Below are 57,671 nucleotides of genomic sequence, written 5' to 3'. Positions count from 1 at the left end.
TTGCCAGGTCATCAACCAAGTGCGTTTCGGTTATCTCCAGCGTAAAATCTGAAGGTTCGCCCAGCCCGGTCGCCACGGCATCCAGCATGCGTTCGACGATGTCTGGATGGTGCAGGTTTTTCAGCGAGATGTTGATGGCGAAGTCGAGAAGTATTCCCCTACCCGCCGCAGCCCGGCGGTCACGCGCGGCCTGGGCAAGAACCGCCAAGGTCAGCTGATCGATCAAACCGCATTGCTCTGCCGCATCGACCACGCGGGCGGAAGGCACAATGCCGGATGTCGGATCGGCCCAACGCAGCAACGCTTCCACGCCCACCATTTCACCGGAACGCAAGTCAATTTTCGGTTGGTAGTGCAAGCGCACCACGCCATTCCCGATTCCTTCACTCAAATACGTCGCGTCCAAGGACCGGTGCACCGAGCCGACATGAGGTAGCTCGATCCCGGGCCGATAGAGGTTGAGGAGGGATATCAAAGGCTCACGCGCAACCGGTTTGCGAAGCACGCCGAGCAAGGTCAGCTGCTTGGCTTCGGCGAACTGACGGCTGGAGTCCAGAATGCGAGAATGTTCACCGCTGACCAGAATGATCGCCGGCCGTTGCTCAAGTGCTGCTATCCGGCTCATCAGTTGAATCCCGTCCATTCGAGGCATGTTGAGATCGCATATGAGCAGGTGGGCGGCGCACCTTGAGAGGTACTCAAGCGCAGCCTGTCCGTCGCAGGCCACGTCGATCTGCTCGAACCCGCTATCGCGGAGAAGCACCGCAATCAGCTCCGTCATCAACGGGTCGTCGTCGACTACGAGCGCACGCAAGGTGGAGAATTGGTTGTTAGGCACAGTCGGCGCAGTCCTGAAGAAGATCCCCGGGGCGAATTTTGAGCAGCTGTTTCGCGTTGACAATGCTCCGGCAGTCTACTCCTGGGCGAGGATGGTTGTGGCGACATTTCGTAACGATTTTACCTTCGAACGCTCAAGTCCCTGCCACATTGGCGGGCTGGGATGTGCACTGTCATTGTTGGGCACCCGGTAAATGGTAGCGCCCGCCCTCGTTAGGGAAGGCTAGAACAACCCGATCTGATCTACCCAGAATCAGACCAATGATCCAAACAAATGGGCCTGCGAACAGCTTTCCTTCGATGGTGCGAAGTACAACGACATGCGTAAGCAGACGCGGTCCTGGGCGAGATGGAGGCAGGTAGTGCCTTGAATGGATCTGCCTACGCCACACGGCGTGGTGCCGAGTGGGCCGCCGAACCTGCAACTTGGGAGCTGCGTTCAGAGGTGGCGCTTTCCACTTGCCTTCTATTGCCTCTTCCTTCGGCCAGTGGAGCCAAATCGCAATCACGAACGGCCCCTTCGGCGCGGGCAACCAGTTTGCTTCCTTGTCCTTGCCGGGGACTCGTTCTGTACAAGCGGCGTGACGCCGTCGTCGGCGTCCTTCGCCAACGCATCCGGCATCGGCGAGTTGATTAGATTGCGATTGAGCGGATTGGCCACGAGCAGGCTCGACGGCAACTCGTACATCGTCACCGACCAGAATGCATTGACCAGCGGCAGCTGGCCCGGTGCAAATCGGAGAGTTGCCGTAGATGCTGAGCACGGCACCTGCCATGCGATTGAGGTAGTTGCTCCTCAGGAACTCACGTGTGCCGAACATGTCGCCGGGCTTGACTTCCGGGGCATCGACACGCTTTTCCAACGCTCCATAGTCGCTCCAAGCATCGCCACTTCCTGCTGGAGGGCGCTGTTCCTCTCGGGCGCGAGCGCGCTTTCGTCGATCGCCCTGCCCGGCCCGACACCGATCATGGCGAAGCGCACCACGAGGCCTTTCTCCGACGGAACCGTCGGGGTGTACCGTAGAACGAGATTCAGCAGGTTGAAGAACTCAAGCGACATCTTCTGCTCTTCCGGCATCAGCGGCTTGGGGAACTCGATCGCGGCGCGACCGGTGACGCCTGGCTGGTCAGGAAGGCCGAAACCGGTTGCACCTTGTGGCCGGCCTGGATCTTCTTGACGTTGTCGACGTCACCGGGATTGAAAAGCTGCGTGCGATATCCAGCAAACATGAACTCGATTTCCGAACGAATCACCTTCTCCACGCCCTTGGGCGTCTCGCCTTTCCTGCTGGCCTCGCCTATGGGCACGCAAGACGCCAAAATCGGGAGCCCATGAGCGAATGGAGCGAAGCGACCATGCGGCAAACTATAGCGATCCAATCTACGGCCGCAATTGATAATAGGTGCACTACATGCTGCCCTGAGGGGCAGATTTTTCGTCGGAGAAAGCGCGCTCTTCTCCGTCAACTTAAAAACGAACCTTCCAGCCCCTGCGCCACGTCAACTCCCACTCCCACCATCACCGTGGATGAAGAGCGGTGGCCCAATGCCATATCGGTATGTTTCCTGCATCGTTGCGATCCCATGCCGCAGCCACAACAGGTTCCGCGCTCCATTGGTTGTGCCTCATTTCTCTTATGGTAGGTGCCTGCGTACTTCATCGCGTTCTTTCTCCAGCTTTACCAGCACAGAACCGAACAAGCTGAAAACTCGTCACTCGCGAGTTGTTCGAGAATGTACTTGCTTCATCTACTCGAATGCATCTCAATAACGAGGCAGACCGCATGGTAGTCCTGTGTTTCCCACAGCCTGCTGGACAATTGAAGATCACCTAGCGGCAGAGTGTCTAGTATTGATACAAAGGCAGGTGGAAGATTCGCAGCCAATGACGAATGCTGTTGAGGAAATATCAAGTCACGACATGCATCCTCCGATGACGCCCCTACCCCGTAGGCATCAGAACGGCCGTCCGATTTCAAGGAAAATTGCGCCGTCGCCTTGTTCGCGCCAGCCGTAGCCGAACAACATAGGTCCGAGCCAGGAATCGAATCCGGTGTACACGCTTACGTTGAAGACACCATCACCGAATCTCATGTCCTGGCGGCGCTCCCAGGCATTGCCGTATTCGAGGGTGCCGCCGACCAGTGCCGAGCGACCGAAGAGTTCTGCCAGTTGATAGGTGTAGCCAGCGAAAACCAGTGCGTAGTGCTGACCGGTCAGCTCGTTGACGCGGTACCCCGCCAATCGCCCGCGTCCGCCCAGGCGATAACGGCTCTGCACAGGCAACGTGCCCGATACCGTTGAGTGATAGCTTCCGCCCAGTTGCAAGGTATGTTTGCCGAAGCTGCGTGCACCGAGCACGTCGAAGTCCGCCTGATCGAATTCACTGTCGCTACCCAGCCATGTGCGGGAAATGGTGTAGCCAAGTGAGCCGTAGTAGCCGCTGCGTGGAAAATACAGGCTATCCAGTCGGTCGATAGCGAGCGATGCGAATAGGTTTCCTTCGTCAAAATCGAAACTTTCCAGGAGCGGGTCGCCCACCTCGACGCTGGCCCGCCCTTGCGCGCGTTGTATGCCCAGCGCGGCAGCTCCGTAGTTTCCGAACTCGCGCAGCGCCCGCAGTTCGATACCGGTGGTTCGCACATCGTAGGTGGCTATACTGTCGCCGGCTACGTTGAACACATGCATGTTGGGGTTTCCATAGCCCACCTGCCCGTACAGCAAATAGCGATTAGCAGCATCCAGCGGGTGGTAGTACTCGCCCTTCAACGCCGGCTCACTACCGACCGTGACCGATACCCGCCCCTCGGCCCCCAACTTTGAAACTGGGGAGAACAGCACCGCCGCGCGCAAGTTGCTTTCGTGGGTGCCCTCGAAGTCTGAGTTCATCGTCAGACCGACCTGCAAGTAGTTGGGCCCATGTGGCTTGGGACGGGCTCGCAGGAGCACGCCGGTGCGGTCGTCCTCGCGCACGACCTGGTAGGTCACGCTCGCTAGCGTGCCCAGGCTGTACACACGCAGCAGGCCTTTCTCAATTCGCGGCGGGTCGATGGTTTTGCCCGTGGGAACATCCAGGTAGGCCAACAACAGCTCATCCGCATAGTCTGTTTCGTTCTCCAGCCGTACGAATTCAACCACCGGAAGCTCGCTCGGCGCGACTGGGCGGAAGTTCATCGCAGCTTGATAGCGATCGGCCGGCAGTGCCAGGCGCGTCAGCTGATCGCGTGCTGCTTCCGCCGCTTGCGTCCCTATCGCCAGTGCTTCCCGGGCTTTTTCGAAATCGCGGGTGGCGACGGTGTCGCCCAGCAGCGGAGCCACCATGATGTCGTGCTGACCAAGCGCGGCCAGTTGGCGATGCGTATTGCCAGTGGTCATCATGCCGCTGATCTGCGATACGACATCCAGCAAGCTCGCATTGCTGCCCAATGCTTCCAGCGGCGTTCCCACATCGACCGCGATCACGATGTCGGCGCCCATCGCTCGCACCACGTCAATCGGCAACTGGTTGACCAAGCCGCCATCCAGCAGCACCCGGCCATCGACTTCCGCCGGCTGGAAGACGCCAGGCAACGACATGCTGGCGCGCATCGCCATCGCCAGACTACCCCCGCCGAGCACGACCGCCTGGCCGGTATTCAGGTCGGTAGCGACGGCGCGATAAGGAATCGGCAGATGGTCGAAGTCGCCGATCGCGCTGACCGACAGGGTTGAGCGTTCGAACATCGCCAGGATGCGTTCGCCCTGCAGCAATCCAGGCGACAGTCTCAGGCCGTTGCCCTTTATGCCGACACCCAAGGTGGTCAGGTGATCGCGATCGTCTTGCTTGCGCCGATACGACCGTTCTGGCCGCTCCAGGGAATCATCGAACAGGCGCTTCCAGTCGGTGGAAACAACCAGTTTCTCCATCTCATCCACCGACATGCCCGAGGCGTAGAGGCCGCCGACCAAGGCGCCCATGCTGGTGCCCGCGATACAATCGATCGGAACCCGCAGCTCCTCGATCATCCGCAACACGCTGATGTGTGCGATCCCGCGCGCTCCGCCGCCGCCGAGCGCCAATCCGATCCGTGGCCGCACGTCGTCAGGCTCGCGAAGGCCGCAGGTCGCGGCTGCAGGCGCGACGATCGTAGTCTCCGGCTGCGCCATCACATTGGACGCGGCAAACAGGCAGCAGAGAAGCCACCTTGCCATCGCACGTGACGACGAAGTGAGCTCTGCTTGCCGGCGACGCTGTCGCTGGTAGCCGGCCATCGTGTTTCTCCCTGCTTGGTTGAACATGATGAGCCACACACTAGCGAGCATGCTGGACACCGGTGCGGAGGGGGGGCTTAGCGGGTCATGGGTTAACCACAACATAGACAGGGGAATTGCCGGACCAGGTCTGCTGATAGTAGACGCTGCCACAGTAGTGATAGGAAACACCGCTCTTCACCACGACGGTGCAACTCGGTGGCAACGCGTAGTAGTAGGAGCCCAGTACGGCTGCGGTGGTGGCTGCCGTTGCACCAATCACCACACCGGCGGCGGCCGGATGGTAATAGCCTCCACCGTGATAGTAGCCGCCGTGATAGCCGTAACCACCGTCGATATCGATGTTGACGTCATTGCCGATATTGACGTCGCCGGTGTTGACGCGGTTTCCTGTATTGACGTTTCCGGTATTGGCGCGATTTCCGGTGTTGACGTTGCCGGTGTTGGCTCGGTTGCCGGCGCTCGCACCGCCGGTACTCGGGCGCGACATCGATTGACTCGCGCCTGACACGGAACTTTGGGCCATGCGGCCGCCGTTACCACCTGCACGGGCGCCACCGCCTCCGCGAGCGGCGCTGACCTCGGCAATCCCCAATGCCAGTACGGCAGCAATGGCGATCCCGCCAAACGCAGCTGAGTGCCGGCCGCGACGCATTGTGGAGCTATCGAGATTGCTGTTCATGCGTAGATATCCTCTCAAGGTGCACCGTTCTCGGCGCTTGCGACAGCCTCCAACGGGATCTCGGTCGCGCCCTTTGGCGGTGCGAACTGGAAGGTCGAACTATGGATCTTGGGCTTTAGGTTCCAATGCAGAATCGCCTGGTACTGCGGATCGCCCACTTCGTAGCGGGTGGTGATCAGGACCTTGCGAGGCAGCGGCCGATCGCCTTGCTCGACCCACAACTGCCAGTCGATATTCGCCTGCCGAAAGGCCAGGTGATCGCTGACAACGCCGTCGATCGTCGATTCGCCCACCAGGATGCCACCGCGGACGTTGCCGGTGAGCGTACCGGCCGTAGCTTGGTACAGTACGTCGATCATCGGCATCTCGACGCCGATGTCGAGCAGGATTCCGACCAAGTCGGCGAGCGTATCGGCGGCGTCGGCGCGGGCAAAAACGGCATCATCGGGCGAATACATGATGAGCTGGGTGCCGTCATACACGAACGTGCGATTGCGAATGTCGCCGGCGATGTCGGCACGCAGCTTGTTCGGTCGTTGTACGACGATGACGGAGCGCTCGTTTTTCTGCAGCTTGTATCCTAGCGCCACGACCTCGTCGCGCGATGCGTGGGTTTCGATCGAGAACGTTTGCAAGCCGCGCAAGTAGCTAGTCATGCGGTCGAGCACCGCCTGTGCTTCAGGCGAAACCACCTGCGCGGAAATGACCGCAGCGTCCTCGGATGCTGCTGGGGCGGCCGCTTCCTGCGCCCAGGTCGACGCCGTCCATGCCAGCAGAATCGCTGCCGACAGCAATAGTCTCGCGTTCTTGGTATTAGGCAGTTTCATATCGCTTCCTCATGGTCTTCAGACCGATGTCTGGCGTGAGCGCAGCGACGCCGCGCTTGCTGTTTGGAACATGGCGTACGTGTGCCTCCCGGGCTTCCAAGCATGAGGTGGAGGACGCGCTGCGCTATGATTTCATCACTCATCGGCAGCCTGGGCAATTGTCCTAAGGGGCAGGCGCATCGTGTTTTGACTCGAAGAAGCGCGTTGCATCGCAGCCCATAATTGAAGGTTGGCCCAACGCAGCGGGGGAATCACCAATAGAACTGCACGCGCGCTTCGGTGATGTTCGGGTTGTCTTCGACGATGCCACGCTCACTGTCGACCTGGACGTAGTTCAGAACGAACTTGAGATGCGACCGCCAATACCAGTTCACGCCCGCGGTCCAGTTCTCCATGCGCCCTCCTTGCACGACGCCGTCGTTCAGGTCGAGGACGTCATACCGCAGTCCAACCTGCCACATACCCGCACCCGTGGCAGGCCCTATCAACGTCGCAGGTTCGCCACCTTTGTAGCCCCAACTCTGGCCGGTGATGTTCCACATGCCGCTGAGGTAGCCACCGGTGCCGCTGAAGTCTCCCGAGTCCACGTGGTACCGGTCGACGCGCGTAGCCATGTATTCAGCCTGCAACTTGAATGGGCCGTACATCCAGAACGTTTCCGCGCCGATCGTTTCCAGGCGATCGGTGTCGGTCATGCTGCCGGTATCCACCAGGCGGATCGGCGTCAGGTCGGCGTTGGGTCGCGCACGCAGGCGCAACGTATCGGCCGGCGTATCGTGATTCACGTAGGACAGTCCGAAGTGCAGAATCCTCTTCTCCGCGTTGAACAGCGCCCACGTTCCGCGCAATCCGTAGCCACTGCCATGCGCAAGATTGCGAGTTAGTTCGCGTCCGAAGTAGCTGGCGGTGATGCCCCAGTTTCCGTGGCGTTCGAACGCGCCCTCGTCGGCGCCGCCGCTAGTGCGGTCGTAGGGGTGCCCGTAACTGTAGCCAGCACCGAGGCGACGCCCTACCGTGAACGTATTGGTGACCATCGCCTGCGACATGAAGTCGTTGTGTTTGGCTGCGGAAAGTGCTTCCAACCCGTTCGGCTGTTTGAACTGTCCGACCTGCATGAACTGTTTTCCGTCTCCGAACTTGTAACGCGCATTCACATCGAGCCACTTGTCGGCTTTTCCGTCGTAGCCGAGCACCCAATCGAAAGGGCCGGGGCCCTTGCCTTTGAGGTAGAGCTGAGCCGTGCGCAACTCATAGTCGGCGTCATTGCCATCATCCATGTCGCCGTCGAGATCGGCGACGTCGCTGTCGTACCAGTCGGAATCGGCCTGGACCAAGCCCTCGAAGGTGATGTCTGACCCGGCGACCGAGTCGATCGCGATCTGTGCATGGACGGGTTGTGCAGCAGCAGCCAGCAGTGCCCCCGCAATAATGATTGGCTTCATGATGATTCCCTTGCGTTAAGTTGCCCGCTTCCAGCTGCAGGCTTTAAAACTTCACGGTATTGACGCCTGCGTCATTCCAGGATCGACCTCGCTCCGACCGTCTGCACCGGGCGATTATTCGGGTGACCGATTGCCTTGCCCACCATCGTCAACTGTTCGGCTGTTGCCTTGGCGGGATGTTTCAGTACCAACCAGCGCACCCCTTCCGAACATGGAGGCGTGGTCAGCGAGCCGTTGTAGCGGTAGTAGGCATGATTGGTGGGCAGCAGGTCGGCTGCGGACACCTCCGGCCTCAGCGCCTCCTTGCCGTTTTCGACCTGCAGTACCTGCGGCCAGACTTTCTCCAGCAGCTTGTTGCTGTGGCCCTGCTCGAACATCAGTGCCACGACAGCCAGGTTGCCCTTGGTGTCGGCATGCACGAAGTGCGCCTCCATGAGGAAGGACTTGCCATTGATGGTGTTCTCGCTGGGGGAATGAAAATGGAACTGCTTCAGCTCAAAGACCACGGAATCCACGGTGATGCTGCTGCCGGGGTTGTAGTTGACCTGGATGGAATGGCCGTTGTTGACCACTTGGTGGCCGCCTGGCTTGTAGTTAAAAATAATCTTGGGAAGGTCCGCTTCTATGAAGTTGCTCAGGTCGATCGGTGATTGATTCCTGCCATCGCTGCAGGTGCCAAAATCCGACTCGAACTGCGCCCAGTGTTCCGGACCGACTTCTCCCGCATAGCCCCAATGTGGTGGAGGGTCCGAATTCTGCGCGGTCGACGACAGACTGAGCGAAGCGAGCAGCAATGCTGCTGCGAGTCCGGTTGCTTTCATCTTGCTTCTCCTTGAGAAATTCATGGACAAGTAGCCGATGCTGCGAAAAGGCTGTTCATGTCTTACACGTTCACGACCGATGGATTCACCTTGCCGACCGATTCATCGTGGTTTGTAGATCCAACATGGCCTGCTGTCCCACGGTGATGAATCCCCCTCGTGGACGGTTCAAATCCACGACAAGGGTGGCAAGGACCGCGAACGCCAGAGACAAAGGGACGATAGCGACCAGCCTTCGCTTGCCCGTCAAACCGATCTGTAGCCCGATCATTCCCATGGTTAGTACGGCGATCAGCATCAATCCGAACCAGACGCTGCCGGGAATCCTGGCACGAAGCGAACCGGCGAGGCGCTGTTCGTGCATGTCGATCACATCGTTGATCGATGCGATCACCAAGGACATGACGGCGCTTCGATCGTCGACAGCAACCGATGACACCTGTGCCCATAGCAAGTCGTGGATGTCGAGTGATCTTGTCGTGGCGACCAGCAAATCGCCGCCGGGGCGCGCCACCGCCAGGCGGATGTCCACGTATTCGCGCAAAAGGCGCTTTACTTCCGCTCCACTCTGCGTGTCCAGCAGGTCCGCTCGTAAGTAGGCCGTGCCGATTGCATTCGCTTCGGTCAGTACGTTCTGTTTCCTCACGCCGTGTTGGGAGGCGGCCATCGAGAACGTGAAGGCCAGGACGAATGCCAGCATGCCCAGCAGTCCTCCGACCATCGGCCCGATCGATGTGGGCGCTTCCTTGTCCTGACGCGTGCGATGGTTATAACGGCCGATGAAGAAGCCGATTTCGCATGACACCAGGATCAGCACCGCGATGCACAGGTAGACGCCCGCAATGGGCATGCATTCCAGGAAGTAGTGAGTCATCGCATGTTCCTTGCGCTACTTCTTGGGGTAGAGCAGGGTGAAAGTAAAGCGCACGCCCCACTCGGCACCGCTATCGGGCGCTTCCAGGTAGTAGCGCACGCCACCCTGATAGCTCACCAGTTGCGTGCCGACGCGGCTGACCTTGCTGTAGCCGAGGTTGATTGGCACGGTCCATTGCTGGCCTTTCCAGTCGTAGGTGGATTCCAGCGATACGGATACGGTCCGTCCCTGTCCCAATGATTTCGACAGGAACGGCTGCAGGTAGGTGGCGCTGATATCGGCACGATCGTCGTCGCCAGCGAAGGACCAGATATGGTTGCCCAGTGCGCCGTACGTCCAGCCGGTTTTGGTCTGTCGCAGTACAACTGCCGTTGGACCACCGCCCCATTTCTTGGCACCCAGCAGATCATCGGTGGCGGTCGGCAGGAGCAGCGCTGGCCCGACACCCCACGTCCAGCCGTTGGCGGTCAACGCTTTAGGCGAGAAGAACAAACTTTGAAGGACATCGCCCAAACCGAACTGGCTGCCGGCGCCGGGGAACATGTCGTGCTGGCTGACGATGGGCACGATCGTGCGCGAGATCATGTTCCAGTCTTCACTGATCGATACCGGAATCACCGGCTGCACGTTGACGAAAAACCGATTGCCATCGTCCTGTGGTCCGATGCCGTCGTCGTAGTTGAACTGCATCGGAACGCTGGTCAGGCTGGCGATCGGGTTCGCTAGTTTCTTGGCGAGTTCCTCGGCGTTCTGCGCATGCGCCGGTGAGGCTACGCATCCCAGCGACAACGCAAAGCAGAGCGCATGCGGCAGATATCTTGAGTACATGGGATGTCCTTTTCGCCGCCAAAATTGCAGCCGTTGTGAAGTCAATTGACGGTGTAGCCCCGTCCCTGCATGCAAGCGCCATAGGCGCGGTAGTACGTGTCCAGCGTTTGCGTCTGCGTCGCCTGTGCTTGCTGTTTCTGCGCGCCCTGGCTTTGCCGCGCCCACCGTCCGCCGGCCATGACGCCGGCGGTCGCGCCCACCGCCGCGCCTTTGCTGGAGTCGTCGTCGACGATCTCGCCGATCACCGCTCCTCCGGCGGCACCGCGCACCGCACCGACCAATCGCTCGCCTTTCGGGCCGGTCGGTGGCGACGGCATCGCCGCAACTGCCGCAGGATCTATCCCGGTGTCTTGCTTGGCCCAAGCCAGGCATTGACCATCATCCGTGTTCTGTTGCTCGGGGGTCTGTGCCTTGGCCGGATAAGCGCTGGGTTTCTGTGCCAATGCCATCGCCGCCCACCCGAGCAGCGCTACGGCAATCAAGGTGTGAATCGAGTTGCGCATGAGCTCTCCTTCGAAAGATTTTCCAACGAGGTAAAGGGATCAGAAGATGAATCCGTAGCCAACCATCGGGCCGCTCATGGTGATGTTGGTGTGTCCGTCGCCGGTGTCCAGTTCGACCGACAAATACCGATAGCCGAACACCCAGGCGCCGCGCTTCATCCGGTACGATGCCACCGCGCTGGTGTTCCAGGTGCCATCGGTGTCGCCGAAGGAACCGTCACCTCGCAGCGTCAGACCCCAGCGATCGTGCAGAGCCCATGTGTAGCGCGCACCGAGCAGGAAATCGGCGTAAGTTTCGCTGCCGTCGAACGTTGTGGGGCTGAATGCCTGGTTCTCCGGAATGAACTCCACGGTCATATCGATGTCGATGTATCGCAGACCCGCGAACAGGTCCAAGCCGCGGTAGCGATCCTCGCCCGGACTCCAGACTGCGGCCAGTTCAAACAGCCGCGTATCCAGATCAGATTTGGTGTGGAAGCGGGGCCGATCGTGATGGTCCGCGAGACCCAGGTAGGTGAAGTCGGTAAACATGCCCCACCGGTCTGTCTGGCCCTCGATGTGGATCTGGAACGCGCCGTCGATCTTGTCGACGAGATCGTTGAAGCGGGTATCGTTGCTGGCCCCGCCCGTGGGCGGTGAGTGCCTTTCCAGGTCGGTGCCAATGCTCGCGGCCCAACCATAGGGCGCAACGACCCATTCCCAGTCATCGCCTTCGGCGGCTTGCGTTGTGGGAACCAGGCCTATCAGGAACGCGAACGCAGTGCCGAGAGTCGCCTGTCTCAGGATGTTGTTCATTGCTGGGTCTCCTCGGAGTTCGGATCGGAGTTCGAAGCGATGCGGTCTTTCCGTAGCACTGTGGATCTGCGAACCAGGAAGTAGCCTGTCACCAGCGTCAGCATCAGGGCAGCGATGCCGAGCAGGGACAATCCGCTTAGGTGCTCGAAGTCCAGTTGAATGACGTGCCTGCCTACCGCAATGACTGCGACAATCAACACCACTTCCAAGCGCACATGGTGGTCGTGCAGGTAAGCGCGGATCGTCTCGAGCAACTCCAATCCGATTAAGACGAGCAGGGTCCCGGCAAAGCCACGTTGCAGCGCCTTCTGCAATTGTTCGACAGTGTCGATCGAGGCCAGTTGGCTTGTCGCGCCGTGCCATAGGAGGTAGCCGAGATCGAACACCGTAAGCAGGATCAGTATCATCAGTAGCAGTTGCACGGCGGACAGGACCACGCGTTTGAACACGCGAGTAAGACGTTCGCCGGGCCACAAGGTGTTCGAGAACTTGTCGGGCAGGTCGTTCACAATGTCAGCTCCACCGCACCCCGGACCAACCCGCCGAATGGAATGACCGTCAACACCAACGGAAAACTCGCCAGCGCCCATCCGGCGAAGGCTAGAAACAGCGTATGAATTGAACGATGCATGGGGTCTCCAAGAGACGGAAGGTTCCATCAAAGCAGTGGTGCGAGTCGTACGCTCCACCCGTTCTAGTGCAGGTCCTGACTTCTAGTTGAGGTTGTTATCCCGGTAGTCTCTGGTGTCCTTGATGGTCAGTTCCGCGGCAGGGCCGTCATAAGTCATCTGATAGACCCATTCCCCTGGAGATACCGACATTGCGCCGGCATCAGAGACGCCTTTCCCTGAGATCAGCGCTGCCAGCGTCGCCTGACCACCGAGTTGGTAGCCCTTGTTGACGAACTCATCGAGCTCGCTTTGCATTTCGAGCACCCAGACCAGGCGGAATTTTTTGACACCGAAACCCAGCCCGGCCTGTACCTCGGTCATGTGCATGAAGATCTCCTGGGGCTTGGCGTTGTTCATGGCTAGGCCATAACCGGTCGCGCCACCTGCGATCAGAATCTTCATGCTGAAGTTGTTGAACACCGCGTACCCGGCGTCGTTGTCCACCGCCTTCTTCGCGGCTGGCTGATCGGCATAAAGCTGTCGCAACGTCTCGTTAGCCATCGCACCCATTTCGCTGCGAGCCTCCTCAAAGGGCACGAAAAGGTTTTCCCCTGGTGCGGGGTAACGAACGTTGGTGGTGCCATAGCCGGCGAGGACAGCGAAGCTGATGGAGGCGAGCGGCATGACTATGTGCTTGAGGCATGGCATGAGCGAGTTTCTCGTAGTTCGGCGAAACGATCCTGGACCACATGGCCGGCTGGCGCAGGCCTGACGCTGGAAGAACTTTCGTCTCGGATTCTGGCGGCGGCACCCGCAGCATTGAAATTGGCATTGGGGGAGGGAACGAATGCCCTTTGGGGCAAGGACCAACGGCGATAGCGAAGCGACACGTCAGGTACGTAGTGCGCTTGCTACCAGCGCGACCAAGGCCTTACCTTCGAATGGCTTCAGCAGATAGGCGGTGCAGGCACGTTCGGCCTGCCTGCGCACAGCAGGGTCGTCATGGGCGGTAATGAATATCCAAGGCGGCATGGGTCCTTGCTCTGCCAGCCGTCGATGCAACTCGAAGCCAGATACACCTGGCAGCCGGACATCGCACACCAGGCAGCGGACGGAATTCCACAAAGACGTGCCTTCCAATGCGTCCAGCAATGATTCCGCAGATTCGTAGGCCTCTACTCGATAGCCGGAACCGCGCATCATGCGCTCGACCGCCTGACGCATGCCCCTGTCGTCTTCGATCAATATCACCTCGTGTGTTGCGATCACCATGCTGGGCTCAGATTCCCGCCAGAAGATTTCGTCGGCGCTGGATCAGCACCGCTCCATCATCCGCAGTCTCCGGCGCGCGGGTAATTGCTCATTGGGGCGGCTGTCGATGCCCTTTGGGGCAGAGCGCAGACCTATGGGATAGACGAGCGGTTATCAGCAGGCACGGGGTCATCGATCACAGACGAGTCTCGATATCACGCGGCTGTTTTTTCCTCCCCCATAGCCGAAGATTCGGGACGGGATGCCGCATCGAATTCGAGTTGCGCAGCAAGGTACACCAGTTGAGCCACTGAATGGACATTCAATTTTTCCATCACGTTCGCGCGATGGGCTTTTACCGTTCTTTCGCACGTATGCAGTGAAGCCGCGATCTGCTTGTTCAAACGGCCCGCGACGACCTGTTCCAAGACCGATCGTTCGCGCGGCGTGAGCGAAGAGAAGCTACGGCGAATGTTCTGCTTCGCCAGCTCGCTTTCCCGTCGTTTGGCGTCACGCTCAATCGCAGTGGTGACGGCGGAAATGAGCGCGTCGCGGTCGATAGGTTTTGTCAGGAAGTCCACGGCGCCGCGGCGGATGGCGAGCACGCTCATCGGAATGTTCCCGAACCCGGTAATGAAGATGACGGGAAGCGCATCGGGACGCCGCATCAACGCCAGTTGCAGATCCAAACCGCTGGGGCCAGGCATGCGGACATCCAGGAGAAGACAGCCAGGACCATCACCTGGCCGCGCCAGCAAATAGTCCCCGGCGGAGGGATATTGACGGACTTCAAAGCCCAGTGCCGTCAATAGCCGGTGCAGCGCCTCGCGCACGGATGAATCGTCATCAACCACATGGATCATTCCATTTGATGCGGTCATGTCCTTCCCCCCTTCCCTGGATCGACGATGCTTTCACATCTGACCATAATGATGAAACCTACTCTTGCCAAGTGCCTTCTTCTGCTTTTTTGCTGAGATTCCAACGACAACCCGACGGATGACAGCCTATTCTCCAGGCCACAGGATTGGCCGGCGACTATCCGCCGGCCTCATCGTAGGGCGGCAGCATTACCTTGAATGTGGCGCCGGAATCGCGATTGTTCTCCACTCCGATGCAACCGCCATGGGCTTCGACGATGGAGCGTGCGATCGACAATCCAAGCCCCATGCCGTGCGGTTTGGAGGTGTAGAAAGAGTCAAACAAGTGACTCAGCCGTTCCGCCGGGACACCCGGCCCGGCGTCGCTGATCCAGATTTCGATTTCGCGATGAGCCGCGCGGGAGACGCCGGCGGTGATAGGGGCAGGCGTCGCTGATGCGTTCTCGGAAGCACCCCTTGCTTCCACCGCATCCATCGCGTTCAACATCAAATTGATCAGTACTTGTTCTAGATGTGCGCGATCTCCGCGCACATAGGCGTGCTGCGGCGATAGCACGCTTGTGACAGGAATCCGCCGTCGCCGCGCCTCTGGTTCCAACAATGCGACGAAATCCGCCGCAATGGCATTGGCGTCGGTCTTCTCCATCTCCATCTCGCGCTTGCGCACCAGCGTCCTGACGTGGCGGATGACGTCACTTGCGCGCAAACCATCACGGCGCACGTCTGCCAGGATTTGTCGTACTTCATCCAAAGGAGGATGGGCACGGTCCAGCAGAATCTCGCCGGCGTCGACGTTGTTCAAGATGGCGCCCAAAGGCTGGTTGATTTCGTGGGCGATGGACGCGGTCAGCTCGCCGACGATCGATAGCCGCGACGCGTGCGCTAGCTCCTGCCGCTGGCGCTTCGCTGCCGCTCGCCCATCGGCGACCGTACCGCCAAGCTCGTACGTCATTATGCCGACCGTGATGAGAAACGTGGCTAGCGTGAGCGACGCTGTTTCCAGCGCTCCCCACTGCTGGAGCACCAGTTGGGCCACTGCAGCTACCACAACAAGGCAGACGCCCCCTGCCAGCACTAAACCTCGGAAATGTGCGGCGCAAGACCAAAGCCGCCTCGCGCCATCGATGGCCAGCCCTAAAAGAAGCAGGAGAGCCACAAGGGAAAGTGCACTCCGCACGTAGCCTAAAGTGGTTGCACGGGTCTCAGTAGCGGACAGGGCTTCGTTCCCAAGCGCCACTACCGCCAACAGCAGCGTTACGGTGAGCGCTGTGCGTTGTTGTTTGTAGTTGCCTTTGGCGTATTCGACGGTAAACCAGGTAGCGCTGACTAGCCAGATCGACATCGAAATCGACAGTCCAGAATGCGGGACAGGCTTGCCGTTAGGGAGCTTGCGTTCGTGAGCGACTACTTGGATGGCAGCGGCGGCGGCGGCGAAGCAGGTCAGGGCGAACCACGTGTGCTCCCGCCCGGCCGAGTGACGTCCGGAGATCAACAGATGATGGACAGCTGAGGTTGCAAAGGTAGCCGTCAGCAAAATCAGCGCATCGTTAGCCATGCTCACCTGCGGTTAGATGAAAGGGACAATCGTGATTCCAATCCAACGAGCATTTCATGCGCGTACAGAGCTCACTCGCGGCCGTGAGGCACTCAGCATTGCAGTCCAGTCCCCTCCCCACGCAGCGCTTGGATAGCAGATATCCGCAGCTGGAAATGAGATGCAGTGCTCAATTCGGCCATCTTCCGCTTGAGATGGTGGCGCCCGCGCCAGATGACTGCGTAGCCCAGAACCCGCATACGACGTCGCCCCATTCTCGAGTAGCGCAACGGCCCCAGGACGGATACCCATTCCAATCGAGCGCATCTGGCGGCGTGTAGTAGTCCAGCGGCTGCGACCGCTCATCGAGCGAGGAATCCAGATGCTTCACTACTTCAGCCGGGACGGCGGGCCACGGTATCGCCTGGGAGCGCAATGACCTGCTGCAGCTTGCGCAAGCATGGGTTCACCCCCTTTCCCACAGACGATTGGGTAAGAGTCTCAAGGGCTGTTCCTGGGCGCCCAGCCGGCGCTGCATGCGCGAGTGGTGGAAGCGCTCGATGTAGTCGAACAGGTCGGCCCTGACCTGAGCCATCGTCAGATAGCGGCGGCGGGTGACCCGCTCTGGCTTGATGGGTGCTAGGCGGATCGTGTGCACTACGAACCCGCAGCAAGTTCACGCCATGCATGCCCCCTCCCGGTTTTTCGGAGGCGCCCTTCCGCTCCAGGACGACCCGGTTTCACTGAGCCGATGCAGTCGAATCCGCGCTCTTTGAGCCGGCAGTCGATGTCGTTTGCTCGGTACAGCTTGCCGGCCTGTGTGGCGCTGCAATGCACCACCAGATGATCCATACGGCGCATAAAAGCTCCAAAACAAGAAGCCCCCGCCGTTTCCGGCGAAGGCAAAAGAACACAAATGAGGAGAGAAGGTCACCGCCGCTGGATAGGCGTTCCACGATGCTCGCAGGGGAATTGCTGCATCGGTACTTCAGCCAGCCCCTGTCGCTTCACGGCGAGCATCCTGGGTTTTCGTGCGGCGGTCGACCTAGCGACAGGCTGCGACTTTCCCGCGCTTCAAACAACACGCAAAGGGGAAGAGCAGACCTTTCCGCGCCACACACAGGAAATATCCATTGCGGTTGCCCAAACAAAAAAGCCCTCACCCAACCGCGCGTATCCCGTCTGAAGAAGGGCAAGTGGCAGAACTTCAGCCTGGACATGCTGCTGACGCTCGCTGCGCGATCGGGGCTGCACCCTAAGTTGCGCCTGGTGGCCTGAGCCTAGGCAGCCATGACCGCGAAACTTTCGCGCTTCGACGTTGCTGATTACCTGAAAACCGATGAAGACTGCTACCTGTACCTGGAGGCGTGCCGCGAGGAGGCAGGTGGCGATTCGACTCTCATGATCGCCGCGCTTGGCGATGTCGCGCGCAGCCTTTACACGCCCCTTCCGGGCGAGGGAACCCAGCTTTGCGACAGTGCCGAAGCTGGCGCACACGCTCGGGCTGCAGATAACGTTCAAGCAGATCGAAGGCCGCCGACAAGAGTGCTGGTCGGGAAATCTGAGCGGAACGTTGATCACGTCGGCGCCCTACCTGCTCGGACAGCGCTTGAACCTTTGCCTGCAACACCAGCTGCGTGCCGGTTTTCCTCATGCCGGCGCCGGAGATCGTTTTACGTTCGTTGGGCGTCGTGATCCCGCCCGTTAGCGCGGCCTGCAGAGCGCAATGGAAGTTGCCCTCCGGTGCATTCGCGCGCAGCACCGAATTCAGCAAGTCGCTGCCGTCCGACGCCGAATCCGTCCGCTGTGCGACGCGTTCACGAGGCTTTCGCCGAAACGTGGCGGGCACGCACGCTGTCGCGCAAATTGGCGTCATCAACCAGCGACACATGGATAGTTCGACGCGACATATAGACCCGTCTCAGCATGGTCGATGCGCCTTCGAGTAGACGCGAGCTGCATCAAGTTCTCGCACGCTTATAGCGCTACGAGGGAAAAGTGCTCCGTGATAAGTTCTTGAAGTCCTTACGAGGGACGAAAACTTCAACAACGGACCACGGAGCAATGAGTGGACATCACAAGCGACAACAATGAAGCGCTTAGCACTAAGCCAAATGAGATTGAAACGCCACCAGATCGGTTCACCATCGTCATGAATGCGAGCGATGGAACGGTCACTATCAGAGCGAGCAGCGGGGAAGGCACGTTCGCTCCGTCGATGCTCGACATAATCATTGAGGATCTGGCCAAAGTACGATCTCGCCTCCCCATTCCGGTTTCTGCCCTGCCGCCGTGGGAATACCGTGTTGGGCTAGAGGATGTTCTTCGACCGACGAGTAGCCCGAACTACTGGGTTGGGGCCGCTCCAATGCAAGGTGGGCCGTTGTGGCGTTCCGGCATCCTTGGGTCGGTTGACTTCCATTCCACTTGCCGCCAGATAGCGCGAACGCTTTTGTCCAGCGCGTCCATCAAGCGATATCGCTAGAACATCCGTCCGGCAACGCATGAGCCAAGGCAATTCACCGCTCTCAAGAGTGATGGCTTCACGGAGGCGGCTCAGATCAGTTCGCCTCCGCGTTCTCGCGCTCGGCGCTTTCCGGCTGCTCTGTGCCACGCACCCCATCCACAATTTGTTCGAATTCAGCCACGTCGCCAGGCTCGTCGAACGTCCTTAACGTTACGTGATGCTGGTGAAAGTCGAGGGCAAGGACACCCACAGCGTCGTCTCAGCGTTGTCGAGGCAAGTGCGTAAGCTGCCGGCTGAGTTGCGCAAGTCCCTGATCTGGGGTCGTGGCGCAGAGATGGCGCGTCGCAAGGCCTTCGCCTTGGCCACTAATGTCGACGTGTATTTCTGCGACCCGCAAAACCCGTGGCCATGCGGGTCGAACGAGAATACTAATGGTCTTTCGCGGCAGTACTTCCCGAATAGCACAGACTTGTCAGGCCATTCGCAGGGCTACTTGAATGCTATCGCCAGACACCTCGACGAGAGGCCGAGGAAAACCTTGGATTTCAAAACACCTGCCGATAAGCTGAGCCAGACCGCTGCAACGACGCGTTGAACTCACCGCAGCCTTTTTTAGGATGTCGCGCTCCTCTGCCGTGCGACGAAAGTGCGCACGCAGCCGCAGCAGCTCGCTCTTGGCTTCGAGCAGCTCGCTCGCCTGCTTCTCTGTCTTGTCCGGGGCAACGGCCTTGACCCACTTGTAAAGACTGTGGGCTGACACGCCCAGTCGCGCAGAAACTTCGGCGACGGAATACTTGCGGTCAATGATCTGTTGAACGGCTTCTGCTTTAAAATCCGGGGTAAAACGCTGGGCACTCATGGGACTTCCTCCTATGCTCAAATCATAGGTGGGAAGTGTTTACGATTTCCGGGGCAGTCCAATGAAGGTGCGTTGGAGTCCGCGAAGACTCGGCCGTCTTAAAGCGACTGCGACGGACTTGCCCATCAGGGGCCAGACGCAAGCGCTTCTCACCCGAGATCATGATTGCAGCCGCCGAGTCGCTTTACCGGCGCTTGCTATAATACGAAGGAAGAACCGACCCGGCACTTGGGCGCCGGATCGGATGGCACCTATCAGAAACGCAGCCCGGCGCTCAGGCCATATGTCACTACGCTCATGTCCATGGTTCGAGAAGGTTGCTGGTTCGTTCGCACGAGGCTGTCGCCGTCTAGATAACGAACTTCTCCGCGAGCGAACCAGCGCTCGCCAAAATTGGCATCCAACCCTGCGACCGCCGCGAATCCGTCGGCGTCCTCGATACGAAGACCCGCCGTCTTGGCTACGCTGGCGTTTCCAACAACACCGCTAACGCTGGTCTTCTGCCAACCGATACCGGCAAATGGTGTGAAGCGATCGCTGAGACGGAAGTGATACTGCACGGTCAGGGCGAGGGGTTGGGTTCGATAGTTCGTCAGTTCAATATCGGGCGCACTCTCAACATCCACTTCAGCACTGGATGTGCGGCTTTGACTTCCCCACAGCTCGATGGCAATGGCAGGGGTGACGTACCAACTCACGCCAATCGATGCGCCGCTATCATCATTGCTGCTCTCCAACTCAGCGCAATGGGAGGTCTGGCAAGCGGTTGGAATGTCGGCGAGACTGAGGTCAACGGGAGCATCCGCATTGGAATGCTGTCCCATGTAACCTGCCGTCACGGCGAAGCGGGAATGGTCGTGCGCGTGTGCGATCAATGGCGCTGCTGACATCGCGGAGATAAGCGCGAGGGCATGAAACATCTTCATAGCTATCCTTACTGCTCTAGGTGGAATCGAGCATAGGTTAGTGAATATCAGCCCGCGCGTTTGACCTGCCGCTAAAAACAAGAAGCGTCTTTTCCAGTTCGAGATGTTTCGCCATCCGGCGCAACGAGTGTCCGACAGCAAGCCCACGAAATATGTCTTTCCGCTCCACAAGCGTGAGGGCCAGCCGCGAGCGTGACCGGTTGGCGGGAACAATGCCGCCTCGGGTTGACAAGACACCATGGATCGAACCCGCATGTTGGCCGAGAGCTCGGCCAATGTCGCTCAGCGATTGCCTTTGTCTCCACCGACGCCAAAGCTCCTGCATCTGCTCGTTCGAGAGACCAGGTCGTCCCATCCTCGCCATAACTGGTTGTCATCCAGATCGATGTATCGGTAATGATGCCGCACCGACCGGTTGAACTCACCGCGGCCTTTTTTAGGATGTCGCGCTCCTTATGTTTTACCCGGCGCAGCTCTGCCTTCAGACGCCGAACCTCAGCGCCTTGGTCCTGCTCAACTCGTTGTACAAAGCCTGGCTTACCAAGCTTCCGAAGCCAGACATACAGGCTAGGCGCGGTAACGCCGAGCCGTTCGACCGCTTCCGCCACCTTTAATCCGCGCCCAGTCACCTGCCGAATCGCCTCAACCTTGAACTCATCCGTGTACCGCTTGCTGCTCATAGATATCTCCATCAGACCATTTCTCCTTGGTCCCGAGATGTCTACAAAAAATTGGGGCGATTCAGTCCACTGGATCCTGGTAACTCCACGCCTCACTCGCTTCCTACTCAGCTTTTGCCCGCCATCTACCCTAATAGCTCAGATGGAAAACTTGGACCTTGGTACTGGCAACGTTCCAACGCCACTGTCTACGCTGCATCCTGACTCGCGATGGCCTCATTGGGGCGATTCGGATCATTGGCTCCATCTAGCGAGATCAATGCAAGCACAGGCACCGACGCCACTGTCTCGCTGTCTCCCTGTCACGGATTCTTGGCGCATGTCATCCATGCAGATCCACTCACGCCCAAAGCATCCAGCCAACGCACTCTTGGAGATCACCGGTCATGCCAATTATCTACAGAGCTACCAAAGATGTCCTGCGCTTCGTCAATTACGGTATTGCCCTCGGAACCGGGGACAAAGGGTATTCCGACGTCGTATCGGACTTCTTCGGGAATGTCGTGACCGACGCCATCGGCGAAGGCGTGGACCAACTGAATTCTTCGCAGGAGGTGTACTGGTCACCCTACGCGGACATCCCCAATCTGGGCAACGTCTATTCGTTGCCTTCCATCGTGACGAGCGGCACCACGATGTACACGTTCTACCAAGGGCAAGCCCCTTACACGTCGGATGCCGGCACGGGGGGCTACCCCTACTATTCGGCGAGAGCCTGCGGCGCCGTGCTTTCGGATCAACTGTGCGGTCGGAGTTTCCCCAACGCTGACGCGCCGTCGGGGCAACAAACGCGCCATCTCCCCCGATTGGGGTGTTGTTCGGCGACAAGGTGTACGCATTTTATGGCAGCGGTATCGCAGGCCCGACCGGACAGCTCTATTACGCTGTCTACGACGGGAACACGTGGTCGTCGCCCCAGCCGGTGCCCGGCGTCTCGATCGCTCTGTACTACTACGGAGGCACCGCTCCCGTGACACCCGTGGTTTTCACGCCACCCGGCTCGCAAAGCCCGCAACTCTATCTATTCTATACCATCGAACCCTACGGACCCGGCGCGATCGATATCGCGTGCGTGGCGACCGAGGATGGCGAAACGTGGACCGCCATCGCCCCCGACGGCCTGGGCATTCCGGAGCTCTACGAAACCTGCGTGTCGGCGACTGTCTATGCCCTCCCGGCGCCGCGTCGGAGCAGATCTACCTCTTCTGCGATTCCGGGTCCACGCTCTCCTACGTCACGTACCCGGATACCAACGGCGGATTCAGCGCCCCGTGGCAATCACGGCCTCGGGCACGTTCAACACCATCAACGGTGCCGCCGTCTACACGCCACCCGATGCCGCAACGCCGCTGCTGTATGTCTTCGTGACACAGTTCGGGTATGCAACCGGCGTCTATTCAGACTATGTGTCCGAAGACGATCTTGTTGCATACAACGCTACTGAAGATACGACCTTCGAATACCCGCTGTCGAGCATTCTCTATACCACCTTTAACGGCAGCACCTGGAGCGAGTGCGAGCAGGTGCCCAATGCCGTCTGGGAGTTGGAGTTTTCCGACCCACTACCCAGCGTCGCCGTGTTTCCTGCAGCCTCGTTCGGCGACAACCTATCGCCTGTCACCGACATCTACCTCAGCACGGTACAATCCGCTCAACCTTACGGCGGCCCGCAATTGCCTGGCGGCCAGATTTGCGCCGCATTCGTTGGCGGCCTGAATCAGTACAGCGCAGGATCGGCACCGTCGCAGGTCACCTCGTTCCCGGCCTATTCAACCAATCCGTTTCAACCGACGGGGTTCGCCGGCGTCAGCACCGCATCGTTGCTCGCCGTGAACATGCCTGGGTTCGCCGCACCACAACCGTGGCTGTTCTACAGCACCTTCTATTCCGACACGCGTGCATTTCAAATGCAGTATGCGGTTCATACCGCGAGCGGCTGGATCAGCTATCCGTTGCCACCGATCGTGGTGCACGTATCGGCTCCTCCGCAGAAGATCGGCTCTCCGGCGGCCATCCCCATACCGACGGGAGCGTCGTACCAGACTTGGCAAAGCCTGACGGTCTTCAACTCGACCTGCGGGATGCAGGGATACGCAAGCTACTTCGCGCCAGGTGGGGAGCTCGTTACTCCAATCAGCGTGATTCCTGAAGCCACCGGATCGCCGTCGCTCGCATTGCTCAACAATCAGACGTACCTGTTCTATCAGGGGGCAGGCAGCCAGACCGGACAATTGTGGTACACCCAATGCGACACGATGGCGTACGGGGGGGTGGAGTGCCCCGGTGGCCGTTACGGGCGTAGCCATGTCCGAATCGCCGTCGGCGGTCGTGCTCGACGGCAACCTGTACGTGTTCTATCAGGGGGCGAACGATAACGGGCAGCTCTGGTATGCCTGCCTGTCTGGCGTGAGCGGCACGTGGTCGGCGCCGGTGCAGGTCTTCCCCACCGGCGAAGACGCCACCAGCATCCTGCTCTTCGGAACACCGTCCGCATGCCTCTACACACCCGCCTCCGGCATCAGCCAGTTGTTCGTGGCCTATGCCGGCACCGGTACCAGCGACAACTGGCAGTTGACCTACTGCACCCTGGGAACCGATGGCACCTGGATGCAAGCCATCGTGCCGGGCGTGTTGGTCACAGCTTCGCCCACGGCCTACGCGGTGTCGGCCGCGGCTTACGACAGCACCGATACGGGAAGCGCTACGGGCCGGCTCAATATCTTCTTCCAGCCCGCCTCCTGCCCGGGCGAGTTGTACTACTGCGTCTACAACGGATCTGGTCGCCTATCGGCACCACACCGATCACGACGCTGGACGGATGGGTAGGCGGCATCATGTATCAGGGACGCGACAGCGCCCTGCTCTGCTCCATAACAACACTGGTCCCTATGCGGACGAGCTCGGCTGCTGCCAAATTTCGGTCGCAAGCAAGGCACAGGGTGCGTTGTTCTCGGATCCCGTCAGCATCTACTCCACGAGCGCAGAATCGAACCAGTACTTCCCGGCCATGGCCGGCGCGCCCGCTGCGACGATCGCCAACGACAACATCTACGTTTTTTACAACAGAACCTACCTGACACCGCTCTCCACCTATGTGGAGAGCGCGCTTGGCTGCATGCAGATTCCGCTTCCCGCCAACCCCGAGCAGATCGACCTTGAGACCAACATGCTGAACACCGCTGTGGGTAGCACGGGTGGACAAGACGCGTTTGCGGTCGGAAGCGGCTTCATTGCCATGACCAACTCACCGGGCGCGGCCACGTTCCAGAACATGCCCTACGTATTCTTCAATACCGGCGACGGCGAGATTGCTTGTTGCGCGGGGCTTACTTCCACCGCGCAAACCGTGGCCTCATCCGTTGCGGCCGCGTGTAGTCCGGCCGTGATCATCGGGCCCAGTACGACACCTGTCGTGAACGTTGACGATGACAACAGCATCGACGTGCTGTACCTCTTTTATGTTGGGTCGACCGCCGAACTGACGGTCGATGGAACGACGTATGAGGTCGGAACGCTTCAATGTCGCTATACGACCGATGGCGTGTCGTGGTTCAACCTCGACCTCGGTCCATCGCCTTCCGTGAACAGCAACGGCGTCCTCCCCACCATGATTGATGGCAATATCTATCTCTTCTTCAGCACCGGCGATGCTCGCTATTACACGATCTTTCCAGGGCTCGCCTGTGTCACTGGTGGGGGCGTCGGTCGCGCTGCCGATACCCACGCAGATCAGCCGAATGGTGTGCAGCACGGGCTCCTCAGTGGCTACCTTCAACGACGAGTTATGGTGCGTCACGCAGGGGATCGACGAAACGGACTACACACTCAGGGGTGGTTGGGGCATCGTGCCCAGTGGCAACTTGTTCTTCAGCCGCACGCTTGATGCCAAATGCTGGAGCTGGAACACCGCCATCGGGCAGATCTCGGGCGCCGAGCCGATGTCCACGGCACGGCCCGTCGCTACGGCGTTCACTCCAGCCTCGGGCAGCCAACTGTTGTACGTGTTCTGGCCCGCCGCCAGCGGCCACCTCCAGTACGTCACAACGGATGGCACCTATACGACGCCTACCAGCAGCGCCTATGGCCTGCCCTGGTCCGGGCCGTATCAAGTCGGCAGCGCCGCCTACACGGACGACAACGCCGCCGCCGCCGTCATGCCACCTCTGGATTCACCCGCCGATCCGGACCAACTCCATGTCTTCTGGCAAGGTTCGAACCACTCGGGATACCTCTACTACGCGACCATGAGCCCTGCAGGCGACTGGAGTTCCCCCAGCCAGATCGTCCCGACTGGATGCGAGGGCGCCTACATGTCGCTGTCGCCCTCCGTGGTGTCTTACGCACCCGGAGGCGGTACTCCCACGACCTATGTGTTCTATCAGAAGAACGGAAGTTCCGGAAAGCAGCAGGACAAGGTGGATCTGCAGTACTGCGCTTATGCTGGTGGAACGTGGACCCAATCGCAGGTTCCGAATATCTCCTACACAACGCCAGCGATCGAGGGATTGACGCAGGAAACCTACACAGGCATCGATGCCGCCACGCCTCCTGCTGCGATCGTGTTCAACGGCAAGCTATACGTGTTCTACGCGCAGGATACCTACCAGTGGTCGGAGACCGGAAAGAGCTGGGCCAACCTCTACCCGGTCACCTACAGCGTCTTCGATGGCACCACCTGGTCCGACCCGAACCGGATCGGTTCGACGTCGACCGCGAACGCGACCTCCCTGCCATACGAGTACTCGCAGGTACCGCAGTTCGTTTCCGCCGCGATACTGAATGAAGAGTTGTACGTCTTCTTCATGAACGTAGGCGCCGCCAGTGCGGAGTGTCCGCCTCCGGGAGGCATCTATTACGTCTCCACCTCGGACGGGACGCACTGGTCGAGTCTGGTTCCCACGACCAACGTGATCTATGTCCCGGGTGGCACGACCTCGCTTGAGGACGACCTTGGCACGGAGGTCAACGACAGCCTCGCGGCGATCAATGGCGCACTGTCGTATGTCGGGCTTCCGACCTCGGACGAAATTCGCAATAACGTGGCGACTGGCGTCATTGGCGTGTTCTTCTGACCCGCCGCTACCCTGCAACACCTTGACATTGTCACACCGAGGCTCCCGCTCCATTTCCGGCCAAGGCTGCCGAGGGAACCATCTTGTGTGGATCAGGTGCGCTGCAAGCTAAGGGCGCTGAGTCGCGCCCCGGAGGGCGCCCCGTCCGCGGTAGCGCAGTTTTAAGTGCAAACTTTGCCTTCCTTTTCGACCAGCAGTCCTTCCCGCAACGCACTGACGATCTGCACGGCTACGCTCGGTGGGCGTCCCACACTGGCACGGTATGGGGTTGCTCATGTATAGGCACCACGGATTGTTGCACCAAGCCCGCGGGCCAGGGAATCGCCGCGGGCGCCATGCTCAACGTGAGAATGACCCCTAACGAGTTGAGGTACACGCATGAAATCGAGAGCAGCACGCTGTCACCTGGCCTGATGAGCCAGGATGCCGCCAACGGTCAGGTCAGCGGCGCACCGACGATGCTACAGGCGACGGCGAACATGGTAAAGGATGTCAACAATGCGTATGCCGCAACTACCAGTAAGGTGAACTACCCGGTTATCGCCGGATAACCCACCTTCCCGCGCTGGCGTCTCCTGCTTCCATGCCCGTGCGTACTTTGCGCGCCACTGGCAAAAGCTGGCCGGGCTGAAGCCGTGTTGCCGGCAGCTCTGACATCGCCACGCCGGCCTCGGCCTGTATAATGAACCCAAGATTCTGCTCGATAGCAAAGCCCTCTACTTCATGCCCATCCTTCCGGGTGACGGACTTTATAACTTGACTTAGATGGCTTACTGTAGCTGGGATCGCAATTTCCGCATCGGGGCCTTTCGGCATCAGTCACGCTGCCATTCTTCGTAGATTGTGGGCCGCGGCAGTCACTAGGAACTCATCGCGGGCACCTTTTAGGCTGCGAAGCCACAAGCGGTCCAGTCGCAAGATGCGTCTGAGGTACGCGAACAGCATCTCCACCTTCTTCCTATGTCGGCGTGACCCTGGTTGCCGGAATTGGAGCACGGCGTCGATAGCGTGATGCTCCAGCGGATCTCGGCTATCCGGCTCCATCGCTCATTGAGCGAAGATTGATCCATGCGCGAGCTTCAAAAAGCCGCGCATGTCACCAGGAACCTAGGCCGCTGTGAACAGTCCTATGGGCATGTCGCAACGCTCTATAGCAGCGTTAATGCGCTGTCCCCAGCGGCCCGTTCCATGATCATTCGACCTTCATCAACGGAGGCGCCGTCCATTTCCCTTCCAGTGCCTCGTCCTTTGGCCAGTATAGGCGCATGGCCATCACGAACGGCCCCTTAGGCGCCGGCAGCCAGTTCGCCTGCTTATCCTTGCCGGGTGATTCGTTCTGAATCAGCAGCGTGATCCCGCCATCAGGATCCTTCCTGAAATTTGGCAACATCGGGGAGTTGAGCAGATAGCGGTCGATCGGGTTGGCGACAAGGAGGCTCGACGGTAGCTCATACATCGTCAGCGACCAGAATGCGTGGACCGGCGGCAGTTTCCCCGGTGCAAGGCGAAGGGAGTAACGATGTGACCCGTCCAGCTTTTGCCCGTCTGCATCGACGCTATACACCGGATACATCGCTTCTTCCTTCGAGTTGCCGTAGATTCCGAGTACAGCTGCTTCCATTCGGTACAGATAGTTGTTCTTCAGGAACTCGCGACTGCCGAACATTTCACCCAACTTCTCTTCCCCTGCGTCGACACGCTTCTTGAGCGCTGCCAGATCTTGCCAGGCATCGGCCATGCCCTCTTCCATGGCCGCCTTTACATCAGGCGGCAGCGTGGCCGGAGCGATCGTTTTGCCCGCGCCGATGCCGATTCTGGCAAAGCGCGTCATCAGCTCCTGCTCCGAATCAACCGTCGGAGCGAATTGCAGCAGGAAATTGAGAACATTGAAGAACTCTAACGAAGTTTTCTGCGTGTCAGGGGTCAGGGGCTTGATGAAAGTGATAGCTGGCGCAGCGATTGGCGCGGGCTGTCCCAAGAACGCCGAGAGCGGTTGCGCCTTGTACCCAGCCTGTACGTTCTTCACATTGTCAATGTCAGCGGGATTGAATAATTGCGTGCGATAAGCAGCGAAGGCGAACTCTGTTTCTGCAGGGATGACCTTGGTGATTCCCTCCGGCGCCTCTCCTTTCCAGCCTGGGCCGGCGATCATGAAATTGCCGGCCTCATTGCCGGTGGCGCGGCTGCCGATATAGCTGAAGTTCTGGGTGAACGCGTCGATCAGCTGGATGCTGTAGTAGCGCCCCTTCTCAACTGCTGGCACGGACAGCACGATAGGTTCCCCGCGCAGGTCCAGGCCGACGAAGGAATACGGCGTATCGGAGTTCGGCGACTGGATCGCCTTGTCGTCCGGAGAGTAAACACGTGGGACGTTCTTGAGCTGGTTCCATGGCGCTTTGTATTCTGGGTTCTTTGTATCAACAAAGTAGGCGTACTGGATTCGATAGTTGTCCACCATCGGGAAACCGTAGATATAGGCTTCCTTGGCGATCGCGCGCACTTGGGCGGGGGTTGGCTCGCTGGTAGCGGCCGCGGCCGCTGGCGACGGCGGCGCACCCTCAGCTGCCGCCTGCTGTCCGCGTTCGCAACCCGAGGCTGCCAACAGCATGGAAACGGTGAGTAGCAGTTTCAGAAGGTTCATATATCGATTCCTATGTGGGATTCGTTCACTACCAATATTCGTGGGTACCCGGCCGCCAAAGCGAACCGCTCTGCACGAACTTCCTTGTCCACTAGTTCGTAGCCACCAGTCCCGGTGGTTTCCAGGTCCCCTCGCCAGCAGGAAGAATCGAAGATCCAGTGTCCTTAGGCCAATACAGGCGCATGACCAGATAGGCTGGACCATCGGGCGCGGGCAACCAGTTGGCTTCCTTGCCTTTGCCGGGCGAGTCCTTCTGGATATGCAAGGTCAGCGAGCCATCCGGATTCTTCGTCATGTTTGCCAGCATCGGTGAGTTGATCAAGTAGCGATCGATCGGGTTCTTGATCAGCAGTTGGCTGTTGCCGTCATACATGGTTACCGACCAGAACGAGTTCACCGGTGGTAGCTGGCCTGGCGGGAAAGTCAGCGTGTAGTAGCGCTTGCTGGTATCCACCGTTTCCCCGCGGGCGGTGGTACGTGTGAACGGATAGGTGGCTTCCGCAGCGTTGTTGCCATAGATGCCTGCTTTTGCGGCTGCGGCCCGGGTCAGCCAGTGGCCCTTGTAGAAAGCACGATCGCCAAAGAAGGACCCAATCTTCCATCCATTGACGTCCTTCAATCCGCTGGCGATGAATCTGTCGACTTTGGCGTCGCCTTCCTTCATGCCGAGCCTGGCGGCGGCTTTGTGTTCGAACGACAAATCGTCGAATTTGAACGTTTTCCCGGGTCCCACACCGATGCTGGCGAGCTTCGCGCGGATTTCCTGATCCTCCGGCGTCGGCGGCACGAACTCCAGCGCAACGCTCAGATAGTCAAAGAAGTTTTCCTTGATCCCGTCGGTAGTGGCTGGCCGAAAGTCAATCTTCGGCGCCGGAGCCGGTGCGGGCTGGTTGAGGAATGCGGAAAGCGGTTTGGTGCTGTAGCCGGCCTGCACTTTCTTCACATTCTCGATATCTCCCGGGTCAAACAACTGAGTGCGGAAGTTGGCGAAGACGAAAGGCGTGGTCGAAGTGAAGACCTGATTTATGCCTACAGGCTTCTCTCCTTTCCAGTCGGGACCGACGACAAGATAGTTGCCCGCATTATTGCCGGTGGCGCGGCTCCCGATATAGCCGAAGTTGTATAGATTCCCGTCGATCAACTGAACCGAGTAGTAGCGGCTCTTGTCCACCACAGGCACCGAGATAACTGCCGGTTCTGCACGGAGATCCAGCCACAGGATCGAATAAGGCGTGTCGCTATTGGGTGTGATGACCGTCGTGTCCTCGGGCGTCGCAACGCGGGCCAGGTTCTTGATCTGATTGAATGGCGCCTTGAACTGGCTGGATTTCGAATCCACTGCAAAGTCATGCATGATCGCGTAGTTCATCACTAGCGGCAGGCCGTAGATGAACCCCTCTTCGGCGACGGCTTTGGTCTCGGCGATTCCGTGTGCTGGAACTGCTAGTGCTGCGTCCTGAGTGGCCGCCTCGCTGACGGCAGCATCCTTCGTTCTGTCGCAGCTAGAACTGAGCGCCGCACCGGCAAGGAGAGCGAGACCGAGAGCTTTTCGCCCTATTCTGAATTTCTGCATGAAAAAAGCTCCAAGGGTTCAAAATACGGTGGTTGTTGCGCGGAATAGTTCGCTCCAGAATGACGCCCTGTTCTGCTCCCTGCAGTGCCGTCTACTGAAAGAAGCTGCGCAATTGCGACGGAAAATAGAACCAAAAGAAACACGAAGCGGCGCCAAAATGGGATGTCCATAAGCGCATAGCGCGAAGGCGAACATGGGACAAACCATAACGGCTTCTTCTACTACCGCAATTGATAAGAGGTGCACTACATGCTGCCCTGAGGGGCATTTTTTTTTGGCGCGCTTCTTGCTAGCTAACGAAGCCTACAGGCTGACGACAGACGCTTTGACGCCGCTGTTGCCATAAATTCGCCTCAATCATGAGGCTTTGATTTCATGCGCAACCCCGACTAGCAGCAGCTTGGCATGAAGATCGCGTGCCGGCCGATCATTCGATTCGCAAGTTGCGGATGAAGACACTGTGGGATTACCGTCCTGACTGCCCGGCATCGGCGGCGATGCGGCCGGTTACAGCAAGCGCTTTTGCGCCGAGGCCAGCACGATGATGCGACTGTTGCGCGGGTTGATGTTGACGTTCTCCGACAGCACCTTGATTTTAGCCACGCCGTTCTCGCGGGTCAGCAGGGCGTACGCATAGGCGGCTCGGATCGCAAACCGCGGCGCTGCGGCCTGGTTGTAATCAAACGCGGTGATGCTCTCGGCCGCGCTGCCCATTCGCCCCCTCTCTTTGCCCAGGTACGTGATCATGCCCCGACCCTTGGACGATGTCCGGCAGGCTGTTGTTGTGCGGCCCATGCCGCATCGTGCTGTCCCGTCCCGACAACTGATCGGCGATCTTTTGCAGAGTGGGCGGGCCTTGAATTCCGGTCTTCGGCGCCAGGTTCTTGTCCGGTGTGGAAGGCATAAAAGTTGTCCCCGTCCACCGCGTAGACCATCGTGCACCCGCTGAGCGCCGGAGGCGATCAAGTTGAGGACATTGATCATCCACTGTTTAGTGAATATCTCCTGCAGCAGATATCTGCTGCGGCCGATCCGCGCCTGGATCAGCACGAGACCGTTCGGCGCTATGAGGCCTTGCCGGATCATGACAAGAGGGCGGTGCTGGGCGAACTGATGGAACGGCTTCAGGCCCCCGTCTCACTGTGTAGGTACTCACCCGCAGGTCCCTCGATTGAAGGAATTGAGGATGCCGAGATTGGCAGTGAGCAGTTGCTCGCCGCCTTGGAAGCGGTGTTGGCGGCAAGGCTGGGACCGGGCGAGCTGGCATTGAGCGTCGTTCGGATCGAATGCCGCATCAAAGGAAGGCCGTGAACTCGCCGAGCGATAGGAGACTTCTCGTCTCTGACGGTATCCAGCGCCCGGACATGCGGCCGCTGTTCGATCGGTTCGAGAGGAAAACGGTGCCGGGCCAAAGCTGGGCAATAATGGGTATCCGCTTGGACGGGTATCCACACGGGCATCCACGGAATCGCGGGCTCCGTGGCGATCGCCAGCATTTGGTAACCACGCTGCTAGCCACAAAAACCAGACCCCATCGAATACCGGCGAGCGGTGCCGCCCGGTAGGCCCGGTATAGACTCATCAGGCAGGCCACGCGTTGGGTCGCCAGCCCGTGCAGCTGCGTTGCCTGCGCCGGTGTCAATGCCGTCAGCTGTTCGCTAAATGTCCGTTCGGATTGCCGAACGATATCGAAGATGGAGCGGTAGCCGGCTTTGTCCAGGATTGGATCGCGTCCTCATCCGTGGCCAATGAGACCCGCATTGCCCGTTGTGCATCGCCTTGCATGTCACGCCTCCCGTGTGGCCGCAGTCGTCTTGAACGGAACCTACGCGGCAGCACTGGTACGTCACCAGTACGAGGGCAATGCCAGCATGGCCAGATCGGCTAGATCCCCAAAATCGTCTGAGATGTTGTCTCGGGCTGCAGCGTTATGTCATGCCAAAAAATAGGCACGCCGCTCCGCGCCACGACAGCCTCTCAATGCGCACGATCAAGAGCGCGCCGCAGCGCGTCAACGAGGTCGATACGGCGTGCGACGTGACGGTGGCGAGGATGCCTGCGGCGACTATGGACTGAGCCGGCAAGAAGCGGATTTCGATCTTGGCGCCGTTCGAACCGCGGTCGGGCACTGGCGGGAAGAAGCACGGCGATATTCCCCATTCCTCGCTCTCAATGCTCAATCTCTTCTACGACGGCACCTTCGATCCGGTTTGGGATCGCGCGCGGCGAGATCGAGCAAATGCGGCCGGCCTTCCAGGTGTAGCCGTGACCATGGCAACCCGCATAGCGGTCGGACGGGAGCGAAACCCGACTTGACGGGTTCATCGACACTCAGCTGCACGCGCGAGAGGAAACATGACGTCGATCGTCATTTGGCACAACCAAGAGGACGGGCTGCGCGGCTTGTAGGCGGCGTGCGACCCGCGCGTCCCAGCGCGGACAACATTCTGACCGACAACTACCCCAAGCTCCCACCGTCCACGCGATCGCGTATGAAAGGGAGTTCGGTCGCTCGCGACCCCGGCATGTGCTCACGGCCGCCTTTGCGAGCGCCGGCAGCACGCTGACTGGCTCGACATTCAGGAAAATTCCTTCGGCCCTGCTCTCGACACTGAGCGAACTCGACTACTACGACGCGCTCGATATGCCGTTCGAGGACAAGATTCCGACACTCGAAGAGGCGGCCCATCTCGCCGCGACGCTCGCTTCCAGATATGCCCTCAGCCTGGGAATGCACTACCCAGCGAGCGCGAGGATCGAGATTGCAGTGTTCGGCTACTGCGCCAGAACCGACGCGTTGCGCGTGTTCAAGATACAATCGTCCGGAAGCCCCCCCCGCAACTGTCACTATCGTGACTGCTTCAGTTGACGCTGACGACTTCTTGGTCCTGACCGGAGATCGGATGTTGCCGAAGCAATTGCGCCAAAGCGTGCCCACTCAGAGAAACATTCACTCGATTGGCACAGGGCGCCGATCCTGGCGCTGCTGAACTTGGTGGAAGATGTCGGTTTCGGCACCATCGGGGGTTCGGTCCAGCTATGCGCAACCGGGAGGTTCGGCGGGCGCCTTCTCCCGCTGCTCGATTCGAAGCGCATGCAGAACCTTCTGGCTGGCTTCAACTTGTTCGAGATCTTTCCGAAGATCGGAAGATTCACTTGCGGCCACTCCCTGGCGCTGGTTCATCCCGGCACGGATGGTGGGCCAAGGCCTCGACGCTGAAATGACCCGAGACCTTCGACAACCATGCTCTCGTCAAGGTGGGATCGCCACTGCTGTAGTTTCCGGCAACTTTTATGAATCGCACCGCGAACGCGTCGGCAATGACTGTCGCCAATGGCGATTGCTATTGATGTAGGCGCTTTCGTGTGCACACGGGCGCACAAAATTTGCACACGTGCCTTTGTAACTAGCTGAAAATAAATGACTTTCTGTCCCGTCCATCATCGGGGCAACGGAGAGGCGCATCGACACCTCATAGCGCGATGTGGGAGATGGATTTGGCGGGGTCACGTCAGGAAAGGTCATAAAGCGGGTAAAGAGGCGAGCCTGGAACGAGCGAGCGCTATTTTCGCCTTTCCCGGGGCTGGGGTCGAATCGGCCGTATCAAACCTTTTCACCCGATTGCCAATCGCCAGAGGGAGGGCAGTCCGGCACAGTTGACTAACGCGACCTGACACTCCGCCTAATAAACACCGCTCGGCTTAGCGATATTTTGCCTTCGACAAGGCCGACCTACCGCCTTGAGGATCCCATGGAATGAAGCTGCTCTTCAGCCGCAACCCCAATCCGCGCCTTGCCGTCGCGGTGGCGCGCCATGTCGATGCGAAGGTGGAGTTTGAATTCGCCGCCCCTTTTGCTCCTGGGCAAGCTGAGCGGTATCGCCCGCTTAATCCGAATCTCTCTTTGCCCATCCTGGTAGGTTCGGGAAAAAGCCTCTGGGAGGCTGACGCCATAGCGTGCCGGCTTTCAAGCGCCGCGCGTTCGGATTTCTGGCGCACAGGCAGTGATGAACCCGAGATGATTCAGTGGCTCAGCTGGGGCAAGGAAACCTTCGCACGGGCTTGCGACATCGTGCATTTCGAACGAGGGACCAAACAGCGGTATGGACTAGGCCCGATCAATCAGGTCCTTGTGGAAACAGGACTAACGCAGTTTCACGCCGCGGCCGTGATACTTGAGGCCCAGCTCTCCGAACGAGAATGGCTGGTTGGGAGTTCGGTGTCCTATGCGGACTTCCGGATGGCGACGTTTCTTCCTTTCAACGATATCGCCAGGTTGCCGCTTGATCGTTATCCCGCTGTCGGCCGCTGGTATCGCCAACTCGAAGAAATCGAGGCTTGGCGCAATCCTTTCGAAGGACTGGATGCGCCTGAATTGCCGCCTGTCCCGGCGGAGAGCGCGACCGCATGAATAAACACGCCAGTTATGGCCGCCCGACCGGCTGCACTGCTTTACCGTTTATCGGTTTGCGATTTATCGGATTCGGCGGCCGACGCGGGATAAATAGCGAGAAGTTTGCGCAGAACGCCGTTGGTCCAGCCGAATCCATCCTGTAGCGGGTATTCGCCACCACCGGCCGCGGCATTGCCGGTGACGTCGTATTTTTCCACCAGCTTTCCCGTCTTTTCGAACACGGCGATGTTACTGCTCATCCAGCGCTCGGCGATGGTCGCGGCCAATTCCTTGTGTCCGTAGTCGTTCAGCCCCTCGATGGCAATCCATTGCAAGGGCGCCCAGCCGTTGGGCATGTCCCATTGCTCACCGGTCCGGATCGTAGTGGTCGCTAGCCCATTGGGCTGCAGCAGGTCGGCGCGTACCCGCTTCGCGACTTGATCGGCCTGACGGCGGTCGGCGATGCCAAAGAACAGGGGATATAGCGTGGCGGCGGTGACGTGATCGGTTGTCTTGCCTTCTTTCCACAAATAATCGGCGAATACGCCCTTCCCTGTGTTCCACAAATGACGCCGTATCGCCGCCTTGCGCGCTTCCGCCCGCTTCTGGAACTCCGCAGATTTTTGCGGCTGCTTCGCCGCGCGATAGGCCTTGGCGAGCGTGATCTCAAGGTTGTAAAGCAAGCTGTTCAAATCGGGCGGCACCATTTCCACGGTGCGTATCGTGGCGAGTGTCTTGCCATCGGCCAGCCAGCGCGAGCTGTAGTCCCAACCACTTTCGGCACCTGCCCTCAGGTTGCGATAAACCTCCGCGGTCGAACGGCCGGATGCCGCCGCTGTTTCGACGTCGCGTCCGTAGCTTTCTTCGCGCGGGGTATCGCAGTCGTCCCAATAGCGATTGAGCAGTGAGCCGTCGGCCAAACGCACCACACGCCGGTGTGCTTGCCCCGGGGCGAGTTCCTCGCTTCCCTGCATCCAGAACTCGTGCTCCTTGGCGAGCTGCGGAAGATAGGTCGTAAGTGCCGAGGCACCTTCGCGCTCGGCGAGCAAGTTCACCATGGCCGCAAAGAAGGGCGGCTGCGAACGGCTCAGGAAGTAAGTTCGATTGCCGTTGGGGATATGGCCGTAGTGATCGATCAGCCAGGCGAAGTTCTTCACCATGTCGACTGCCAGATCATGACGGCCACTTTCTTCCAGGCCCAGCATCGTGAAGTAGGAATCCCAGTAATAGATTTCGTTGAAACGGCCGCCTGGAACGATGTAGCGGTACGGCAGCGGCAACAGTGTGGTGCGCGCATCGGCAGGTTCGGGCTTTCGCTCCAATACGCTCCACAATGCATCGATGTGCTGACGCACGCCGTGGTTCGGGTCGGTGCGGTAGCCGCCTCCTGCCGGTGGCGGTATGACGAACTGCTCGCCGATGAAGGCGCGCAGGTCGAACCCCGGTGTGTCGCGGCGGTTCTCATACTCGGCCGCTATTCCCGCGGGCGGTTGTTTCGGCGTGGCATCGACGAAGGCCTTCGTATCGGTCATCACCTGCTGCGCGTCTTCGAAAAGATCGCCGTAAAGCTGCGGAAGCCCCGCCACGCAGGTTTCGGCCATCGCACGCGGAAGCGGAAGCAAGAGGCAGACAACAAGTGCGCCGACGGCTGCTCTGTGCAGGAAAGTTTTCGAATCCGCATTTTTTCCGGCAATCATCGACTTCTCCAAGAAGATGGGCACTGATGTGGTCACCAGCATAAAACAGCCGCGCTAACGCCGCATTTCACGGTGCTTTCACGGTACTTGGCCGTATTGAAAAAGCCGAGAGCGGAAAGATAAGAGCACGCCGCGCAGGATCTGCGCTCATTTCGCGCCAGATTGCACCACAAGGCCGAGTGCTCCGGGAACGGTACGCCAAGACAATCGGCACCACATCGCTCACGAGGTATGACCAGCCAAGCAGTCTATAAAAAAAATTCTCTGGAGGGAGAGCACCATGAACCGCTTCAACAGCACCCGCTATGCGCTGTCGGTCGCCATTGCCGCAGCCTTATTGCCCGTCTGTGTACAAGCGCAGGCACAGACAGAAACGCAGACGCAGACACAAGCACAAACGCAGGCTCCAACAACAGTAACCCCCGCGCAGGCAGCTCCGGCAGCCCCGTCCACCGGCGAAAGATCCGCCACCACACTCGATACGGTGGTCGTCACCGGTAGCGCGGCGGGAGGGGTGAAGAAGCTCGAAGCCAGCTTCAATATCGTCACCGCCACCGCGGAGCAGATCCACCAGGCCAACCCCAAGAGCACTGCGGATCTGCTGAAGATTTCTCCCGGCATGTGGCCCGAATCCACCGGTGGTCAGACCGGTGCCAATATTGAAATCGCGGGCTTTCCCGGTGGCGGCGATGCACCTTACTTTTCGACCCTGATAATGGGCTCGCCGATCTATGGCATGCCAACGCTGTCGTTCTTCGAGACCACGACGTTGTTCCGGCTCGATGACACCGTTGAATCTGTGGAGATACTGCAGGGCGGCCCTTCCGTTGTTTTTGCTGACGGCCAGATGGGTGCCACCGCAAACTTCTTCCTCAAGACCGGCACTGAAGAACCTACTGGCAGTATCGGCGTCACCTATGGCGACGAAGGACTGTGGCGGCTGGACGGGTTTACCGGGTTCAAGCTAGCCGATGGCTGGTACGGCAGTATCGGCGGATTCTGGCGTACTTCGGACGGCGTGCGCGACCCGCAGTTCAAGGCTGACGAAGGTGGCCAGCTGACCGCCACGCTTGCGCGCGAGTTCGACAAGGGCAAGCTGGTCCTGTATGCGCGCTACCTCAACGACAAGAATCAATTCATCACGCCCATCCCGCTGATACAACGCGGCGAAGACGACTTCAGCGCCTATCCGGGTTTTGATCCGCTCACTTCAACCTACTACAGCAAGGCGATGCAGCACGTTGTGTTGCCGGGTTATCCGAACGGTGGCACCACGGCGGACCTTTCCGATGGCCGCGGCGCCAAGTTCTTCTTCTTCGGCGGCAACTTTGAATACGCATTCGACAACGGCTGGTCGATCAGCGACAAGTTCCTGTTCGACGAAGGCGATGCCGACACCAACGCCTTGTTCTCCGGTAACAATCCGGCCACTTTGGGCGACTTTCTGTACACCGCCGATACCCCCGGCGGCCTTGAGTTGCCGGCCGGTTCAGCCACCGCCAACTATGTCGGCGGTGGCGCGGTACCGCTGGACCAGAGCGTGATCGCACAGGGCTGGTGGCACATCCACAAGCATCTGAAGAGCTTCAACAACGATTTCCGCTTAAGCAAGGAACTGTTCGAGGGCAACACGCTCACCGTCGGTCTGTACGTCAACCACTATTCGATGAGCGACAAATGGGCATTGGGCAACCAGATGCTAATGACCAACGAACCAAACGCCACGCCGATCACGGTGACCTACGTCGACGCCGATGGCAACGTCCGGCAACGCACCGATACCCAGGGCTTCCTCGACTATGGCGGCTTCAACATCGCCCAGTATGGTAGTGCGACCAACACGGCGCTGTACCTGTCCGACTCCTGGCGGATTGGCAAATGGCTGCTGGATCTTTCCGGACGCATCGAGAACCAGGATGCCACCAACAACGTCTGCAACCTCATCAACGTTGACCGCGATGGCAATCCGCTGACCGAGTACGACAACGCGGACAACTACACGGTTTGCGATGGCACTTTCCAGAAGATCGAATACGACAAGACCCATCCGTCCTGGACGGCGGGCGCCAACTATTCGTTCACCGATCGCATGTCGATGTATGGCCGTGTCAACACCGGCGGCCATTTCCTGGACTTCGACAATGGCATCCGCGGCAGCACCACTGGCAACACACCGCCGATGCAGAAAATCCGCAACTACGAAGTGGGCTTCAAGTATCAATCCGATCTGCTGTACGCGGATATCAGCGCTTACCGCCGCGTTTTCAGCGGTCTTCAGTATCAACCTACGGATAACGCCGGTACGCCGGTAGGTAGTCCGCTGATCTACGGTTCCGAATCCGTTGGCGTCAATTTCATTGGCGTGCTGACGCCAACTGACAATCTTCGCCTGCAGTTGGTGGCCAATTACCTGGACGGCGAGTACACCGACTACGATGCTTGCATCCAATACACCGACATCAACGACGTGTCGCAATGCGAGCCCATCGAAGGCAAGCAGCTGCAGCGCCAGCCCAAGGTGCGTTTCCTGTTCACGCCCAGCTACACCTTCCTGTTCGACTGGGGCGACATCATGCCGTACGTCACCTACACCCATGTAGGCGATCACACCCAGGACCAATCCGGATTGCAGCAGTTGGGTTCCTACCACACCATTGATTTCGGCGTGACCTCGAACGTCGGCGAGCACTGGCAGTTCAATCTGCGTGGCACCAACATGACCGACGAACTGGGTCTCACCGAAAGCAACTCGCGCATCTTCGGTTCGGCCGCAGGCGCGGGCGGTGTGCTGCTGGCCCGCCCGCTGGAAGGCCGCGAGGTCAACTTCCAAGCGAAGTACATGTGGTGACGCCGGTCGCGTTCAGTTGAAGGTCGTGCGCCGCCGCAGTAGTGCGCGGCGCACGTTCTCTCCGTGGTATCCGGAGAATGGTGCTGACATTTCGCCGTACTTGAGTGTTTGCCGGACCCGCTTTTGCTGGGAAGAACGCCTGCTTGTATGAGCAGGTTCATGCGGGCCGCACGCCGCATCGCTCAACGCGCACGGGACTTTTTTTACGATGAAGCAACTCCTGCTGATTTTCCTCTTGTTGTCCGTCACCGGGCACGCGGTCGCCGCCGACGAGCCACTGCAGTTCCAGGTGACCGAAGGAAACGTGCTCAACGCCTTTTACCAGCAGGAATCCGTTGCGGCTCATCTACTGCTTAGCTCCGGACGGCAGCCGCGCGTGCTGGTGGCGTTTCCCGCCGGCAACAGCGGTGTCGGCGTTTGGTTCGAGGACAGTGATGCGCCGGTGCAATGGACGCTGACAAAAATGGAAGACGCCCAACAATCCGACCGGTCCGGCAGGCCGTTGCACGGGGTCGTGGCCGAGGCCAGCGTCGTGGCGAAACGGCTGGTGGTGCGCGATGCGGTGTTGGGTAGCGTTCGCGTGCTGCGGGATTTTCAGCTTGGTGTTGCTTATCCAACTTCGGTGCGTACTTCAGCACGCATCTCGAGAAAACGCGTGACCTGGGCCCGTGCTCGTCTGGACGAGGCGCCCGGGTACTCCATCTCGATCGAGCTACTCGATGGCGAGATTCGTGGTGGCAACGGCGAGCCTGTGGGGCTCACATCGGGTGGCGATGACAAACCGCTGCGGCTGCGCATCACGGTGCTGACCGGGGAGCAGCCTCTCACACCGCTGGCGGCCGATGATCTGCTCAATGATCAGGCGGGCCAGGATGTGCGCAGTCGCCAGGTGCTTCAGTTCTTGAGCTATCGGGAGAAGTTCCTGGCCGGGTCCTGGCGCTTCAACACGTACTTCGGCCGTGACACCTTGATGTCGCTGCGGCTGTTGATGCCCAGCCTGCAGCCCGCGGCAATCGAAAGCGGCCTTGCTTCGGTGCTGGAGCGGCTGAATGCGCGAGGAGAAGTCGCGCACGAAGAAGACATCGGCGAATTCGCCGTCCTGCGCCATCGCCAACAAAGTGATCAAGCCTCCCCTGCCGACGCGCCGATCTACGACTACGCGATGATCGATGACGATGTAATGCTCGCGCCGGTGGCCGCGGCGTATTTGCTGGATCACCCTGAAGGCCGCAGCCGCGCTGCTGATTTCCTTGCACAGAAAACCAGTCGCGGTGAGTCGTTGGGCTTGGCGCTGGCGCGGAACTTCGATTTCGTTCTGCAGTCCGCGCAACCGTTCGCGCAACAACCGGCGGCGCGGAACCTGATGTCGATCAAAGCCGGACGCAACACAGGCCAATGGCGCGACAGCGAGGATGGATTGGCAGGCGGACGCTATCCCTACGACGTCAACGCGGTATTCATGCCGGCGGCGTTGGAGGCTATCGCCCGCTTTCGGGAGGCGGGCTTGTTGCGGCCATATCTGTCAGCCTCGCAACAGCAGGCGCTTTCCAAGGCGCGCGTGTGGACAGCGGCATGGTCCACGCACGCACCGCCGCTGTTCCGAACGGAACTGGCGCCGATGGCAGCACGCGCTGCCATCGTCCGTTACGCCAAGGCACTGAACATCGATCCAGCGCCCGCCTTGGCGAGTCTACTGCGCAGTGGATTGCGCTTCGATGCGTTGGCCTTGGATGCGGAAGGCAAACCGATTCCGGTGCTGCATTCCGACGGCGGCTTCGCTCTGCTGTTCCAGAGGCCTGACGCGGCCGCGCTGGATGTCATGGTCGATAGCATGCTGCGACCTTTTCCTGCTGGCCTGCTGACGGGTGCTGGCTTGGTGGTGGCCAATCCGGCGTATGCCGACGCCGAAATTGCAACGAAGTTCGGCCGTACCGCGTATCACGGCACCGTGGTGTGGTCATGGCAGCAGGCCCTGCTTGCGGCAGGGTTGGCGCACCAGCTGGAACGTGACGACCTGCCCGCTGCTACCCGCGCACGGCTACGCGATGCGCAAGCGCGCTTGTGGCAGGCGATCGATGCCACTCGTGCAATGCGGACCTCGGAGTTGTGGTCGTGGTCGTATACGGATGGCCGGTACAAGCCCGAACCATTCGGGCAGAGCCGCGGCGACGCCGACGAGTCTAATGCCGCGCAGTTGTGGAGCACGGTTTATCTGGCGATTCCGGCGCCGGCTGAGGGTCGTCTTCCTGCAAAGTCGGCTACTCATAAATAGGAGCAGGGAGCTGCGAAAGCTGCGCGCAACGGAGCCGTCATCCCGGCGCAGGCCGGGACCCAGTGTCTTGAGCTCCTGATGCAGAAGTCGCTGGCCCGGCCTGCACCGGAGGCGCTCTTCAACAGCCGAATGGCTGATCAGCTAGCGGTTTCTACCATTCTGCGCGCAAGCCGCTGGGTCCCGGCCTGCGCCGGGATGACGGTGGAGAATGGTTCCGAGGTAAGCAGTTGATCCGAAATTTCGCTAGTCGGAAGTAGCGGTTCTTGACGCACCGCAGTTATGGGCAGAAAGAGAACCCACCTCAAGAAGCCCCATACATCGTCAACTGCCGCGAAACTTCACTGGCGGCTTCGCGTAGCTGTGCAATCACCTCATCCACCTTGGCGCCGCCGGAACGGCGCTCAATGAAGGGAATGGTCAATGCGCCGACGGCGTGGTCATGCACGATCAGCGGCGCCGACAGATCCACCACGCCATCGACCATTTTGCTGGGCGCGCTGGCATAGCCTTGATTGCGTACCGATGAAGCGCGCCGCACGAAACCGGCCAGGCTGGCGGCCGGCTTGCCCTTGCCCAACATCGCCAGCCAGCGCTCGCGTGTTTCCTGATTCTGGAACGCGAACAGGACCAAGCCGGATGTCGAGTTTTCCAGAGGTCGGCGATGACCGACGCGCACCACAAAACCCAGGTCGCCGGGCGCATCCACCCGCGCGATGACGACGATCTGTTCCTGCGAGGGAACCACCAGATGGCAAGGTTGCCGCACGCGGTCGGCCAAACGATGCATCACCGGGAATGCGGTCTCCACCATGCTCCTGACCGGCGGCCGCTCCATGCCCAGAATGAACAGTCGATTGGTCAACGCGAAGCTGTCTCCCGCGTCGCGTGCGATATAGCCGCGACCTTCCAACACCTGCATCATCCGGAAGATCTCGCTACTGGAGCGTCCAATTCGGTCGGCGATCTCGCGCATGCTCATCGGCGCTGGCGCGGCCGCCAGCAGCTCCAGGATGTCCAGGCCCTTGTCCAGGGCGGGCGCGCGGTATTTCGGGGGTGGCTGAGGCATGTTGTCCTTCCAGTGCAGTGCAGTAGAGCGTCAGACGATCCTTCGCGGCACTCATCCGCAAAGCCGGCACCGCGTCCTGGGATGGGGTCCGCAAGCCGGCCAGCGGAGGCTTGGCCAAAGACTGAATCAGCTGAATAAAAGACGAGTTGCGGGCGATTCTGTCAAGCAATTCCGGCCCGCCTCACCTCTTATATGAAATTCCGTTTCATATTTACATTAACCGATTGAAGCGATATGGTCCGGCTGGGAATGGGAGAACAGACATGCACGACGGTATCCGCGCGGATGTTGGCACTGCCGCGAACACAGCACGCATCGCGGTCATACCGCTGGTCCTGATCGTCAGCCTGTTCTTCCTGTGGGGCGTGGCGAACAATCTCAACGACATCCTGATCACCCAGTTCAAGAAAGCCTTTGTGCTGTCGGACTTTCAGGCGGGCTTGGTCCAGAGCGCGTTCTATCTGGGTTATTTCTTCTTCGCCCTGCCCGCCGGCCTGTTCATGCGGCGCTTCGGCTACAAGGGCGCGGTGTTGGCGGGACTGGTCCTCTATGCGGCGGGCGCCTTTCTCTTCTACCCCGCCGCCGAAGCGCATCACTACGGGTCGTTCCTGCTGGCGTTGTTCGTGCTGGCCAGTGGCCTGGCGTTCCTGGAAACATCGGCCAATCCGCTGGTGACGGTACTCGGTCCGCCCGAGGGCGCAGCGCGTCGCCTCAATTTCGCCCAGGCATTCAATCCGTTGGGTTCGATCAGCGGCGTGCTGATCGGCCAGCATTTCATCTTCTCCGGCGTCGAACACTCGGCCGAGGAATTGGCGGCCATGACGCCCGCCGCGCGCGCAGCCTACTTCGCCACCGAATCGGCTGCGGTACAGACGCCTTATCTGGTCATCGGCACCATCGTGGCCTTGTGGGCGCTGCTGGTCCTGGTCACGCGCTTCCCGAAGACAATGGACCACGATGCTGACTCCACTGGCGGTCTTTCCCATCTTGGCAAGCTGATGCGGAACCGGCTGTTCATCTTTTCCGTGATCGCGCAGTTCTTCTATGTCGGTGCGCAAGTCGGGGTGTGGAGCTTTCTAATTCGCTATGCGCAGGACACGGTGCCTGGCACGCTGGAAAAAGGCGCCGCCAACTATCTCACCGCATCACTGGTGCTGTTCATCGCCGGCCGCTTCCTGGGCACGTTCGCGATGCGTTTCCTGCCCGCCTCGCGGCTGTTGGCCAGCTTCGCGCTGATCAACATTCTGTTGGCGGCAGTTGCGGTGATGGTTCCTGGGCAAACTGGGTTGTACGCGTTGGTCGCGATCAGCTTCTTCATGTCGGTGATGTTCCCGACCATCTTCGCGCTGGGACTTTCGGGACTTGGCGACGATGATCGGAAGTTGGGTTCATCGTTGTTGGTGATGTCGATCATTGGTGGCGCGGTGCTGACGGCGGCGATGGGGTTGGTGTCGGATTTGTATGGGATACATAGTTCGATGGGGGTGCCGTTGTTGTGCTTTGCGGTGATTCTTGGGTTTGCGGTGCGGTCGCGTCGTTCGGCTGGGTGATCTGGATCCTTTGGTTCTTTGGCTTTGGCGCTGGCGCGGAGAACTCATCTGAACGGATGATCTACGCGCTGCCGCGGGCGTCACTTTGACCAGCCATTCGGCTGTTGAAAAGCGCTTCTTTGCTTGTGCAAAGAACAAGTAACCAAAAGAAAGCACGCCCCAGGCGGCGCGCCCTTCGGGTCCGCAATCGGGCCGGGAATTTTCGGAAGGCACATCCATGTGCCTGCCGAAAACGACGCACATCCTGTGCGCCGCCCCTGCGGGGTTTTACCCGTCCCACTTGCCGCGCCTAAACGGGGCCCCAAAGAAGCGAGAGCGGAGCGGAGCAAAGGCAAAGGAAACAGCAAAAGCAAAGCCAAGCAGAAGCAAAAAGAACGGCAACGATGTGTCCATAGCAAGAAGGCGTTTGCGTTCGCTCTTTCTTTTGCTTTTGCTATCGCCTTTGCCTTTGCTCTTGGCCTTTTGGGGTCCCCTTTAAGGCGCGGTGGCGCCGGTGGGTACAACCCCTTGGGGCGCCGCGCAGGACGCGCGGCGTTTTCGGCAGGCACATGGATGTGCCTTCCGAAAATTCCCACCGGCGACACGCACCCGAAGGGCGCGCCGCCAGGGGCGTGTTTCTTTGCCTACTTTCTTTGCACGAGCAAAGCAAAGTAGGGCCCGCGGCAGGCGCGTAGATCATCAGTGCCAGCGGACAACCCGCGCCAGCGCCGAAAAAAACGCAAGATGGGTGTCGCTGCGCTCGACCCATCCTACGGACTAAGACTGGCGGGTTCGATACGGCCGCCCATCACTTCGCAAAAGAATATCCGGCGAAAGCGAATGCACATCGCACTGCCCCGTCAGCGCCATGCTGACATCCAGCTCCTTGCGAATGATCTCGATGGCCTTGGTGACACCGGCTTCACCCATCGCGCCCAGGCCGTAGAGAAAGGCCTTACCTATCAAACCCGCGCGGGCGCCCAGCGCCAGCGCTTTCAACAGGCTCTGGCCGCTGGTGATGCCGCTGTCGAGCAGCACCTCCATTCGCCCGGCCACCGCGTCGATGATCTCGGGCAGCACGTCGATGGATGCCGCCGCGCCGTCCAGTTGGCGTCCGCCGTGATTGGAAACGACGATGGCATCCACGCCTTCTGCAGCGGCGATGCGTGCATCTTCCGGATCCATGATGCCCTTGAGGATCAGCTTGCCGGGCCATAGTTCGCGAATCCAATCCAGATCGCGCCAGGTCAACGTGGGATCGAACTGGCTGGCGATCCACTGCGCCAGTGTCGTCAGGCTGTCTGCGCCGCCGATACGTCCTTCCAGATTGCCGAAGCAGCGGCTGGGCGCGCGCAACATGCCCCACGCCCAGCGCGGCCGGCGGGCGATGTCGTAGAGGTTGCGCAGCGTCACCTTGGGTGGCACCGATAATCCGTTCTTGATTTCGCGGTGACGTTGCCCTTGCAGCGTCAGGTCAGCGGTGAGCATCAGCGCCGAACATTCCGCCGCCTGTGCACGCTGGATCAGTTCACGCACGAAGCCACGATCGCGCATGACGTACACCTGGAACCAGAACGGTGCGGGCACCGCGGCGCGTACTTGTTCGATCGAGCAGATCGACATGGTGCTGAGGCAGAACGGAATGCCCGCCGCCGCCGCAGCGCGCGCACCGAGAATCTCGCCGCCACCACACTGCAAACCGGTGAGGCCGGTGGGCGCGATGGCCAACGGAAATGATGCCGGCTGCCCCGCGATCGTGGTGGCAAGCGAACGCTTGTCGACATCGATCATTACCCGCTGGCGCAAACGAATGGCATCGAATGCCGCACGGTTGCCATGCAGCGTTACTTCATCGTACGAGCCCCGGTCGGCGTACTCGAAGAAAGCGCGCGGCACACGCCGGCGCGCCAGTTCCCGCAGATCCATGATGTTGGTGATGGGCGAGGCCATGACGGCTTTCTCCGTGCCAGTTGCGGCAAGTACGACGGTGATCCGGGAACGACTATCAGCCCGCGGAAGAAACTACTTTTTCTACGCCCACTTCGCTCGCCCAGGCTGCGCCTTCGGGATACAGATGGTCAGCCACCGACTGCGCGTGCATTTCCGCCGAGAACCCCGGCATTGAAGGTGCCAGATAGCGGCCGTTGCGAATCTGCACCGGATCCAGGAAGTGCTCGTGCAGATGATCGACGAACTCGATCGCCCGGTCATCCATCGACCCGGTAATGGCGACGAAGTCAGCCATGGCCAGGTGCTGGACCAGTTCGCACAAACCTACGCCGCCGGCATGGGGAAATACACGGACGCCATACTTGGCCGCCATCAACAGAATCGCCAGGTTCTCGTTGACGCCGCCCACGCGCGCCGCGTCAATCTGGATCAGGTCCACCGCTTCGGCCTGGAACAGCTGCTTGAAGATCACCCGGTTCTGGGTGTGTTCGCCTGTCGATACCGGCACCGGTGAAATGCCACGGCGAATCGCCGCGTGGCCCAGCACGTCATCCGGGCTGGTGGGTTCTTCGATCCAGGCGATATCGAACGACGCCAGTTGATTCATCCACTCGATGGCGGTGCCGACGTCCCAACGCTGATTGGCGTCGACCGCCATCGCTACATCCGGGCCGATCGCCTCGCGGGCGATGCGGCAACGCCGGATGTCTTCCTCGACGCTCTCCCCGACCTTGATCTTGATGGTCCGGAAACCATCCGCCACTGCTTGCCGCGCCAGACGCGCCAGCTTTTCGTCGGAATAGCCCAGCCAACCGGGCGACGTGGTGTAGGCCGGATAACCTTCCGTGGTGAGGTGCTGGATGCGTGCCGCTTTGTGCGGTTCCGCTGCCCGCAGGATCGCCAGCGCTTCGTCGCGGGTCAGGACGTCGGTGATGTAGCGGAAGTCGATCAGATCGACGATCTGTTCTGGCGTCATATCGGCGATGAGGCGCCACACGGGCTTCCCGCTGCGCCGTCCCGCCATGTCCCACACGGCGTTGATCACCGCGCCGATGGCCATGTGGATGACGCCTTTCTCCGGGCCCAGCCAGCGCAGCTGCGAGTCGTTGGTCAGGCTACGTGCGAAGGCACCCAGGTCTCCCAGCACTTCGTCCACGTCCCGCCCCAACACCAAGTGCGACAGACACTGCACTGCTGCCGTCTGCACGTCGTTGCCACGGCCGATGGTGAACACCAATCCGTATCCGGCCAGGCCGGAAGGATCGTCGGTCCGGATCACCACATAGGCGGCCGAATAATCCGGATCCTTGTTCATCGCGTCGGAACCATCGAGTTCGCGCGAGGTGGGGAAACGCACGTCGAACGTTTCCAGTGCGGTGATCCTAGCCATGCGCGCGGACCTCATGCGAAATCAGCTCTTGGCGCTGACGGCCCAGCCCTTCGATTTCCAGTTCCATGACATCGCCAGGCTTCAGATATACCGGCGGTTTCTGGCCCAGGCCGACGCCCGGCGGTGTGCCGGTGCTGATCACATCGCCCGGCATCAGCGTCATATAGCGGCTGATATAGCTCACCAATGTCGCCACGCCGAACACCATCGTCTTGGTGCTGCCGTTCTGGTACTGGTGATCGTTGACGGACAGCCGCATGCCGAGGTTCTGCGGCTCCGGGACTTCATCGCGCGTCACCAGCCACGGACCCATCGGTCCGAAGGTGTCGCAGCTCTTGCCCTTGACCCACTGCCCGCCCTGCTCCAACTGGAAAAAGCGCTCGGAAATATCGTTGATGACCGTGTAACCGGCGACATGCTGCATGGCTGTTTCGACCGGAACATCGCGCGCGACATCGCCGATGATCACGCCCAGTTCGACTTCCCAATCGGTCTTTTCCGAGCCGCGCGGAATGATCACGTTGTCGAACGGGCCGCAGATGGCGGTAGTCGCCTTCATGAAGATCACCGGTTGCTCCGGCACCGCCATGCCTGATTCGGCGGCGTGGTCGGCGTAATTCAATCCAACACAGATGAATTTCCCTACCTGGCCGACTGGCGGGCCCAGGCGCGGCGTGCCCGGCACTTCCGGCAGGCTGGCCGGATCGAGGACGCGCAGCTTCGCCAGGCCGTCCGCGCTCAACGCATAGCCGGCGATATCGTTAACCACGCCACTCAGGTCGCGGATTTTTCCTTGCGAATCGAGCAGACCGGGTTTTTCGCGGCCACTCTCGCCATAACGCAACAGTTTCATACGGGTTCCTTGAAGATTGAATTACGCATGTCAGTTCGACCAACCGCCGTCGATGATGTGGGTCTGGCCGGTGGTGAACGACGATTCGTCGGACGCCAGATAAACCACCAACGCGGCGATCTCTTTTGGATCGCCCAGGCGGCCGATTGGTTGGCGGTCGGTGAAACTCTTCCACACCGCTTCCTCATCGCCGCCCAGCGCTTTCACGCGAGCGGCCAGCGAAGGCGTGCGCACGGTGCCGGGGCAGATGGCATTGCAACGCACGCCTTGGGCGACATAATCGGCGGCAATGGCCTTGGTGAGCCCGATAACCGCCGCTTTGGTGGTGCCATAGGTGAAGCGGTTCGCCACGCCCTTGATGCTCGACGCCACCGACGACATGTTGATGATGCTGCCGCGCTCCTGCGCCAGCATGCCGGGCAGGACGGCCTTGCACAGGAAATACATCGCATCCACATTGATGGCGAACGAGCGCCGCCAGCTGGCCTCGTCGCAATCCAGGATGCTTCCCTGGTGAACGTAACCGGCGCAGTTGAACAGCACGTCGAACGTACCGTGCTCGGCCACGAGTGCATTGATCGCCTGGGCATCGGTAACGTCCAGGGGCGCGGTCTGGATACCCGGCTGCTCTGCCGCCAGCGACGCCAACGCGGCGGCATCCAGATCGGTGGCCAGCACCTGCGCCCCTTCCCGCGCGCAGGCCAGTGCGCTTTCGCGGCCAATGCCCGCGCCGGCGGCCGTTATTAGTACCCGCTTTCCATTCAAGCGTGCGGTTATGGGATGTGACGTCATACCGTTTCCTCTTTCTTATCCAAGGCGTAGAAACCGATCGCGGTCGCGCCGAGTATGTTTTGCTCATGACCGGGCGCATGGCGACGCACCAGTGTGCGCGCTATTTCCAGCCAGAGGCCGTAGTCCGATTTGAGATTCAGCACTGGCCAATCGCTGCCCCACATCAGGCGTTTCGGCCCGAAGTGTTCGAACAGGTGCGCCACGTACGGCGCCAGTTCGTCCGCGCCCGCACCATCGCCTGCTTGTGTCAGCAGCCCGGACAACTTGCAGTGCAGCAGCGGCAGCTCACGAGCGAGTTGGGCTATGTCGCCGGCCCAGCCGGGAAATTCCTCGCCGGCAATATCGGGTTTACCGGCGTGATCGAGCACGGCGCGCAACTTCGGGTGGCGAAGCAAACGTGCCTGCAGCGTCGGCAGCTGGTGCGGCAACACCAATGCGTCGAACACGAGGCGATGATCGATCATCGCCTCGAAGGCAGCGTCCAGCACCGGCTTCAACAACCATTGCGGATCGGCGATGTCCTGCACCATCGGCCGCAGGCCTTTGAGTTTTCCATCGCCGTAGGCGACCAGATCGGCAATGCGCCCGGGTGCATTGGGAGCTTCCATATCGACCCAACCGACGACACCCGCCACGAAATCGTTCTGCGCCGCCAGATCCAGCAGGTAGCGGGTTTCGGCTTCTGTCGGCGCCGCCTGCACCAATACCGTGGCCTGCACATCGTGCGTGGCAATGAGTGGCGCCAGGTCTTGCGGCAGGTAGTCGCGGTACAAGACGCCATCGGCCGGACGCAGCCATCCGTAATCGCCGCGATCCGGGCGCCAGAAATGCTGGTGGGCGTCGACGATCATGCCGGGACCGTCGCGCTCGCCGACAACAGCCCTTCTTCGCGCAGCTGCTGCCACAAGGCAGCAGCCAGTGGCGTGCCGATGCGCGTGATGGCGCTGCGCGCCTCGTCGGCCGAACGCATACCAGCCACCACCGTGGCTACCACCGGATGCGAGAGCGGAAACTGCAGCGCGGCGGCGCCGGTGTCCACGCCATGTGCATGGCAAATCGCGTAGATATGCTGCGCGCGCTCCAGTATCTCGGTGTTGGCGGGTTCGTAGTTGTATCGGTCCCCGGGTCTGTCCGCGTTGGCCAACAGACCTGAGTTGTAGGGCCCTGCGGCCAGAATGGCCACCGATCTTCGCTGAGCTTCTTCCATCACCCGTCGGGAGTTCTGCTGCTCCAGCAAGGTGTAGCGTCCGGCCAGCATGATGCAATCGAGTGGGAACAGCGGCATTAGCTCAAGGCAAATATCTTCTTCGTTGACGCCGATGCCGATAGCGCGGCAGGCGCCAGCGGCTTTCAGCTCCGCCATTGCCGGCAGCGCTTCATCAAGCGCCTGCCGCAGCCGGGCCGGGTGGTCGTCGCCATGGGTCAGGCGGCCGATATCGTGCAGCAGCAGGATGTCGACATGATCGGTTTGCAGCCGCTCCAGGCTGGATTCGAACGACTTCAACACGCCGTCGCGACTGTAGTCGAAGACCGCATCGCGGCCACCGACCGCGAACCCGTGCCTCCCCGGCTCAGCGGACGCTTCGTCCTGGAGCCGGCGACCCACTTTGGTCGAGATCGCGTACGTGCCGCGTGGCTGCCCGGCCAACGCGCGGCCCAGGCGGGATTCGCTGAGCCCGTAACCGTAATAAGGCGCCGTATCGAAGAAGCTGATGCCGCCCGCCAGCGCCGCATGCACGGCGGCCATCGCCTCCTCTTCCGGCACCGGCGCATACAAGTTGCCAATCGGCGCCGCGCCGAAGCCCAGCGCGGAAACCTGGACATCCCCCCCAATCTGGCGGGCTGCTGGCAGGTTCTGGCGCTTTGTATCGGGCTCGCTCATCGGACCGTTTTTCTCATTATCCAAGCCGGCGCCGACAACGATCCGGTGCACGGGCAACAGGGAATTTCCGGCGCATCCGCCATATTACCGACGTGACGGACATTTCTTATATGAACTATACATGCGTATATGAAATCCGCAACGCCAGAGCCGAGGGATCGGCGACCAGAAGCCAGGACGCGGAAAGGTGTCCGCTTGACCTTCGCTTTCGGCGCCTCTCAGCAGCCGAATGGCTGGTCATCCAGCGACTCAAGCCTTTGAAAGCAAAGGCACTGGGTTCCCGCTTTCGCGGGAAGCGCTTTTCAACAGCCGAATGGCTGGTCATGACAAGCAAAAGCGGTGTTGTTCAGAGGTTCCCTAGGGGAATTGCCCCTAGCTTGATGGCGACGCGCGGTTATGGAGATTTGCAAACCAGACTCGCCTTACCGCCTTGCGCAAGCGACCGCCACTACAGCGACATCCGCTTTATCCCGCGCCGCCTGTGAGCGGCGATCGCTTGTCGCGTGCCGATTGATCCAGGGCAGCGCGATGGCCAGCAGGTAGAACTTGGACGCGTGGTATTTGTTGCCCATCCGGCGGCGGTGGCGCGCCAGCCAGGCGGGCGCGCCTGGCAACACGTCGCGTGCCTGCTGGGAATATTCATACACCTGGTCGAAACGTTGCTTTGCCAGATTGCGCAGATCAAAGCGGAAGCTGCCTTTCGCCATAACGTACGGCAGTTGCGGAAAGCGACGCGCGATGTGTTCCCTTACCAGCACTTTGTTGATGCCCTTGCGCGCATCCATCCGCTGCTCGGGCGGCACTTCCTGCGTGATCCAGCGCCTCAGCTTCGCGTCGCAATAGGGATACGCCACACGCAACGACAACGCGGAAGTGGTGTACGTGCCTTTGGCGATACCGCCAGGCGTGGCCATGATGTCCAAGGTGATGGATAGCTGTTCGGTCAGACTGCCGGCCGCGGAAATGGCGGGGGCAAACCGGGCCAGCCGGGCCTTGGACTGCTGCGCTACCGGTTTTCCGAATAGCGCATCCACTTCGGAGTCGGTGAAACGCGAGCCGGGGAAGCTGCGTTCGAAAGGATCCATTTCCAGCGTCGACAGCAAATAGCTCAGCTCGAAATTCAGATCCAAATACTCCGAGCCGTGGAAAAACCCGGGCAGGCGGAGATTCCTGGCGAGCAGGCGCAGCAGGTGCTTGTGCCAGGTCGCCGGCACACCCAGATAGACGTCCGAGCCCAGGCCATCGATCACCCCATCGCCACCGCTTCGGACGATCTCGGTCGCCAGGTCGGCGTAGGACAACAGGGCGAAGTCGGCCGTCAGCAATGGCATCTTCGGCAACAACGCCAAGTAGCGGTCGTAAGCGCGGCCAGGATCGCAGACGAGCACTTCGTGGCGCAGACCCAGGTGCTGGGCCACGTGCAGGGCCGAGGCCACTTCGTTCTCTTCGCTGCCGCCCAGATACGTCAGGCAGGTGGTGTCGGGGCGGACCTCGCTGGCCGCGATGGCCAACGAGGTCGAATCCTTGCCGCCGCTTTGCAAGAGCCAGGGTGTCGCCATCCTTTGGCTAGTCCGGGCCAGCGCGTCACTCAGCAGTCGGTGGTACTCGGCCGCCCAATCCTGTTTCTTGCCGGCGTGCACCTTGGGCCGGCCGAACTGACTGAACATCGGTCGATACACCGGGTCATCGAACATGTCTTGCTTCGGATCGAATCCGCAGCTGACCAAGCGCACGTTCTCGTATATCGAATAGGGCGGATAGACGAAGCCGTTACGTAGCAGGTCGGCAAGCGACACCGAATCCAGGCCGCCACGCTCGACATGGTGGGCCAGCGGTGCGAAATCGGGTTCGCCATGGAAAGGCGATGCGATGAGTTGAATGGGATTCAAACGCAGCTCCGCTGCTGAAAGGCCGGTGGCACATCAATTGCGGTCGACTTCCGTCGGCTCTTCCGGATGGCCGGAAGAGCCGACGACGGCCGTCTATTGCCAGAACATTTCGATCGAACCCACCAATGGGTTGGCGCCGGACGTCGGCGTGCCTCCAGGAACGAAGCTGAGCGTCAGCGTGTCGCCGGCCCGGGCCGCTCCGCTGTTGACCATGGAGCGCAGCAAATTGGTCACATCGAAGCTGTAGAAGTTGTCACCCAGCGCATCGCTCAACGCGCCGTTCCCATGGTCGTGGAATTCGGCATCGAAGAAGTTGATATTGCCTACGTAGGCTTTCGGGGTCAGCCGAGTGTCCTGGCTCCGTGTCAGGTACAGGTGGTAGAGAACTTCCGGCTGTGCCCAGGTGTGCAGATCCTTGACCACCAGATACGTGCGCCGGCGCTTCAACGGATCCAGCGCGACCACCGCGCGGCGCGCGGCTGCGCTGACCGGTGCCAGGCCAACGCGTACCGGCCGATCATTAAGTTCAGCGGAAGCCGTGCCGCGGGCAACGAGTTCGGAGACCAGACCGATGGTGGCGGTCAGCAGTGTCGTGGCCGACTTCGTCCGGCGCTTGGATGTCGGTTCGGTTCCGGTCGGCGAAACGAATTTTTCGTAGGTGTAGCCCAGGGTGTCGATGCTGAAAAAATCACGTAGCGTGCCGCTTACCCGTTGACCGTAGGCATCGGCAAAGACGAATACGCTGTTCTGCCACGTGCCGGAAATCGGCATCGTGCCGCCGTTGAGCATCCAGCTTGCCCATAGGCGATCGATGTTGGAATGGTGCACCCAGAACAGTGGGTCATTGCCGGCGTACGGCACCGCGCCCATGTTCTTGCTGGTACCCACCAGCACATGAATCCGGCCATGGACGCCCGAATCCAGGACACGGCAGAAGCCCGGCACCGCGTTGACGGTGTGGTAGTACTGGCAAGCCATGGCGGGCGCGATATCCATGGCGTCGCCAGGCTGGTTCAGATGGATAGGCTGACCCGAGTTGGCCAGGCTGGTGCGGTTGGGTCGGTAGAGCGATCCGTACAACGGATCATTGGGCAAGCGGAATTGCAATGGCAGCACGCCTCGCTTGGCCGGATCGTGAGAGGTGTAGTTCCAATAGGGAAGCGTGAAATCCGGCCGTTGGGCCACTTCGCGGACGATCTGCTCCAGGAAGAAGACGAACATGCGGTGCCAAGGCAGGAAATGATTGACGTTTTGCCCGGCGTGGGACTGACAGGTATTCCAGGTTTCCGTAGCCAGCATGCTCTGTGGCGTCACCGAGGTGCCGAATATCCGGTTTATCTCGGCAGCCTTGGTGGTCGCACCATTGACGAAGTGCGTGTACCACTGCCATAACCAGCTCAGGGGATCGCTCTCACCACGCAGCTTCATCTTGGCGACGGCATCGGCGAATATCTGCAGCATCATCAATCCATTGGCGCTGCTGGCGTCGTAGCGCACCAAGGGTGTTGTTGCCCAAGCGTTTTTCGATAGCCACAATGCAAAAGGCATCGCAGCTGCGCCGCGCATGAAGTTGCGGCGGGATGTGGATACGGCATTCATGACGTTTAAACCTCGGTTTGTTGTTCGTTCTTGGTCGTTTCATCGGGCGACGGATCGCCGACAAAGGCAGAGCAGATTGAGCTGACAACGCGCGAAGCTTCTTTGCCGCGCAAGTTGTCGAAACGCACGTACCCCAAAGCTACGGCTACAAGAACATGACCTGCGTCACGGCCGGATCAAATTTTTAACGCGCAAGCGACGCGACCCGCACATCTTTGCCAACGTCCGACAAATGGCGGACCGGACAGGCAATGTGCGACGGATTCATTCACTTAAATACGTGCGTATGCGGTTTATGTGTGCGCACGCGATCACTCCGCCGTATTTAGCGGAGTCAACATGACGTGAATTGATGGATGCAAATACGCGTAGGAGCGACGTCAGTCGCGATGAAGCTTTACAAGTAAAGCTTCATCGCGACTGACGTCGCTCCTACAGTTCTGGGGCGAATGCGGCCGATGCAGCGGTACAGCTAGTGCTGCACTTCTCGTCTTGGCTGAGCTTCCTGGGTTTCCATCGGCGGCTGTGTTTCATGTATGGCGGACGGCGCTTGGCCAACCGCGTGTGGCCTCAGATGGGTGATGATCGTGTGGACGCCGTGCATCTTGGAAATGGTTTCCACCGCTATTTCCATCTCCGGGTTCTGGACGTCCCCGCTCAGCACCACCTGGCCACCGCGCACGTCCACTTCAAGCGCCGAAGGGCGGTCGATCACGTGGCCCAGCTTGGCACGGATCCGTTCGCGCAACTGCTCATCATCCACCGGCCGCGGCGCAATCTTCGCCCGCGTTTTCGCCAGCGCGCCTTGCACATGGTCCGCCGCACGTTTCGATTTGGCCCGGGCGTAGCGTTCCGCATCGTGGCCAACCGATACGGCCTGGTCGCGGACCAGGCTACGCCGGCGGCGCCCCGCCACCGGATCCAGGTAATACATGAAGGCTGCACCGGCAGCGAAGCTTGCGACCACTCTGAGCATGGGGTTCATGGGAATTCTCCTAACCAATGGGTTTGCCAGCACCGCCGGACGCAAGACGACCACGCCGGATATCTGCAGCGGATCGTCCGGTGGTGGGTCAGTGCGGCTGCGACACCTGCCGCGAAACCTCCGCCTTCAGCGAACGCGTGTCGTTTCTGCGTTCCAGATCCGCCAGCGCGACGATGCCGCAAAGCCGGCCATCGTTATCGACGACAGGTACGCGGCGAATCCGCTCACGCACCATGACCTCGGCGCACTCGCGCAGGTCGGAGTCGACGTTCAGCGTTACCGCCGGGCTGGTCATGCAGTCTTCCGCGCGGACTTGCGTGGGGTCCTGGCCGTTGGCCACCAGCCGTACCACGATGTCGCGATCGGTGACGACCCCAACCGGCCGGGCATCGTCGTCGACAATGGGAATCTCGCCGACGTCGTGGTCCAACATCATCCTGGCGATGTCCTTCAGCAATGTGTTGCGAGTGGTGGCGACGGGCCGCTCGGTCATGACGGTTCTGACATCCATGGGATATCTCCTGTGGGCTTTCGGAATCAAGAACATCGTCCCGCACCGGCAATCAAACCACCGTGAATCAAGGGTTAAATTCGCCTCGCTTCCCGTGTTCATTTGCAGTCATGCGTGCGCGTCAGCTTCTCGCCCGAGCGCTTCGCCGATGGCCGTGAGCATTGCTGTTGTAGGCAAAGGCCTGATGAAGCACCGTCGCGATAGTAGCCACCACCGCTTGGTAGGAGCGCCGTCCCGGCGCGAGCTCTTCGCTTCTATCGCGATCCGCTCGAAAGAGCTCGCGGCCAGAGGCCGCTCCTACAAAAGCAGAGGCCGCTCCTACCCGGCGCGGGCCCGCTACAACCCAAACGGATACGTCTCCGGCACACCTGGGCGCGACTTGCCGGGCAGCGCTTCCACCGCACGGCTGGTGTCGAACCACACAAAGGCGTCGAACTGCTGCGGCAACACCGCTTCGGCGTAATGGCTGAAGCGCTCGGTATCCGGGCGATAGATCACCCCGATGAAACGTTCCAACCTCGGCCCCATCAGTGCCTCGCGCAGCTCGGTCCGATCCTCGTCCTCACGCATATCCAGCAAAAAGCGCCCGATGCCCGCCTGGTGGCAAGCGCGTTCGTAGCTGCCTTCCAGCGAAGGACGCACTTCCATCACTTTCATTGGGCTGTCCCAATTGCTCGCCGCCGCGACTGTGCCGGTGTGGGTGCCGAACCCGATGAGCGCCACCGGCCCGGGCAAATGCTGGCGGCACAACTGGCCCAGATTGAGCTCTTCGCGCAGTTGCCCCATTTCGGTATGGCGGGCATCGCCGATGTGCGAGTTGTGCGCCCACACCACGGCTTTCGCATCCTGGCCGCGTGCGGCCAGCAGTTGCCGCAGTATCTCGAACATATGGGTATCGCGCAGATTCCATGACTCGGCCGATCCGTAGTACATGGCGCGGTAATACGCTTCCGCGCTCCGGACCAGGCGGGCGTTCTGTTCGGCATCCAGGTAGTCGTTCTGGTCGCCGACAAATTCCAGGCGCCGCTCCAGCAGTTCGCGAAGCATGTCGGTCACCGCCTCCTCGCACACCGCGTAGCCTTTATTGAGCGCCATGCGCCCGTACCCGGCCGGGTCCCGCGCCCATGGCGTCAGGCAGCTGTAGCGTTCGCGGGCAATGCCTGCCGTTTCTGGATCGACCCGATCCAGATAATCGATCACCGCGCGGATTGACCGGTTAAGGCTGTAGAGATCGAGCCCGTGGAATCCCACCTGGTGGTCGGCGTCGCGCGTGGCGTTATGGTCGCGCAGCCAGTGGACAAAATCGTCGACGTCGGTGTTTCGCCACATCCAGGTCGGAAACCGTTGGAACACCACTTCCGGATCGCTTTCCGATGACCGGTGCCGGATGTAGCGGTCGATGGCGGCGGCATCGGGCCAATCCGCCTCCACCGCAACAATGTTGAAGCCGTGCGCTTCCACCAGCCTGCGCGTGATCGCGGCACGGGCACGATAGAACTCCGACGTGCCATGGGTAGATTCACCCAGCAACACCACCTGCGCGGACGAGAAGCGGTCGAAAGCGCGACCGAATGCATCATCATCCGGCGCATATCCGTTAAGAGCAGGCAGCGGCTCGGCGGCACGCCGTATCTGTATTACCGCGGCATCGCCATCGCGC

General features: G+C 60.2%; 47 protein-coding genes and 5 pseudogenes (2 of these 52 cut by a window edge). 11 read left to right on the top strand and 41 right to left on the bottom strand.

The genetic code is table 11. From position 1 onward, the window contains the following. The 20 genes from AB6O04_RS16355 to AB6O04_RS16260 form a co-directional block, all read right to left on the bottom strand. Window positions 1–838: the 5' portion of an EAL domain-containing protein gene (locus AB6O04_RS16355; RefSeq protein WP_368565226.1), read on the bottom strand. The gene continues 371 nt to the left of window position 1, outside the view; 838 of the gene's 1,209 nt are visible here — the first part of the coding sequence; its start codon is at window positions 836–838; its stop codon lies beyond the left edge, outside the window. Window positions 839–1,342: 504 nt separating this feature from the next. Continuing rightward, window positions 1,343–1,606 carry a DUF1214 domain-containing protein gene (locus AB6O04_RS16350; protein ID WP_368565225.1) on the bottom strand — a complete coding sequence of 88 codons (264 nt, stop codon included), beginning with the start codon at window positions 1,604–1,606 and terminating at the stop codon, window positions 1,343–1,345. A gap of 27 nt (window positions 1,607–1,633) precedes the next feature. After that, entirely contained in the window at window positions 1,634–1,897 is a 264-nt protein-coding gene (locus tag AB6O04_RS16345) for a hypothetical protein (RefSeq protein WP_368565224.1), read from the bottom strand. Between the two features lie 17 nt (window positions 1,898–1,914). Then, window positions 1,915–2,145 carry a DUF1254 domain-containing protein gene (locus tag AB6O04_RS16340; RefSeq protein ID WP_368565223.1) on the bottom strand — a complete coding sequence of 77 codons (231 nt, stop codon included), beginning with the start codon at window positions 2,143–2,145 and terminating at the stop codon, window positions 1,915–1,917. Between the two features lie 648 nt (window positions 2,146–2,793). Beyond that, a complete protein-coding gene (locus AB6O04_RS16335) occupies window positions 2,794–5,028 on the bottom strand; it encodes a patatin-like phospholipase family protein (RefSeq protein WP_368565222.1) in 2,235 nt (744 codons plus the stop codon). Between the two features lie 145 nt (window positions 5,029–5,173). After that, a complete protein-coding gene (locus AB6O04_RS16330) occupies window positions 5,174–5,770 on the bottom strand; it encodes a hypothetical protein (protein WP_368565221.1) in 597 nt (198 codons plus the stop codon). Between the two features lie 14 nt (window positions 5,771–5,784). Beyond that, window positions 5,785–6,597, bottom strand: a complete 813-nt coding sequence (locus AB6O04_RS16325) for a DUF2092 domain-containing protein (RefSeq protein WP_368565220.1) — start codon at window positions 6,595–6,597, stop codon at window positions 5,785–5,787. Between the two features lie 251 nt (window positions 6,598–6,848). After that, window positions 6,849–8,045 (bottom strand): OprO/OprP family phosphate-selective porin, encoded by a 1,197-nt coding sequence (locus AB6O04_RS16320; protein ID WP_368565240.1) that lies wholly within the window; start codon window positions 8,043–8,045, stop codon window positions 6,849–6,851. A gap of 65 nt (window positions 8,046–8,110) precedes the next feature. Then, window positions 8,111–8,860 (bottom strand): carbonic anhydrase, encoded by a 750-nt coding sequence (locus tag AB6O04_RS16315; RefSeq protein WP_368565219.1) that lies wholly within the window; start codon window positions 8,858–8,860, stop codon window positions 8,111–8,113. 85 nt (window positions 8,861–8,945) lie between these two features. Further along, a complete protein-coding gene (locus AB6O04_RS16310; RefSeq protein WP_368565218.1) occupies window positions 8,946–9,734 on the bottom strand; it encodes a hypothetical protein in 789 nt (262 codons plus the stop codon). A 15-nt stretch (window positions 9,735–9,749) separates the two neighbouring features. Continuing rightward, window positions 9,750–10,562: a transporter gene (locus tag AB6O04_RS16305; protein WP_368565217.1), complete on the bottom strand. Its 813-nt coding sequence runs from the start codon at window positions 10,560–10,562 to the stop codon at window positions 9,750–9,752. 41 nt (window positions 10,563–10,603) lie between these two features. Further along, a complete protein-coding gene (locus tag AB6O04_RS16300; protein WP_368565215.1) occupies window positions 10,604–11,065 on the bottom strand; it encodes a glycine zipper family protein in 462 nt (153 codons plus the stop codon). A gap of 39 nt (window positions 11,066–11,104) precedes the next feature. Further along, on the bottom strand, window positions 11,105–11,860 hold the full coding sequence (locus tag AB6O04_RS16295) for a hypothetical protein (protein WP_368565213.1): 756 nt from the start codon (window positions 11,858–11,860) through the stop codon (window positions 11,105–11,107). Continuing rightward, window positions 11,857–12,369 (bottom strand): phosphate-starvation-inducible PsiE family protein, encoded by a 513-nt coding sequence (locus AB6O04_RS16290; protein ID WP_368565211.1) that lies wholly within the window; start codon window positions 12,367–12,369, stop codon window positions 11,857–11,859. The genes AB6O04_RS16295 and AB6O04_RS16290 overlap by 4 nt, the downstream gene beginning before the upstream one ends. Further along, a complete protein-coding gene (locus AB6O04_RS16285) occupies window positions 12,366–12,491 on the bottom strand; it encodes a hypothetical protein (protein WP_368565210.1) in 126 nt (41 codons plus the stop codon). Before AB6O04_RS16285 ends, AB6O04_RS16290 begins: the two co-directional genes overlap by 4 nt. Before the next feature lie 82 nt (window positions 12,492–12,573). Next, window positions 12,574–13,155: a hypothetical protein gene (locus tag AB6O04_RS16280; protein WP_368565209.1), complete on the bottom strand. Its 582-nt coding sequence runs from the start codon at window positions 13,153–13,155 to the stop codon at window positions 12,574–12,576. Between the two features lie 207 nt (window positions 13,156–13,362). Next, entirely contained in the window at window positions 13,363–13,743 is a 381-nt protein-coding gene (locus AB6O04_RS16275; RefSeq protein WP_368565208.1) for a response regulator, read from the bottom strand. Between the two features lie 194 nt (window positions 13,744–13,937). Continuing rightward, entirely contained in the window at window positions 13,938–14,585 is a 648-nt protein-coding gene (locus AB6O04_RS16270) for a response regulator transcription factor (RefSeq protein ID WP_368565238.1), read from the bottom strand. Window positions 14,586–14,760: 175 nt separating this feature from the next. Further along, window positions 14,761–16,158, bottom strand: a complete 1,398-nt coding sequence (locus tag AB6O04_RS16265) for a sensor histidine kinase (protein ID WP_368565206.1) — start codon at window positions 16,156–16,158, stop codon at window positions 14,761–14,763. Between the two features lie 1,378 nt (window positions 16,159–17,536). After that, entirely contained in the window at window positions 17,537–17,911 is a 375-nt protein-coding gene (locus tag AB6O04_RS16260; RefSeq protein ID WP_368565204.1) for a hypothetical protein, read from the bottom strand. An 868-nt stretch (window positions 17,912–18,779) separates the two neighbouring features. Here AB6O04_RS16260 and AB6O04_RS16255 point away from each other — a divergent pair. Next, window positions 18,780–19,199: pseudogene (locus AB6O04_RS16255) on the top strand (IS30 family transposase); the annotation flags it as partial. Window positions 19,200–19,211: 12 nt separating this feature from the next. Here the strand turns inward: AB6O04_RS16255 and AB6O04_RS16250 are convergent. The 3 genes and pseudogenes from AB6O04_RS16250 to AB6O04_RS16240 form a co-directional block, all read right to left on the bottom strand. Beyond that, a pseudogene (locus tag AB6O04_RS16250) lies at window positions 19,212–19,463 on the bottom strand (transposase); the annotation flags it as partial. A 254-nt stretch (window positions 19,464–19,717) separates the two neighbouring features. After that, window positions 19,718–20,389 carry an OmpW family protein gene (locus AB6O04_RS16245; protein ID WP_368565202.1) on the bottom strand — a complete coding sequence of 224 codons (672 nt, stop codon included), beginning with the start codon at window positions 20,387–20,389 and terminating at the stop codon, window positions 19,718–19,720. Between the two features lie 431 nt (window positions 20,390–20,820). Then, window positions 20,821–21,069, bottom strand: a pseudogene (locus tag AB6O04_RS16240) (transposase); the annotation flags it as partial. A 1,271-nt stretch (window positions 21,070–22,340) separates the two neighbouring features. On the opposite strand from AB6O04_RS16240, the gene AB6O04_RS16235 reads away from it, so the two are divergent. The 4 genes from AB6O04_RS16235 to AB6O04_RS16220 all read left to right on the top strand — a co-directional run bounded on the left by AB6O04_RS16235 (window position 22,341) and on the right by AB6O04_RS16220 (window position 26,692). Further along, complete coding sequence (locus AB6O04_RS16235; protein WP_368565200.1) at window positions 22,341–23,444, top strand: hypothetical protein; 1,104 nt, start codon at window positions 22,341–22,343, stop codon at window positions 23,442–23,444. Then, on the top strand, window positions 23,374–23,895 hold the full coding sequence (locus tag AB6O04_RS16230; protein WP_368565197.1) for a hypothetical protein: 522 nt from the start codon (window positions 23,374–23,376) through the stop codon (window positions 23,893–23,895). Before AB6O04_RS16235 ends, AB6O04_RS16230 begins: the two co-directional genes overlap by 71 nt. 935 nt (window positions 23,896–24,830) lie before the next feature. Beyond that, window positions 24,831–26,141 carry a hypothetical protein gene (locus AB6O04_RS16225; RefSeq protein ID WP_368565195.1) on the top strand — a complete coding sequence of 437 codons (1,311 nt, stop codon included), beginning with the start codon at window positions 24,831–24,833 and terminating at the stop codon, window positions 26,139–26,141. A gap of 344 nt (window positions 26,142–26,485) precedes the next feature. Then, a complete protein-coding gene (locus AB6O04_RS16220; protein WP_368565241.1) occupies window positions 26,486–26,692 on the top strand; it encodes a hypothetical protein in 207 nt (68 codons plus the stop codon). Window positions 26,693–26,734: 42 nt separating this feature from the next. Here the strand turns inward: AB6O04_RS16220 and AB6O04_RS16215 are convergent. The 5 genes and pseudogenes from AB6O04_RS16215 to AB6O04_RS16195 all read right to left on the bottom strand — a co-directional run. After that, window positions 26,735–26,894 (bottom strand): annotated as a pseudogene (locus AB6O04_RS16215) (transposase); the annotation flags it as partial. Window positions 26,895–26,960: 66 nt separating this feature from the next. Further along, window positions 26,961–27,113: pseudogene (locus AB6O04_RS16210) on the bottom strand (transposase); the annotation flags it as partial. Between the two features lie 220 nt (window positions 27,114–27,333). Further along, on the bottom strand, window positions 27,334–28,782 hold the full coding sequence (locus tag AB6O04_RS16205) for a DUF1254 domain-containing protein (RefSeq protein ID WP_368565194.1): 1,449 nt from the start codon (window positions 28,780–28,782) through the stop codon (window positions 27,334–27,336). A gap of 91 nt (window positions 28,783–28,873) precedes the next feature. Beyond that, window positions 28,874–30,136 carry a DUF1254 domain-containing protein gene (locus AB6O04_RS16200; protein WP_368565193.1) on the bottom strand — a complete coding sequence of 421 codons (1,263 nt, stop codon included), beginning with the start codon at window positions 30,134–30,136 and terminating at the stop codon, window positions 28,874–28,876. 726 nt (window positions 30,137–30,862) lie between these two features. Beyond that, complete coding sequence (locus AB6O04_RS16195; RefSeq protein ID WP_368565191.1) at window positions 30,863–31,102, bottom strand: cytotoxic necrotizing factor Rho-activating domain-containing protein; 240 nt, start codon at window positions 31,100–31,102, stop codon at window positions 30,863–30,865. Between the two features lie 189 nt (window positions 31,103–31,291). Between AB6O04_RS16195 and AB6O04_RS16190 the strand changes: the two genes are divergently transcribed. From AB6O04_RS16190 to AB6O04_RS16180, 3 genes are all read left to right on the top strand, one after another. Further along, window positions 31,292–31,666, top strand: a complete 375-nt coding sequence (locus AB6O04_RS16190; RefSeq protein ID WP_368565190.1) for a hypothetical protein — start codon at window positions 31,292–31,294, stop codon at window positions 31,664–31,666. A gap of 1,216 nt (window positions 31,667–32,882) precedes the next feature. Continuing rightward, window positions 32,883–33,224, top strand: a complete 342-nt coding sequence (locus tag AB6O04_RS16185; protein ID WP_368565189.1) for a hypothetical protein — start codon at window positions 32,883–32,885, stop codon at window positions 33,222–33,224. An 888-nt stretch (window positions 33,225–34,112) separates the two neighbouring features. After that, window positions 34,113–34,766 (top strand): glutathione S-transferase family protein, encoded by a 654-nt coding sequence (locus AB6O04_RS16180; protein ID WP_368565188.1) that lies wholly within the window; start codon window positions 34,113–34,115, stop codon window positions 34,764–34,766. Between the two features lie 41 nt (window positions 34,767–34,807). Here AB6O04_RS16180 and treF read toward each other — a convergent pair whose 3' ends face one another. Beyond that, a complete protein-coding gene (gene treF / locus AB6O04_RS16175) occupies window positions 34,808–36,445 on the bottom strand; it encodes an alpha,alpha-trehalase TreF (protein ID WP_368565186.1) in 1,638 nt (545 codons plus the stop codon). A 280-nt stretch (window positions 36,446–36,725) separates the two neighbouring features. On the opposite strand from treF, the gene AB6O04_RS16170 reads away from it, so the two are divergent. Beyond that, window positions 36,726–39,293 carry a TonB-dependent receptor gene (locus AB6O04_RS16170; protein ID WP_368565184.1) on the top strand — a complete coding sequence of 856 codons (2,568 nt, stop codon included), beginning with the start codon at window positions 36,726–36,728 and terminating at the stop codon, window positions 39,291–39,293. Window positions 39,294–39,501: 208 nt separating this feature from the next. Next, window positions 39,502–41,565: a hypothetical protein gene (locus AB6O04_RS16165; RefSeq protein WP_368565182.1), complete on the top strand. Its 2,064-nt coding sequence runs from the start codon at window positions 39,502–39,504 to the stop codon at window positions 41,563–41,565. 301 nt (window positions 41,566–41,866) lie between these two features. Here the strand turns inward: AB6O04_RS16165 and AB6O04_RS16160 are convergent, their stop codons facing one another. Continuing rightward, entirely contained in the window at window positions 41,867–42,631 is a 765-nt protein-coding gene (locus AB6O04_RS16160; RefSeq protein ID WP_368565181.1) for an IclR family transcriptional regulator, read from the bottom strand. Between the two features lie 263 nt (window positions 42,632–42,894). Between AB6O04_RS16160 and fucP the strand changes: the two genes are divergently transcribed. Further along, window positions 42,895–44,181, top strand: coding sequence for an L-fucose:H+ symporter permease (fucP, locus tag AB6O04_RS16155; RefSeq protein WP_368565180.1), 1,287 nt, complete (start codon window positions 42,895–42,897; stop codon window positions 44,179–44,181). Window positions 44,182–44,937: 756 nt separating this feature from the next. Here fucP and AB6O04_RS16150 read toward each other — a convergent pair. The 11 genes from AB6O04_RS16150 to AB6O04_RS16100 form a co-directional block, all read right to left on the bottom strand. Next, entirely contained in the window at window positions 44,938–46,110 is a 1,173-nt protein-coding gene (locus AB6O04_RS16150) for an L-lactate dehydrogenase (RefSeq protein WP_368565179.1), read from the bottom strand. A 55-nt stretch (window positions 46,111–46,165) separates the two neighbouring features. Next, window positions 46,166–47,500 (bottom strand): L-fuconate dehydratase, encoded by a 1,335-nt coding sequence (locus tag AB6O04_RS16145; RefSeq protein ID WP_368565178.1) that lies wholly within the window; start codon window positions 47,498–47,500, stop codon window positions 46,166–46,168. Beyond that, window positions 47,493–48,353: a fumarylacetoacetate hydrolase family protein gene (locus AB6O04_RS16140; protein WP_368565177.1), complete on the bottom strand. Its 861-nt coding sequence runs from the start codon at window positions 48,351–48,353 to the stop codon at window positions 47,493–47,495. The genes AB6O04_RS16145 and AB6O04_RS16140 overlap by 8 nt, the downstream gene beginning before the upstream one ends. A gap of 30 nt (window positions 48,354–48,383) precedes the next feature. Next, window positions 48,384–49,145, bottom strand: coding sequence for an SDR family oxidoreductase (locus tag AB6O04_RS16135; protein ID WP_368565176.1), 762 nt, complete (start codon window positions 49,143–49,145; stop codon window positions 48,384–48,386). Beyond that, the gene (locus tag AB6O04_RS16130; protein WP_368565175.1) at window positions 49,142–49,996 is read right to left on the bottom strand and encodes an amidohydrolase; all 855 of its coding nucleotides are present in this window, start codon (window positions 49,994–49,996) and stop codon (window positions 49,142–49,144) included. Before AB6O04_RS16130 ends, AB6O04_RS16135 begins: the two co-directional genes overlap by 4 nt. Next, entirely contained in the window at window positions 49,993–51,027 is a 1,035-nt protein-coding gene (locus AB6O04_RS16125) for an aldo/keto reductase (RefSeq protein WP_368565174.1), read from the bottom strand. The genes AB6O04_RS16130 and AB6O04_RS16125 overlap by 4 nt, the downstream gene beginning before the upstream one ends. Window positions 51,028–51,449: 422 nt before the next feature. Further along, entirely contained in the window at window positions 51,450–52,916 is a 1,467-nt protein-coding gene (locus AB6O04_RS16120; RefSeq protein ID WP_368565173.1) for an asparagine synthase-related protein, read from the bottom strand. Between the two features lie 93 nt (window positions 52,917–53,009). Beyond that, window positions 53,010–54,515: a tyrosinase family protein gene (locus AB6O04_RS16115; protein WP_368565172.1), complete on the bottom strand. Its 1,506-nt coding sequence runs from the start codon at window positions 54,513–54,515 to the stop codon at window positions 53,010–53,012. Window positions 54,516–54,987: 472 nt separating this feature from the next. Beyond that, window positions 54,988–55,500 (bottom strand): BON domain-containing protein, encoded by a 513-nt coding sequence (locus AB6O04_RS16110; RefSeq protein WP_368565170.1) that lies wholly within the window; start codon window positions 55,498–55,500, stop codon window positions 54,988–54,990. Between the two features lie 88 nt (window positions 55,501–55,588). Then, window positions 55,589–56,011 carry a CBS domain-containing protein gene (locus AB6O04_RS16105; RefSeq protein ID WP_368565169.1) on the bottom strand — a complete coding sequence of 141 codons (423 nt, stop codon included), beginning with the start codon at window positions 56,009–56,011 and terminating at the stop codon, window positions 55,589–55,591. A 336-nt stretch (window positions 56,012–56,347) separates the two neighbouring features. After that, window positions 56,348–57,671: the 3' portion of a protein-L-isoaspartate(D-aspartate) O-methyltransferase gene (locus AB6O04_RS16100; RefSeq protein WP_368565167.1), read on the bottom strand. 689 nt of this gene lie beyond the right edge of the window; only the last 1,324 of its 2,013 coding nucleotides appear in the window; the start codon falls outside the window, past its right edge; its stop codon occupies window positions 56,348–56,350.

The organism is Pseudoxanthomonas sp. UTMC 1351 (assembly GCF_040948865.1).
GTDB lineage: Bacteria > Pseudomonadota > Gammaproteobacteria > Xanthomonadales > Xanthomonadaceae > Pseudoxanthomonas_A.
Note: the sequence above shows the minus strand (reverse complement) of the source record. Positions and strands in the feature narration are given on the sequence as shown.

What these genes read in the sequence shown, in the direction of transcription:
- AB6O04_RS16345 (WP_368565224.1), bottom strand. Translation starts at nt 1,897, where the DNA reads ATGTCGCTTGAGTTCTTCAACCTGCTGAATCTCGTTCTACGGTACACC.
- AB6O04_RS16335 (WP_368565222.1), bottom strand. Translation starts at nt 5,028, where the DNA reads ATGGCAAGGTGGCTTCTCTGCTGCCTGTTTGCCGCGTCCAATGTGATG.
- AB6O04_RS16330 (WP_368565221.1), bottom strand. Translation starts at nt 5,770, where the DNA reads ATGAACAGCAATCTCGATAGCTCCACAATGCGTCGCGGCCGGCACTCA.
- AB6O04_RS16325 (WP_368565220.1), bottom strand. Translation starts at nt 6,597, where the DNA reads ATGAAACTGCCTAATACCAAGAACGCGAGACTATTGCTGTCGGCAGCG.
- AB6O04_RS16315 (WP_368565219.1), bottom strand. Translation starts at nt 8,860, where the DNA reads ATGAAAGCAACCGGACTCGCAGCAGCATTGCTGCTCGCTTCGCTCAGT.
- AB6O04_RS16310 (WP_368565218.1), bottom strand. Translation starts at nt 9,734, where the DNA reads ATGACTCACTACTTCCTGGAATGCATGCCCATTGCGGGCGTCTACCTG.
- AB6O04_RS16305 (WP_368565217.1), bottom strand. Translation starts at nt 10,562, where the DNA reads ATGTACTCAAGATATCTGCCGCATGCGCTCTGCTTTGCGTTGTCGCTG.
- AB6O04_RS16300 (WP_368565215.1), bottom strand. Translation starts at nt 11,065, where the DNA reads ATGCGCAACTCGATTCACACCTTGATTGCCGTAGCGCTGCTCGGGTGG.
- AB6O04_RS16295 (WP_368565213.1), bottom strand. Translation starts at nt 11,860, where the DNA reads ATGAACAACATCCTGAGACAGGCGACTCTCGGCACTGCGTTCGCGTTC.
- AB6O04_RS16285 (WP_368565210.1), bottom strand. Translation starts at nt 12,491, where the DNA reads ATGCATCGTTCAATTCATACGCTGTTTCTAGCCTTCGCCGGATGGGCG.
- AB6O04_RS16280 (WP_368565209.1), bottom strand. Translation starts at nt 13,155, where the DNA reads ATGCCGCTCGCCTCCATCAGCTTCGCTGTCCTCGCCGGCTATGGCACC.
- AB6O04_RS16275 (WP_368565208.1), bottom strand. Translation starts at nt 13,743, where the DNA reads ATGGTGATCGCAACACACGAGGTGATATTGATCGAAGACGACAGGGGC.
- AB6O04_RS16270 (WP_368565238.1), bottom strand. Translation starts at nt 14,585, where the DNA reads ATGATCCATGTGGTTGATGACGATTCATCCGTGCGCGAGGCGCTGCAC.
- AB6O04_RS16265 (WP_368565206.1), bottom strand. Translation starts at nt 16,158, where the DNA reads ATGGCTAACGATGCGCTGATTTTGCTGACGGCTACCTTTGCAACCTCA.
- AB6O04_RS16245 (WP_368565202.1), bottom strand. Translation starts at nt 20,389, where the DNA reads ATGAAGATGTTTCATGCCCTCGCGCTTATCTCCGCGATGTCAGCAGCG.
- AB6O04_RS16230 (WP_368565197.1), top strand. Translation starts at nt 23,374, where the DNA reads ATGTCCGAATCGCCGTCGGCGGTCGTGCTCGACGGCAACCTGTACGTG.
- AB6O04_RS16205 (WP_368565194.1), bottom strand. Translation starts at nt 28,782, where the DNA reads ATGAACCTTCTGAAACTGCTACTCACCGTTTCCATGCTGTTGGCAGCC.
- AB6O04_RS16200 (WP_368565193.1), bottom strand. Translation starts at nt 30,136, where the DNA reads ATGCATGACTTTGCAGTGGATTCGAAATCCAGCCAGTTCAAGGCGCCA.
- AB6O04_RS16195 (WP_368565191.1), bottom strand. Translation starts at nt 31,102, where the DNA reads ATGATCACGTACCTGGGCAAAGAGAGGGGGCGAATGGGCAGCGCGGCC.
- AB6O04_RS16180 (WP_368565188.1), top strand. Translation starts at nt 34,113, where the DNA reads ATGAAGCTGCTCTTCAGCCGCAACCCCAATCCGCGCCTTGCCGTCGCG.
- treF (WP_368565186.1), bottom strand. Translation starts at nt 36,445, where the DNA reads ATGATTGCCGGAAAAAATGCGGATTCGAAAACTTTCCTGCACAGAGCA.
- AB6O04_RS16170 (WP_368565184.1), top strand. Translation starts at nt 36,726, where the DNA reads ATGAACCGCTTCAACAGCACCCGCTATGCGCTGTCGGTCGCCATTGCC.
- AB6O04_RS16165 (WP_368565182.1), top strand. Translation starts at nt 39,502, where the DNA reads ATGAAGCAACTCCTGCTGATTTTCCTCTTGTTGTCCGTCACCGGGCAC.
- AB6O04_RS16160 (WP_368565181.1), bottom strand. Translation starts at nt 42,631, where the DNA reads ATGCCTCAGCCACCCCCGAAATACCGCGCGCCCGCCCTGGACAAGGGC.
- fucP (WP_368565180.1), top strand. Translation starts at nt 42,895, where the DNA reads ATGCACGACGGTATCCGCGCGGATGTTGGCACTGCCGCGAACACAGCA.
- AB6O04_RS16150 (WP_368565179.1), bottom strand. Translation starts at nt 46,110, where the DNA reads ATGGCCTCGCCCATCACCAACATCATGGATCTGCGGGAACTGGCGCGC.
- AB6O04_RS16145 (WP_368565178.1), bottom strand. Translation starts at nt 47,500, where the DNA reads ATGGCTAGGATCACCGCACTGGAAACGTTCGACGTGCGTTTCCCCACC.
- AB6O04_RS16140 (WP_368565177.1), bottom strand. Translation starts at nt 48,353, where the DNA reads ATGAAACTGTTGCGTTATGGCGAGAGTGGCCGCGAAAAACCCGGTCTG.
- AB6O04_RS16135 (WP_368565176.1), bottom strand. Translation starts at nt 49,145, where the DNA reads ATGACGTCACATCCCATAACCGCACGCTTGAATGGAAAGCGGGTACTA.
- AB6O04_RS16130 (WP_368565175.1), bottom strand. Translation starts at nt 49,996, where the DNA reads ATGATCGTCGACGCCCACCAGCATTTCTGGCGCCCGGATCGCGGCGAT.
- AB6O04_RS16125 (WP_368565174.1), bottom strand. Translation starts at nt 51,027, where the DNA reads ATGAGCGAGCCCGATACAAAGCGCCAGAACCTGCCAGCAGCCCGCCAG.
- AB6O04_RS16115 (WP_368565172.1), bottom strand. Translation starts at nt 54,515, where the DNA reads ATGAATGCCGTATCCACATCCCGCCGCAACTTCATGCGCGGCGCAGCT.
- AB6O04_RS16110 (WP_368565170.1), bottom strand. Translation starts at nt 55,500, where the DNA reads ATGAACCCCATGCTCAGAGTGGTCGCAAGCTTCGCTGCCGGTGCAGCC.
- AB6O04_RS16105 (WP_368565169.1), bottom strand. Translation starts at nt 56,011, where the DNA reads ATGGATGTCAGAACCGTCATGACCGAGCGGCCCGTCGCCACCACTCGC.